The sequence below is a fragment of the Halomonas sp. genome, assembly GCF_033549285.1.
Taxonomy (GTDB): domain Bacteria; phylum Pseudomonadota; class Gammaproteobacteria; order Pseudomonadales; family Halomonadaceae; genus Halomonas.
In genome coordinates this window covers 1-41796 of sequence record NZ_JAWSUJ010000030.1, presented here as the reverse complement: position 1 = coordinate 41796, position 41796 = coordinate 1, and the positions used below count along the sequence as shown (strand labels likewise).

General features: G+C 68.0%; 35 protein-coding genes and 6 tRNA genes. 17 read left to right on the top strand and 24 right to left on the bottom strand.

Going from position 1 to position 41796, the window contains the following annotated elements; all coding sequences use genetic code 11:
- The 5 genes from SCI24_RS08915 to SCI24_RS08895 form a co-directional block, all read right to left on the bottom strand.
- The coding region (locus SCI24_RS08915) for a nitroreductase family protein (protein ID WP_318725058.1) at window positions 1–373 on the bottom strand (373 nt) is incomplete at its 3' end.
- A 43-nt stretch (window positions 374–416) separates the two neighbouring features.
- Window positions 417–1253 carry an NADPH-dependent 7-cyano-7-deazaguanine reductase QueF gene (queF, locus tag SCI24_RS08910; RefSeq protein WP_318725057.1) on the bottom strand — a complete coding sequence of 279 codons (837 nt, stop codon included), beginning with the start codon at window positions 1251–1253 and terminating at the stop codon, window positions 417–419.
- 1 nt (window position 1254) lies between these two features.
- Complete coding sequence (locus SCI24_RS08905; RefSeq protein WP_106230216.1) at window positions 1255–2028, bottom strand: ABC transporter permease; 774 nt, start codon at window positions 2026–2028, stop codon at window positions 1255–1257.
- Window positions 2025–2987, bottom strand: coding sequence for an ABC transporter ATP-binding protein (locus SCI24_RS08900; protein ID WP_318725056.1), 963 nt, complete (start codon window positions 2985–2987; stop codon window positions 2025–2027). Before SCI24_RS08900 ends, SCI24_RS08905 begins: the two co-directional genes overlap by 4 nt.
- Before the next feature lie 70 nt (window positions 2988–3057).
- Window positions 3058–3489 carry a MarR family winged helix-turn-helix transcriptional regulator gene (locus SCI24_RS08895; RefSeq protein WP_318725055.1) on the bottom strand — a complete coding sequence of 144 codons (432 nt, stop codon included), beginning with the start codon at window positions 3487–3489 and terminating at the stop codon, window positions 3058–3060.
- A gap of 86 nt (window positions 3490–3575) precedes the next feature.
- Here SCI24_RS08895 and SCI24_RS08890 point away from each other — a divergent pair, with 86 nt between their 5' ends.
- Window positions 3576–4142, top strand: coding sequence for a YIP1 family protein (locus SCI24_RS08890; protein ID WP_318725054.1), 567 nt, complete (start codon window positions 3576–3578; stop codon window positions 4140–4142).
- 61 nt (window positions 4143–4203) lie between these two features.
- Here SCI24_RS08890 and SCI24_RS08885 read toward each other — a convergent pair.
- From SCI24_RS08885 to SCI24_RS08860, 6 genes are all read right to left on the bottom strand, one after another.
- Window positions 4204–4294: transfer RNA gene (locus SCI24_RS08885), tRNA-Gly, on the bottom strand.
- A gap of 25 nt (window positions 4295–4319) precedes the next feature.
- Window positions 4320–4395 (bottom strand) — tRNA-Glu (locus SCI24_RS08880).
- Window positions 4396–4500: 105 nt separating this feature from the next.
- Window positions 4501–4575, bottom strand: a tRNA-Gly gene (locus SCI24_RS08875).
- 26 nt (window positions 4576–4601) lie between these two features.
- Window positions 4602–4677, bottom strand: a tRNA-Glu gene (locus SCI24_RS08870).
- Between the two features lie 104 nt (window positions 4678–4781).
- A tRNA-Gly gene (locus SCI24_RS08865) sits at window positions 4782–4856 on the bottom strand.
- A gap of 26 nt (window positions 4857–4882) precedes the next feature.
- Window positions 4883–4958 (bottom strand) — tRNA-Glu (locus SCI24_RS08860).
- A gap of 192 nt (window positions 4959–5150) precedes the next feature.
- Between SCI24_RS08860 and msrB the strand changes: the two genes are divergently transcribed.
- From msrB to htpX, 4 genes are all read left to right on the top strand, one after another.
- The gene (gene msrB, locus SCI24_RS08855; RefSeq protein ID WP_318725053.1) at window positions 5151–5552 is read left to right on the top strand and encodes a peptide-methionine (R)-S-oxide reductase MsrB; all 402 of its coding nucleotides are present in this window, start codon (window positions 5151–5153) and stop codon (window positions 5550–5552) included.
- Window positions 5553–5642: 90 nt separating this feature from the next.
- Window positions 5643–6608, top strand: a complete 966-nt coding sequence (ylqF, locus tag SCI24_RS08850) for a ribosome biogenesis GTPase YlqF (protein ID WP_318725052.1) — start codon at window positions 5643–5645, stop codon at window positions 6606–6608.
- A 76-nt stretch (window positions 6609–6684) separates the two neighbouring features.
- Complete coding sequence (locus SCI24_RS08845; RefSeq protein ID WP_318725051.1) at window positions 6685–7914, top strand: pyridoxal phosphate-dependent aminotransferase; 1230 nt, start codon at window positions 6685–6687, stop codon at window positions 7912–7914.
- Window positions 7915–8034: 120 nt separating this feature from the next.
- Entirely contained in the window at window positions 8035–8934 is a 900-nt protein-coding gene (gene htpX / locus SCI24_RS08840) for a protease HtpX (RefSeq protein ID WP_318725050.1), read from the top strand.
- 487 nt (window positions 8935–9421) lie between these two features.
- Here htpX and pdxB read toward each other — a convergent pair whose 3' ends face one another.
- On the bottom strand, window positions 9422–10579 hold the full coding sequence (gene pdxB, locus SCI24_RS08835; RefSeq protein WP_318725049.1) for a 4-phosphoerythronate dehydrogenase PdxB: 1158 nt from the start codon (window positions 10577–10579) through the stop codon (window positions 9422–9424).
- 116 nt (window positions 10580–10695) lie between these two features.
- Between pdxB and SCI24_RS08830 the strand changes: the two genes are divergently transcribed.
- Window positions 10696–10974 (top strand): hypothetical protein, encoded by a 279-nt coding sequence (locus SCI24_RS08830; protein WP_106230207.1) that lies wholly within the window; start codon window positions 10696–10698, stop codon window positions 10972–10974.
- 116 nt (window positions 10975–11090) lie between these two features.
- On the opposite strand, the gene SCI24_RS08825 is transcribed toward SCI24_RS08830, so the two are convergent.
- Both SCI24_RS08825 and rlmKL read right to left on the bottom strand, forming a co-directional pair.
- On the bottom strand, window positions 11091–11447 hold the full coding sequence (locus SCI24_RS08825) for a glutaredoxin family protein (RefSeq protein ID WP_318725048.1): 357 nt from the start codon (window positions 11445–11447) through the stop codon (window positions 11091–11093).
- The gene (gene rlmKL / locus SCI24_RS08820) at window positions 11444–13648 is read right to left on the bottom strand and encodes a bifunctional 23S rRNA (guanine(2069)-N(7))-methyltransferase RlmK/23S rRNA (guanine(2445)-N(2))-methyltransferase RlmL (protein ID WP_318725047.1); all 2205 of its coding nucleotides are present in this window, start codon (window positions 13646–13648) and stop codon (window positions 11444–11446) included. The genes SCI24_RS08825 and rlmKL overlap by 4 nt, the downstream gene beginning before the upstream one ends.
- 261 nt (window positions 13649–13909) lie before the next feature.
- Between rlmKL and rmf the strand changes: the two genes are divergently transcribed.
- A complete protein-coding gene (rmf, locus tag SCI24_RS08815) occupies window positions 13910–14116 on the top strand; it encodes a ribosome modulation factor (RefSeq protein ID WP_082042631.1) in 207 nt (68 codons plus the stop codon).
- Window positions 14117–14218: 102 nt separating this feature from the next.
- On the opposite strand, the gene SCI24_RS08810 is transcribed toward rmf, so the two are convergent.
- Entirely contained in the window at window positions 14219–15244 is a 1026-nt protein-coding gene (locus SCI24_RS08810) for a quinone-dependent dihydroorotate dehydrogenase (RefSeq protein ID WP_318725046.1), read from the bottom strand.
- 202 nt (window positions 15245–15446) lie between these two features.
- On the opposite strand from SCI24_RS08810, the gene mgtE reads away from it, so the two are divergent.
- Window positions 15447–16799 carry a magnesium transporter gene (gene mgtE / locus SCI24_RS08805; protein ID WP_318725045.1) on the top strand — a complete coding sequence of 451 codons (1353 nt, stop codon included), beginning with the start codon at window positions 15447–15449 and terminating at the stop codon, window positions 16797–16799.
- 84 nt (window positions 16800–16883) lie between these two features.
- Here the strand turns inward: mgtE and SCI24_RS08800 are convergent, their stop codons facing one another.
- The 4 genes from SCI24_RS08800 to SCI24_RS08785 form a co-directional block, all read right to left on the bottom strand.
- Complete coding sequence (locus SCI24_RS08800) at window positions 16884–21725, bottom strand: NAD-glutamate dehydrogenase (protein ID WP_318725044.1); 4842 nt, start codon at window positions 21723–21725, stop codon at window positions 16884–16886.
- 183 nt (window positions 21726–21908) lie between these two features.
- Window positions 21909–23015, bottom strand: coding sequence for a tRNA (uridine(54)-C5)-methyltransferase TrmA (trmA, locus tag SCI24_RS08795; RefSeq protein ID WP_318725043.1), 1107 nt, complete (start codon window positions 23013–23015; stop codon window positions 21909–21911).
- A gap of 66 nt (window positions 23016–23081) precedes the next feature.
- Window positions 23082–23858 (bottom strand): glutamate racemase, encoded by a 777-nt coding sequence (gene murI, locus SCI24_RS08790; RefSeq protein WP_318725061.1) that lies wholly within the window; start codon window positions 23856–23858, stop codon window positions 23082–23084.
- A gap of 168 nt (window positions 23859–24026) precedes the next feature.
- On the bottom strand, window positions 24027–24572 hold the full coding sequence (locus SCI24_RS08785; protein ID WP_318725060.1) for a hemerythrin domain-containing protein: 546 nt from the start codon (window positions 24570–24572) through the stop codon (window positions 24027–24029).
- Between the two features lie 212 nt (window positions 24573–24784).
- On the opposite strand from SCI24_RS08785, the gene SCI24_RS08780 reads away from it, so the two are divergent.
- Window positions 24785–26125 (top strand): replication-associated recombination protein A, encoded by a 1341-nt coding sequence (locus SCI24_RS08780; RefSeq protein WP_318725042.1) that lies wholly within the window; start codon window positions 24785–24787, stop codon window positions 26123–26125.
- Window positions 26126–26294: 169 nt separating this feature from the next.
- Here the strand turns inward: SCI24_RS08780 and lolA are convergent, their stop codons facing one another.
- Entirely contained in the window at window positions 26295–26924 is a 630-nt protein-coding gene (gene lolA / locus SCI24_RS08775) for an outer membrane lipoprotein chaperone LolA (protein WP_318725041.1), read from the bottom strand.
- A 118-nt stretch (window positions 26925–27042) separates the two neighbouring features.
- On the bottom strand, window positions 27043–30258 hold the full coding sequence (locus tag SCI24_RS08770; protein ID WP_318725040.1) for a DNA translocase FtsK: 3216 nt from the start codon (window positions 30256–30258) through the stop codon (window positions 27043–27045).
- 155 nt (window positions 30259–30413) lie between these two features.
- Between SCI24_RS08770 and aat the strand changes: the two genes are divergently transcribed.
- The 3 genes from aat (at window position 30414) to infA (ending at window position 32270) form a co-directional block, all read left to right on the top strand.
- Window positions 30414–31148 carry a leucyl/phenylalanyl-tRNA--protein transferase gene (gene aat, locus SCI24_RS08765; protein ID WP_318725039.1) on the top strand — a complete coding sequence of 245 codons (735 nt, stop codon included), beginning with the start codon at window positions 30414–30416 and terminating at the stop codon, window positions 31146–31148.
- A 31-nt stretch (window positions 31149–31179) separates the two neighbouring features.
- Entirely contained in the window at window positions 31180–31917 is a 738-nt protein-coding gene (locus SCI24_RS08760) for an arginyltransferase (protein ID WP_318725038.1), read from the top strand.
- Window positions 31918–32051: 134 nt separating this feature from the next.
- Window positions 32052–32270 (top strand): translation initiation factor IF-1, encoded by a 219-nt coding sequence (infA, locus tag SCI24_RS08755; RefSeq protein WP_040185975.1) that lies wholly within the window; start codon window positions 32052–32054, stop codon window positions 32268–32270.
- A gap of 145 nt (window positions 32271–32415) precedes the next feature.
- Here infA and clpA read toward each other — a convergent pair whose 3' ends face one another.
- The 3 genes from clpA to icd form a co-directional block, all read right to left on the bottom strand.
- Entirely contained in the window at window positions 32416–34692 is a 2277-nt protein-coding gene (gene clpA / locus SCI24_RS08750; RefSeq protein WP_318725059.1) for an ATP-dependent Clp protease ATP-binding subunit ClpA, read from the bottom strand.
- 137 nt (window positions 34693–34829) lie between these two features.
- Entirely contained in the window at window positions 34830–35177 is a 348-nt protein-coding gene (gene clpS, locus SCI24_RS08745) for an ATP-dependent Clp protease adapter ClpS (RefSeq protein ID WP_318725037.1), read from the bottom strand.
- Window positions 35178–35386: 209 nt separating this feature from the next.
- A complete protein-coding gene (icd, locus tag SCI24_RS08740) occupies window positions 35387–36643 on the bottom strand; it encodes an NADP-dependent isocitrate dehydrogenase (RefSeq protein WP_318725036.1) in 1257 nt (418 codons plus the stop codon).
- Window positions 36644–36821: 178 nt separating this feature from the next.
- On the opposite strand from icd, the gene SCI24_RS08735 reads away from it, so the two are divergent.
- The 5 genes from SCI24_RS08735 to SCI24_RS08715 form a co-directional block, all read left to right on the top strand.
- The gene (locus SCI24_RS08735) at window positions 36822–39059 is read left to right on the top strand and encodes an NADP-dependent isocitrate dehydrogenase (RefSeq protein WP_318725035.1); all 2238 of its coding nucleotides are present in this window, start codon (window positions 36822–36824) and stop codon (window positions 39057–39059) included.
- 138 nt (window positions 39060–39197) lie between these two features.
- Window positions 39198–39809 (top strand): pseudouridine synthase, encoded by a 612-nt coding sequence (locus SCI24_RS08730; RefSeq protein WP_318725034.1) that lies wholly within the window; start codon window positions 39198–39200, stop codon window positions 39807–39809.
- Window positions 39806–40255, top strand: a complete 450-nt coding sequence (locus tag SCI24_RS08725; RefSeq protein ID WP_250060721.1) for an NUDIX domain-containing protein — start codon at window positions 39806–39808, stop codon at window positions 40253–40255. Before SCI24_RS08730 ends, SCI24_RS08725 begins: the two co-directional genes overlap by 4 nt.
- Before the next feature lie 144 nt (window positions 40256–40399).
- Complete coding sequence (gene mnmA / locus SCI24_RS08720) at window positions 40400–41530, top strand: tRNA 2-thiouridine(34) synthase MnmA (RefSeq protein WP_318725033.1); 1131 nt, start codon at window positions 40400–40402, stop codon at window positions 41528–41530.
- Window positions 41527–41796 (top strand): DUF489 family protein (locus SCI24_RS08715; protein ID WP_318725032.1); only part of this gene is annotated, 270 nt, incomplete at its 3' end. The genes mnmA and SCI24_RS08715, both read left to right, overlap by 4 nt.

The window sequence follows — 41796 nt, the reverse complement described above, 5'->3', positions numbered from 1 at the left end:
CGGCGAGCAGGATGCCGTGGGCCGCGCAGCCGGCGGAGATCACCTGCTCGATCTTCGGCACCTTGGGAATATCGGGCGTGACCTTGGCGATCACCGCGATGATCATCGGGGCACGCCGCGGCTTCTTGCGCGCGGCGTCGAGGGCCGCGTCGCCCACGTGGGGGTCCTCGCGGAACTCCGCCTCGGCGAACAGCTCGCCGAGGCGCGAGAGGCCCTCGCCGGAGAACTCGATGAAACGCCAGGGACGCAGCTCCTTGTGGTCCGGCGCCCGCAGGGCCGCCCGGTAGATCGCCTCCAGTTGCTCGGGGCTCGGCGGCGGCCCCATCAGCTTGCCCATGGAGCTGCGTTCGTGCAGCAGCGTCATCGCATCCATGTCGCTCTCCTGTTCTGGTTCAGTCGGCACTCTACCCAAGCGGCTACTGCCGCGCCAGCCGCAGCGGCTCGGGCGGGCGCTCGCCGGGGGTGGCCCGCCAGGGGCTGATGTCCAGCCCGCCGCGGCGCACGTAGCGCGCCAGCACCAGCAGTCGCTCCGGCCGGGTGCGGGCCATCAGGTCCATGAAGATGTGCTCCACGCAGTGCTCGTGGAAGTCCTGGTGCTGGCGGTAGCCGATCAGGTAGCGCAAGAGCGCCTCGCGGTCGAGCTTCGGGCCCCGGTAGCGGATCAGCACGCTGCCCCAATCGGGCTGTCCGGTGACCGGGCAGTTGGACTTGAGCAGGTGGGAGTGCAGCGTCTCCTCGACGCTCTCCTCCCCTATCGCCAGGTGCTCGGCGCTGGGCGTGTAATCGGTCACCTCGATGTCAAGGTCGTCCAGGCACTCACCCGGCAGACGCGACGTCGCCAGCGCCGCGTCGTCCACGTGAAAGAGCTCGACGGCCACCGGCGCACCGGCGGCCGCCGCCAGGTCGCGCTCCAGGGTATCGATGACCGCCTGGCGACTCTCGACGCGCGTCTGGTTGAAGCTATTGAGGTAGAGCTTCCAGGACTTCGACTCGATCAGGTTCGGCGAATCCGCCGGCAGGCGGAAGCGCGCCACGGCGACTAGCGGCTTGCCGCGGGCATTGAGCCAGGAGACCTCGAAGGCGTGCCACTCGTCCTCGCCGGCGAAGGGCAAGGCGCCCTCCTCGATGCCCAGCGGCGCCCGGTTGGCGGCGCGGGGGATGGCAAAGAGCAGCCCGGCATCGTAGTGCTCCGGATAGGCGGCCTCGCGCCCCAGGGGGGCATGCGCGAGGGTGTCGGGTCGATGATGTGCCATATCAGCTCCTGATGCCCTTGCCGCGATTCAGCATCCACAGGGCCACCCCGAAGAGCACGCTGATGAAGGCCAGGATGGCGGCCAGGGCCCAGCCCACGGGGATGTCGGAGACGCCAAGGAAGCCGTAGCGGAAGACGTTGACCATGTAGAGGATGGGGTTGAGCATCGACACGCCCTGCCAGAAGGCCGGCAGCAGCGAGATGGAATAGAAGACCCCGCCGAGGTAGGTCAGCGGCGTGAGCACGAAGGTCGGCACGATGGAGATGTCGTCGAACTTCTTGCCCAGCAGGGCGTTGATGAAGCCGCCGATGGCGAACAGCGCCGCGGTGAGCACCACCACGAAGACCGTCAGCAGCGGGTGCGCTACCTCGATGCGGGTGAAGAAAAGCGACACCCCGGTAACGATCAGCCCCACGCCGAGGCCGCGGGCCATGCCGCCCAGCACGAAGCCGGTGAGGATCACCCAGTTGGGCATCGGCGAGACCATCATCTCCTCGATGGAGCGCTGGAACTTGTTGGAGAAGAAGCTGGAGGCCACGTTGGAGTAGCTGTTGGTGATCACCGCCATCATGATCAGCCCCGGGACGATGAAGTCCATGTAGCTGTAGCCATCCATCTCGCCGATCCGCGATCCGATCAGGTTGCCGAAGATGATGAAGTACATCGTCATGGTGATCGACGGCGGCAGCAGGGTCTGCGGCCAGATCCGCGTGAAGCGCTTGACCTCCTTGTGCACCAGGGTCCAGAGGGCGATGGCGATCTGGGTCGGGTTCATGCGCGCGCCTCCGCTGCTTCTGCCGCCGCCTTGTCGCTGTTGCCCTGCTCCACCATGGAGACGAACATCTCCTCGAGCCGGTTGGCGCGGTTGCGCATCGACATCACCTGCAGCCCCTGGGCGCTGAGCGCCTCGAAGACATCGTTGAGGCGCTGGCCGCGATGCACCACCACCGCCAGCTGGGCGGCATCGACCCGGCTCACCTCGAAGCCCGCCACCTCAGGCGCGGCCTCGATGGGGTGCGCCAGGTCCAGCAGGAAGGTCTCGGTATCCAGCTCGGCAAGCAGCTCACGCACGCTGGTGTTCCGGATGATCACGCCGTGGTTGATGATCCCCACGTTGCGGCACAGGCTCTCGGCCTCCTCCAGGTAGTGGGTGGTGAGGATGATGGTGGTGCCCTCGTCACGATTGATGCGGCGCATATATTCCCACATGCTGCGGCGCAGCTCGATATCCACGCCGGCGGTGGGCTCGTCGAGGATCAGCAGCCGGGGCCGGTGCATCAGCGCCCGGGCGATCATCAGCCGACGCTTCATCCCGCCGGAGAGCATCCGCGCGCTGCCGTTGCGCTTGTCCCACAGGCCCAGGTCACGCAGCAGCTCCTCGGCCCGGGGCAGCGCCTCGCGACGCGACATGCCGTAGTAACCGGCCTGGGCCAGCACGATGTCGATGACCTTCTCGAACTGGTTGAAGTTGAACTCCTGGGGCACCACGCCGAGATGGTACTTGGCACGGGCGAAGTCCCGGTCGATGTCGATGCCGAAGATCGAGACCTGGCCCGCCGTCTTCTGGACCAGCGAGCAGACCACGCCCAGGGTGGTCGACTTGCCTGCGCCGTTGGGCCCGAGCAGGGCATAGAAGTCGCCCTCGGCGACGTCGAGGTCGATGCCCTTCAGGGCCTGGAAGCCATTGCCGTAGACCTTGGTCAGGCCACGGATGGACAGTGCCGGTTCGGCCATGTGCGATCCCGTCAGAGAGAAATGGAAGTCGTCGCGAGAACCCGGTGAAATGGGGATGGCCCGGGAAACTTCAAGGTTCGCCCTCCCAGCCCGGCAGCGAGAACTCCTCCTGCAGGTGGCGAAGCTCGGGCTGGTGCAGGGCCGCGATGCGCTCGGCCAGTTCGGCACCCCTGGCGAGCAGGTGCACCTCCATGCGGCGACGATCGGCCCGCCCGGGCCGGCGTTCCACCAGGCCGGCTTCCTCGCAGCGCCCGACCAGCGCCACGGTGCCGTGGTGCTTGGCCTGCAGCCGCTCGGCCAGCTCCCCCACACTCGCCCACTCGCGCCCCGCGAAGCCCTTCAGGTGCAGCAGCAGCTGGTACTGCAGGGGGGTGAGGCCGTGGTCACGACAGATGTCCTCGCTCTGGCGCAGGAAGCAGCGCAGCCGATAGCGGAAGTGCGACAGGCGCTCGAAGTCCTGCTTGGTCAGGGACGCGGGGCTCGGGTCGAGGTCTTGGGGCATGGTGGCCTCCTTGACAGCGGGCAACACGGGAACTAATACATATCATAACATGATACAAAACAGCGAGCCTGACCACGAGGTGCCCCATGAACGCCATGACTGTCTTCCGCCTGCCCTTCTCACGCACCGCGGGCTGGAAGGAGCTCCAGCAGCGGCGGATCCCGATCCCGACCCTGGCCTGGCTGGTGGTCCTGCCGATGTCATTGCTCCCCCCGCTGATGCTCTACTACGCCGGCACCCACTATGGTGACGACTTCGTCACCGGCTTCGCCGAACGCCCCTGGCGCTTCATCACCACCATCCTCTTCCTGGCCGAACTGCTGACCTTCTTCGTCATGGGCTGGCTGATCCACGCCGTGGTCAACGCCCAGGAGGAGCTGTCGATCGACTACCACGATGCCTACCTGCTGGCCGCCATGGCCCCGCTGCCGCTATGGAGCGCCTCGCTGGTGCTGTTCGTCCCCAGCCTGCTGCTCAACGCCCTGGCCGTGCTGGTGGCGCTGGGGATCTCGTGCAGCCTGATCTACCACGGCCTGCAGGGACTCTGCCGGCGAGGGGATGACGACCTGGTGGCCCAGTCGGCGACCTATACCATCATGGCGTCAGGCGTGCTGGCGTGGGGCGTGCTGATGGCCGTGGTCTGGGCATACTGATCCGCCGACCTGGAGAGGCCGCAAGGAGTCCGGACGGAGCGAAGAATTTGAAGAAATCGAATGGAGCGGGAAACGAGATTCGATCGGACTGGCGCTCCAGCTCGCGACCCTCGCCTTGGCAAGGCGATGCTCTACCACTGAGCTATTCCCGCTGATCTGGAGGTCGTGCTGAAGAAGTGGCGTCCCATAGGGGGTTCGAACCCCTGTTACCGCCGTGAAAGGGCGGTGTCCTAGGCCACTAGACGAATGGGACGCATGGAGCGGGAAACGTGATTCGACGGGGCTGCCGTCAGCCGGGCTGGCGCCCCAGCTCGTTGAGCCGAGCCTTGGCCTGATCTAATACGCTACCCAAACAAAATGGAGCGGGAAACGAGATTCGAACTCGCGACCCTCGCCTTGGCAAGGCGATGCTCTACCACTGAGCTATTCCCGCAGGTCTCGCACTGCCAACACCGGAAGTGGCGTCCCATAGGGGGTTCGAACCCCTGTTACCGCCGTGAAAGGGCGGTGTCCTGGACCACTAGACGAATGGGACGCATAAGCCATTTCAGCTTGGTGCGGGAAACGAGATTCGACCGGGCTTTCTCTCCAGCTCGTGAGCCGAGCCTTGGCCTGATCAAGTACGCTACCCAAACCAAATGGAGCGGGAAACGAGATTCGAACTCGCGACCCTCGCCTTGGCAAGGCGATGCTCTACCACTGAGCTATTCCCGCAGGTCTCGCACTGCCAACACCGGAAGTGGCGTCCCATAGGGGGTTCGAACCCCTGTTACCGCCGTGAAAGGGCGGTGTCCTGGACCACTAGACGAATGGGACGCAATGTCTCGCCTCGTCGAGGTGCGGCGAATATTACCCAGCACCCGGGAAGCTGTCAAGCGGGTCTCGCCGGACGTTGATATCCCGTGACCGATGCGGTCCGGTGACTGGAAACACCCGCCCCTGATGATGTCAGAATGGAAGTGACACGCGCCGGGCCCGCCCCCGGCGCCAAGACAAGGAGTAGAGGCCATGCGCAGCAAGATCCAGAAGAGCGATGTCGAATGGCAGCAGCAGCTGACGCCCGAGCAGTACCGCGTCACCCGCGAGAAAGGCACCGAGCCGCCCTTCAGCGGCCACTACCACGTGAGTGACGAGCACGGCATCTACCACTGTGTCTGCTGCAACGCCCCGCTGTTCGAGAACGAGCACAAGTTCGACGCCGGCTGCGGCTGGCCCAGCTTCGACCGTCCCTTCACGCCGAGCTGCGTGGCGGAGCAGACCGACACCAGCCACGGCATGCAGCGCACCGAGGTGACCTGCGCCCGCTGCGATGCCCACCTCGGCCATGTCTTCCCCGATGGCCCCCAGGAGACCACCGGGCTGCGCTACTGCATCAATTCGGTGGCGATCCAGTTCCACGCCGGGGAGTAGTCCCGGCCCGTCACCGCCCTCCCCTGACACGGCCGCCCATCTGCTATGATGGGCGGCCGTTTTCATTCATGCGCATGCAGGAGAGGCTCGATGCTCGGCTGGTACCCGGGACACATGAACAAGGCGCGCCGGCAGATCCTCGAGGCGCTGCCGGAGATCGACGTGGTGATCGAGGTCCTCGATGCCCGCCTGCCCTACTCCAGCGCCAACCCCATGCTGGCCGAGCTCACCCGCCACAAGCCGGTGTTGAAGGTCCTGTCCCGAGCCGACCTCGCCGACCCCGAGCGGACCCGCGAGTGGGTGAGCTTCTTCGACGCCCAGGACGATATGCGGGCCCTGGCGGTGACCACCACCCAGGCGCGCGAGCTCAAGCGCATCCCGAAGCTATGCCATGAGCTGGCCGGCCAGGTGCGCGCCGACCGCGACGTGCGGGTGATGGTCATGGGCATTCCCAACGTCGGCAAGTCGACCCTGATCAACGGCCTGGCCGGGCGCACCATCGCCAAGACCGGCAACGAGCCGGCGGTGACCAAGCGCCAGCAGAAGGTGCGTATCGGCGGCCGTGTGGCACTGATCGATACCCCCGGGGTGCTGTGGCCCAAGATCGAGGACCAGGCCAGCGCCCACCGCCTGGCCGCCAGCGGTGCCATCCGCGATACCGCCATCGACTACGTGGAGGTCGCCGTGGTCGCCGCAGCCGAGCTGGCCAGGCGCTACCCCGAGGCCCTCAAGGCGCGCTACAAGCTCAAGACCCTGCCCGCGTACGCCCCCCACCCCGAGGCCGGGCGGGTCGAGGCCGATGGCCCGGTGCGGGTCGACCTCCTCGCCCTGGCCGGCTTCGACGGCCATGCGATCCTCGCCGAGATCGCCGCCAGGCGCGGCGGGCTGCGCCCCGGTGGCGAGGTCGACCTGCATCGCGGTGCCGAGGTGCTGCTCCACGAGCTGCGTGACGGCAAGCTGGGCCGGCTGACCCTGGAGACCCCGGCGGACATCCCGCCCGAACCCGAACCGGACGCCGCCGACGCGGTTGGTGGTGACGGTGCCGAGCCCGCATAATCACCGGCAACACTGCCCCGAGACGACGCCCGCCCCGGCAGAGGCGGCACACCGACATCACTGGATCTCAGCGCCCATGGACACTCCCCCGATCAGGAAATCGCACAAGCTCGAGAACGTCTGCTACGACATCCGTGGCCCGGTGCTCGAGCACGCCAAGCGGCTGGAAGAGGAAGGCCAGCGCGTCCTCAAGCTGAACATCGGCAACCCCGCCCCCTTCGGCTTCGAGGCGCCGGAAGAGATCCTCCAGGACGTGATGCGCAACCTGCCCACCGCCCAGGGCTACTGCGACTCCAAGGGGCTCTACTCGGCACGCAAGGCGATCATGCAGGAGTGCCAGCGCAAGGAGATTCCCGGCGTCGGCATCGAGGACATCTACATCGGCAACGGCGTCTCCGAGCTGATCGTGATGGCCATGCAGGCGCTGCTCAACGACGGCGACGAGGTATTGATCCCGGCCCCGGACTACCCGCTGTGGACCGCGGCGGCCAACCTCTCGGGCGGCCATGCCGTGCACTACCTCTGCGACGAGCAGGCCGACTGGGCGCCGGATATGGCCGATATCCGCGCCAAGGTCACCGCCCACACCCGGGCGATCGTGATCATCAACCCCAACAACCCCACCGGGGCCGTCTACCCACCGGCGGTGGTACGCGAGCTGCTGGAGATCGCCCGGGAACACGACCTGGTGGTCTTTTCCGATGAGATCTACGACAAGATCCTCTACGACGGGGTCGAGCACGTCTCCACCGGGGCGCTGGCCGGCGAGGACCAGCTGGTGGTGACCATGAACGGCCTCTCCAAGAGCTACCGCTGTGCCGGCTTCCGCTCCGGCTGGATGATCCTCTCGGGCCACCTCGCCAAGCAGCGCGCGGCCGACTTCATCCAGGGGCTGACCATGCTGGCCTCGATGCGCCTGTGCGCCAACGTGCCGGCCCAGCACGCCATCCAGACCGCCCTGGGCGGCTACCAGTCGATCAACGACCTGATCCTGCCCGGCGGCCGTCTGCTCGCCCAGCGCGACATCACCGTCGAGAAGCTCAATGCCATCCCCGGGGTCAGCTGCACCCGGCCCAAGGGGGCCCTCTACGCCTTCCCGCGACTCGACCCCAAGGTGTTCAACATCCGCGACGACCAGCAGCTGGTGCTCGACCTGCTGCTGCAGGAGAAGATCCTGCTGGTGCAGGGCACCGCCTTCAACTGGCCGGACCCCGACCACGTGCGCATCGTCACCCTGCCCTGGGCCGACCAGCTCGAGGACGCCCTGGACCGTTTCGCCCGCTTCCTGTCGCGCTACCGCCAGTAGGCCGGGGCATGCCCTTCTGCCCGCCGCTTGAAACCCGGCGGGCAAGTGCGTATCTAAGCAACAGCTTGTGCAAGCCGCTGAGCGCGGCGCCCCCTTCCCGACGACTGGAGATTTCCGGCAATGATGAGAATCCTGCTCTTCCTGGGCACCAACCTGGCCGTGATCGTGGTGGCCAGCATCACCCTGCGCCTGCTGGGGGTGGAGGGCTACCTGACCGAACAGGGCATGAACTTCAATGCCCTGCTGATCTTCTGCTTCATCTTCGGCATGGCCGGCTCGATGGTCTCGCTGTTCATCTCCAAGTGGATGGCCAAGCGCAGCACCGGCACCGTGATCATCGAGTCGCCCTCCAACGCCACCGAGAAGTGGCTGGTCGATACCGTGGCCGAACTGGCCCGCGAGGCCGGCATCAAGACGCCGGAGGTGGGCATCTTCCCGGCCCAGCAGTCCAACGCCTTCGCCACCGGCTGGAACAAGGACGATGCCCTGGTGGCGGTCTCCGCCGGCCTGCTCAACCGCATGCGCCCGGAGGAGGTGCGCGCGGTGCTGGCCCACGAGATCGGCCACGTGGCCAACGGCGACATGGTTACCCTGGCGCTGATCCAGGGCGTGCTCAACACCTTCGTGATGTTCTTCGCGCGGGTGGTGGCCCAGCTGGTCGACAGCTTTCTGCGTCGCGACGATGGCGGCGGCCTGGGCTTCATGGGCTACTTCGCGGTGGTGATCGTCGCCGAGATCGTCTTCGGGCTGATCGCCTCGGCCATCGTCGCCTGGTTCTCGCGCTTCCGGGAGTATCGCGCGGACAGCGCCGGCGCACACCTCGCCGGCAGCGGGGCCATGATCAACGCCCTGGCCCGCCTCAAGGCCGAGACCGAGATGCCGGACCAGATGCCGGACACCCTGCGGGCCATGGCCATCACCAAGGGCCAGACGCGCTCGCTGATGGAGCGGCTCTTCGCCAGCCACCCGCCGCTGGATGATCGCATCCGCGCCCTCAAGGAAGCGGCCTACCGGCAATAACGGCGATCCGCGGCGGGGCCACCCGCCGCTGCTCTCTGCACAGGGCCGCATCCGCGCCTTCAAGGAAGCGGCCTACCGGCAATAACGGCGATCCACGGCGGGGCCACCCGCCGCTGCTCTCTGCACAGGGCCGCATCCGCGCCCTCAAGGAAGCGGCCTACCGGCAATAACGGCGATCCGCGGCGGGGCCACCCGCCGCTGCTCTCTGCACAGGGCCGCATCCGCGCCTTCAAGGAAGCGGCCTACCGGCAATAACGGCGATCCACGGCGGGGCCACCCGCCGCTGCTCTCTGCACAGGGCCGCATCCGCGCCCTCAAGGAAGCGGCCTACCGGCAATAACGGCGACCCACGGCGGGACCAACCCGCCGCGGCTCACGGCACAGGCCATATCCGCACCGCCGCCTACTGCAGAGAAGCCGTTTCACCGTACGACAGCGGGCCCGCCATAATTTGGCGGGCCCGCTGTCGTTTGCCGCCCCAACGTCATCAGGCAGTGGCGACCCGGAAGCCCGCTCCGCTCAGCAGCGGCGCGAGCTCTCGGGCCCCCTCGCGAAGTTGGATGTCGAGGGTCCCGAATTCCCGGCGCAACGGATAGGCCGCTCGGCAGGCATCGAAGCCCTTGTCCATGCCCTGGCGACGGGCCTCGCGGTAGAGGCTGTCGTGGTCACGCCGCACGTCGTAGACAGCGCGCAGGCAAAGGCGCAGCGCCTCCTCGGGGCCGAGGCCGGCGTCCAGGACGAGACGCGTGACGGGGGGCGGGGGCGCGAGGTCCACCAGCGTCAGTCGCGCCGGCAGGCCGACATGCTGGGCCAGGGCGCCATAGATCCGGTGGGTGCCGCGCAGCTTGCCGTCCAGGCTGTAGCCGGCGACATGCGGGGTGGCGATGGCGGCGAGATCCGCCAGGCCGCTGTCGATGGCGGGCTCGTGCTCCCAGACATCGAGCACCGCGCTGACATCACTCTGCCCCGCCAGCCGCTGACGCAGCGCCCGGCCATCCACGCAGTCGCCGCGTCCGGCGTTGAGCAGCACGCTGCCCGGGGCCAGGGCCGCGATGCGCTGGGCATCGAGCAGGTGGTGCGTCGGGTAAGGTCCCTCGGTCACCAGCGGGGTATGCAGGCAGAGCACGTCGCATTCGTCGATCAGGGTGTCCAGCTCCTCGAAGCCGGCCAGCCCCTCGGCGCCCTCCGCCGCCACGCGGGGCGGGTCGCAGGCCAGGCAGTCGATGCCCATCGCCGTGAGACGCTCGAGCAGCCGCCCGCCCACGTTGCCCACGCCGACGATGCCGACGCGGCGCTCGGCCAGCCGCCACCCCTGGCGCTCGGCCAGGGTCGAGAGGCTGCCCAGCACGTAGTCCACCACCGCCTCGGCATTGCAGCCCGGGGCGCTGGCGAAGGCGACGCCGCGCTCGGCCAGGGTCCGCTCGTCCACGTGGTCGGTGCCGATGGTGCAGGTCCCGACAAAGCGCAGCCGGTCGGCACGGGCCAGCAGGGCCTCGTCGACGCGGGTGATGGAGCGCACCACCAGGGCGTCGGCCTCCTGCAGCGCGGCGGCATCGATCTCGCGCCCCGGCAGGCGGACCACCTCGCCCATCTCCCCGAAGCATTTCTCGGCGGCGGGGACGTTGGCGTCGACGACGATTCTCATGGCTGGCTCCCGTCCTGCTGGTGAAACGACTTGTTCAGTGTGCCCAAGCCCTTACAATACCGCCATTGCCACTCGCGCGCCGCAGGCCTGCGGCGCCCGCCACCTCGGGAGCTGCCGTGATCGTCCGCTGGGAAACCGACCATGACTATGTGCTGGTGCATGTCCATCAGGACATGTTCGGCGACTGGATCTTCAGCCGTGCCTGGGGGCAGATCGGCACCCAGTTCGGCGGCCTGAAGCATCGCCTGGCCGATGACCACGACCAGGCGATGATGTGGCTGGCCGACGAGACCACCATCCTGTCCTCGCGGGGCTTTCGCAAGGTGCTGGAGGTGGAGGACGAGAGCGCCGAGGGACGCGACGCCGTCAGCCAGCTCTCGCTGCTGGAGCCTTAAGCTGCAAGCTGCAAGCTGCAAGCTGCAAGCTGCAAGCCAGAAGGATTCCACCAGCGCTGTAAGCCTCAAGGGTCTTCCTTGCCCCTTGTAACGTGTCACCGCCCGGCGAAGCCGGGTCATCCCAGATAGCGCCGCCCGCCGCGCAGGGTTGCCCCCTGCGCCGCTCTCGTCGTCACCCCGGGCGACGTCTCGCCACCGAGTTGCTGCAGCGAGTGCCAGGCCGTCTCGTCCAGCCAGCCTCGAGCCGCCAACCAGGCGGCCAGGCGGTCGGGTTCCATGCCGCGGTCCAGTTCCTGTCCCGCCTCGTCCACCAGCACCGGGATGCGCACCCCGTAGCGCGCGACCAGCCCCTCGTCCTCGCTGATCTCGACCCGCTCCAGCCGGTACCGCTCGGCACACAGGGTCGTCAGCACCGCCTCCAGCTGTTCGCAGAGATGGCAGCCCAGGGTGGTATAGAGCCTCAGTCGGATCATGCGTCCTCCCGATGGCGTATCAGGAACACATGATGCAGGTCCGGGCGGCGTTGAAAGTCAGGATCGAACGTCTTCGCCGAGATATCCTCCACCCGGAACTGCTCGGCGAGATCCGCATCCAGCGTGAAGCGCCGCTGGTTGTTGGAGAACACCAGGGTGCCGTCCGGCGCCAGGCGCGCCATGGCCAGGCGCACCAGCCGGCCATGGTCGCGCTGGACGTCCAGGGTATCGGCCATCTTCTTGGAATTGGAGAAGGTCGGCGGGTCCAGGAAGATCAGGTCGAACTCGCCGCCGGCGGTCGCCAGCCAGCGCAGGCAGTCGTCACGCACCACCCGATGGCGCCCGGGGTCGAGCCGGTTGAGGGCGAAGTTGTCCCGGGCCCACTCCAGGTAGGTGTTGGAGAGGTCGACGCTGACGCTCTCGCGGGCCCCGCCGGCCGACTGCTTGCCCTCTTCCTGCGATCCGAGGGCGGCCTGGACCGTGGCGGCCCCGGTATAGCAGAAGAGGTTGAGGAAACGCTTGCCGGCGGCCAGCTCGCCGAGCAGGCGTCGCACCGGACGATGGTCGAGAAAGAGGCCGGTATCCAGGTAGTCGCGCAGGTTGACCCACAGCCGCGCCCGGCCCTCGCGCACCTCGAAGCGCTCACCGCTGGCCGCCTGCTTGCGGTACTGCGCCTTCCCACTCTGCCGCTCGCGCCGCTTGACCACCACCTTTCCCGGGTCAACACCGAGCACGTCGGGAATCACGCCCAGCGCCTCGTGCAGCCGCTTCTGGGCCTGGGCGGCATCGACGGATTTGGGCGGCGCATACTCCTGGACGTGTACCCGGTCGCCGTAGAGGTCGATGGCCAGGGCGTACTCGGGCATGTCTGCATCATAGAGCCGGTAGCAGCGCTCGCCGCTCTTCTTGAGCCACTTCTTCAACCGCTTGCGGTTCTTCTCCAGGCGATTGGCGAACATCTGCGCCCCCTCGGAGCGCGAGGGGGCCGCCTCCCCGGAGGACGACTCCTCCGCCTCGGGAATGGCCATCAGCAGCAGCTTGGCCTCCAGGGGGCCGTTGCGCAGCGCGTACTGCTTGCGGGCCCGCAGCCCGATGCGATGCCCGAGATCCGGGTTGGCGGTGAAGACCGCCAGCTGCCAGCCGGGGAAGGCCGCCTTGACCCGCTCGCCGAGCTGGCCATAGAGGCGCACCAGTTCGGGAAGTTCGCCGAGGCGCTCGCCGTAGGGCGGGTTGGTCATCACCAGCCCTCGGGGCGTGTCTGTCAGCCCCTCGGGGCGCGCGAGCCCGGCCAGGGAGGCCCCCTCGAGCTCGATCAGCGCCGGCACGCCGGCGCGCATGGCGTTGGCCTTCGCCGCAGCCAGCGCCGGGGGGCTCTCGTCGAAGCCGTAAAGCCGCGAGCGGCAGCGCTTGCGCCCGATGCTGGCCCGTGCCTCGGCCTCGCGCTTGAGCTCGCGCCAGCAGCGCTCGTCGTGGCCGGCCCAGCCGTGGAAGCCGAAGCGCTCCCTGGCAAGACCGGGGGCGATGTCGGCGGCCATCAGGGCGGCCTCGATCAGCAGGGTGCCGGCACCGCACAGCGGGTCGACCAGCGGCGCCCCCTCCCGGGCCATCGCGGGCCAGCCGGCGCGCACCAGCAGGGCGGCAGCCAGGTTCTCCTTGAGCGGCGCATGGCCCACGTCGCGGCGATAGCCGCGGCGGTGGAGGCTGTCGCCCGAGAGGTCCACGCCCAGGGTCAGCCGCCCACGGTGCAGGTGGGCATAGAGGCGCAGGTCCGGCTGCCGGGTATCGACATCGGGCCGTAGTCGGCCTTCGGCATGGAGGCGGTCGACCACCCCGTCCTTGACGGTCTGGGCACCGAAGCGGGTGTGGCGGATCGCCTCGGCGCGGCCGTGGAAGTCCACCGCCAGGGTCGCGCCCGGTGCGAGGTGCTCGCGCCAGTCGATGGCCGCGGCGGCGGCACGCAGCGCCTCGGGGGTCTCGATGCCCTCCTCCTGCGCCAGGCAGAGCACCAGCCGGTTGGCCAGCCGCGACCAGAGACAGATGCGGTAGGCGCTCTCGAGGCTCGCGCGCAGGTGGACCCCGGCCACCGTGGTCTTGCCGGGGACGGCACCCAGGGCGGCCAGCTCGTCGGCCAGCAGCAGTTCGATGCCCCGCGGGCAGGTGGCCAGAAGATCCAGTGAATCAGGGGAGTGCAGTTCAGTCATGACATTTCCATCGGCGTGGTGCCTGGCCGGGGTGAAGGCGTGACGGGCAGGTGAACGCCTTGTTACAAATCATCGGTCGACAATCGTCATCATCCTGGGCTATCAATGAGTGAGTAGCTACTGAATGACGCATGCGTTCTGTCAGCGGGCCTCGAGTCGTCGTGCAGCACGGAGTTGCCGCAGAGACCGATGTCGCCCGGGCAACATGAATCCGGTCTCGAGGCCGGGTTCTCGTCGGTACCTTCATCAAGAGGTAGTCCAATGAAACGACAGAAACGTGATCGCTTCCAGCGTGCCTATGTTCATGGGTACAAGGCGGGTCTCTCAGGTCGTTCCCGCGATGACTGTCCAAGTCAGGATATCAATCTACGCGAATACTGGATGAGCGGTTGGCGTGAAGGTCGTGGGGATCAATGGTCCGGCATGACGGGAGTCTCCGGCATTCACAAGAACCCCATGGTGATGTGACCCCCGCATTCACCGGGTCATCAGCCCATCGTCAGAGGTGTTGACGAACATATCAAGCCCATGGCCATGCCATGGGCTTTTTAGTGGCCGCCCGACGGGCCCTCACTGCCCGGCGAAGCGGGCCTGCAGCGCCCGGGCACACTCCCCCACCAGCGCCGGCCCGCGATAGATGAAGCCCGAATAGAGCTGCACCAGGTCGGCGCCGGCCGCCACCTTGGCCAGAGCCGCCTCGCCGCTGTCGATGCCGCCCACGCCGATGATCGGCATGCCGGGAAGCCGGCGGCGAAGTTCGCGGATGATCCTGTTCGAGGGTTCGAACACCGGCCGCCCGGATAGCCCCCCCTGTTCGTCTGCATGCGCAAGCTCCGCCACCGCCTCGCGGGAGACGGTGGTATTGGTGGCGATCACCGCGTCGATGGCATTCGCCTCGAGGGTGCGGGCCACCAGGCCGACCTCCTCGGCGCTCATGTCCGGGGCGATCTTCACCGCCAGGGGGACGCGGCGACCGGCCTCCCGGTCAAGCCGGCTTCCCTCCACGCGCAGGGCCCCGAGCAGCGCATCCAGGTGCTCGCCAAACTGGAGGTTGCGCAGCCCCGGGGTGTTGGGCGAAGAGATGTTCACCGTGATGTAGTGCGCATGGCCATGCACCTTGCGCAGGCAGGTCAGGTAGTCGTCCACCGCCTGCTCCACCGGGGTGGTGAGGTTCTTGCCGATGTTGATGCCGATCACCCCGTCGTAGCGGCTCGCCCTGACACGGGCGACCAGGTGATCCACCCCGGCATTGTTGAAGCCCATGCGATTGATGATGGCGCCGGCCTCCGGCAGGCGGAACAGCCGCGGCCGGGGGTTGCCGTCCTGGGGCCGGGGCGTCACGGTGCCTACCTCGACGAAGCCGAAACCCAGCGCGCCCAGGGCATCCAGGTGATCGGCGTTCTTGTCCAGCCCGGCGGCCAGGCCCACCCGGTTGGGAAAGCGCAGCCCCATCAGCTCCACCGGGTCCTCGACCCGCCCGCCGCCGAGTCGCTCCGCCAGGCCCAGGCGACCGGCCAGGTCGAGCCCCCTCAGGGCGACTCCGTGGGCGGTCTCGGCGTCCAGGCGAAACAGCAGCGAACGGGCAAGCGAATACATGGCGACTCCGGGCAAGGGGGCGGACGGGGCGGCAGAGTATAGCAGTGCCGCGGGCGGGACACGACGCCGACGCCTCGCCAGGCGCCTCACGACCTGTGGCCCCGCAGCGACAGCCGGGGGGCGTTCTGTGATCTACTGTAGGCATCGTCGCGGCAATCACGGCCGGGTGGGCCGTGCAGCCTCACAAGCCAGGGAGATCCATATGGCCGATACCACCGAAACCCTCGAGGACCGCCTGTCGCGCATTCACCGGGCGCTGGGCGACGAGCGGCTCGATGCCGTCGACGACGTCCTGGCCGACCTCGAGCCGGCGGAGGTCGCCCTGCTGCTGGAATCGCTGCCCCCGGCGGCGCGCATCAAGCTGTGGGAACGGGTACCGGGCGAGGTCGACGGCGAGGTCCTGCTTCACGTCCACGACGAGGTGCGCAGCACCCTGCTCGATGACATGGACCATGCCGAGATCGTGGCCGCCACCTCGGGTCTCGACACCACGGACCTCGCCGAAATCTTCGAGGACCTTCCCCAGCAGGTGGCCGAGGACATGCTGCGCTCGATGGACGAGCTGCAGCGCAGCCGGCTGCAGGAGACGCTCTCCTTCGAGGAGGACAGCGCCGGCCGCCTGATGCGCACCGACACCATCGCCGTGCGCGCCGACGTCAGCCTGGAGACGGTCAAACGCTTCCTGCGCTGGAAGGAGGTGGTGCCCGACAACACCCACGCGCTGATGGTGGTCGACCGTAACGGCTTCTTCGTGGGGGCGCTGCCGCTGGCCCGCCTGGTCGCCAACGACCCCGAGATGGCCGTCGCCGACCTGATGGACCGCGACGTGGACAGCATCCAGGTGACCATGCACTCCCGCGAGGTGGCCACCCTCTTCCAGACCCACGACCTGGCCTCCGCGCCGGTGGTCGACGAGGAGGGCCTGCTGCTCGGGCGCATCGTCATCGACGACATCGTCGACGTGATCCGCGAGAACTCCGAGCAGGCGCTGATGAACATGGCCGGCCTGGACGAGGAGGAAGACCTCTTCGCGCCGGTGATGCCCAGCGCCAAGCGACGCGCCGTGTGGCTCGGCATCAATCTGGTCACCGCCTTCCTGGCCGCCTGGGTGATCGGCCGCTTCGAGGATGCCCTGGACAAGATCGTGGCACTGGCAGTGCTGATGCCCATCGTCGCCAGCATGGGCGGCATCGCCGGCAGCCAGACCCTGACCCTGGCGATCCGCGGCCTGGCCCTGGGCCAGATCAGCCGCACCAACAGCAGCTGGCTGCTGCGCAAGGAGATCGGCATCGCCGCCCTCAACGGCGTACTCTGGTCGCTGGTGGTGGCCGTGCTCGCGGTGCTCTGGTTCGGCAGCATCGCCATCGGCGTCATCATCGCCGCGGCACTCGTGATCAACATGCTCGCCGCCGGCATCGCCGGCATCGTCATCCCGCTGATGCTCAAGCGCTCGGGCATCGACCCCGCCCTCTCGGGGTCGGTGATCCTGACCACGGTGACCGACGTGGTGGGCTTCATGGCCTTCCTGGGGCTGGCCACGCTGTTCCTGCTCTGACCGCTGCCTTGCCCGCCCCCCGAAAACACGAACCCCCGCCGATGGCGGGGGTTCGTGGCTTTGGCCATGGGCAAGGCGGACCGGTCAGGTCTCGCGATTGCTCTCGGCCAGGTCGACCAGCTCGCGCACGGCCACCGCGAAGAGCGGGAAGCCGCCATGGCTGCCGCTGCCCACCTCCTCGAGCAGGCGGCACCAGCGCCGGTGCATGCCCTGGTGGAGCGAGAGCCACTGCTCCACCCGTTCCGCGCAGTCCCGCGGTCCACCTTCCATGCCCAGCACGCTGATGGTCAGCGCCAGCTGCTGGCGGTCGATGTCATCGCGAAAGGTCTCGCGGGCCTGTGCCTGCCAGCTGTCACGCACCTTGAGTTCGGTGATCTGCTGGATCATCCACGGCAGCTCCAGGCGATCGCCAATCTCGTAGAACACCTCGGCGACGCGCTGCGGCTTCTCGTTGGTCTGGCGGGCCGCCTGGATGATGCCGAGCGCCGCATAGAGACTGCCGGCGGCCGCCACGGTCGAGGCCAGGGCCTCCGGCACGCCCGCCTCGGTGAGCTCGTTGCGGCGGGCCTCCCAGGCCTCGTGCTCCTCGCCGCGCAGGCGCTTGCCGATGTTCTCCTGCAGCTGGGCCAGGCGCGGGGCGAAGAAGTCGATGGCATCCCGGGTGCTCATGCCGGTGCGGTTGCGCAGGAACCAGCGGGTGGCGCGCCGCAGCATGCGCATCAGGTCGAGCATCATGGCGTACTGCACGGCGCTCGGCACCCGGTTGTCCAGCGCCTCGATCTGCTCCCAGAGGCGCGGCAGCTGGAAGCTGTCGCGCGCCACCACGTAGGAGCGGGCGATGGTGGCGCGGTCGGCGCCAGTGGAGTCGATCAGCCGGCGCACGAAGACGATGCCCATGTGGTCGACCAGGTCGTTGGCCACCTGGGTGGCGACGATCTCGCGCTTCAGGCGGTGGTCGTACATCTCCTCCTTGTAGCGCTCGACCAGCACCCCGGGGAAGATCCGCTCGACGAACTTGACGATGGTCGGGTCGTCCGGCACGTCCGAGGCGATCAGGTCGCCCTTGAGCACGCTCTTGGCGTAGGAGATCAGCACCGAGAGCTCCGGCAGCAGCATCCCCTGCTCGTTGGCGGCGCGCTCGTTGAGGATCTCGTCGTCGGGCAGGAACTCCAGCTCGCGGTCGATCTGGCCGGCGACCTCCAGCTCGCTGATGAAGCGCCGGAAGGGCCCGATGCCCTGCCGGGAGAGGAGCTCGGCGAGGTCCAGCGCCTGGGTCTGGCGATAGTTGTCCAGCAGCACCAGATCCGAGACCTCCCCGGTCATGTCGGCGAGCAGCTGGTTGCGCTGCTTATCGGTCATGTCGCCGCGCTTGACCACCTCGTCGATGAGGATCTTGATGTTGACCTCATGGTCGGAGCAGTTGACGCCGCCGGCGTTGTCGATGAAGTCGGTGTTGACCCGCACGCCCCGTGCGGCCGCCTCCATGCGCCCGCGCTGGGTGAGGCCGAGGTTGCCGCCCTCGCCGACCACGCGGCACTGCAGCTCGCGGCCATCGATGCGCAGGCCGTCATTGGCCTTGTCGCCCACCTGGGCATCGGTCTCCTCGCTGCTCTTGACGTAGGTGCCGATGCCGCCGTTCCACAGCAGGTCGACCCGGGACTTGAGCATGGCGCGGATCAGGTCGTTGGGGGCGAGCTTGTCCTCCTTGATGTCGAACAGCGCCTTCATCTGCTTGGAGATGGGAACGGTCTTGGCCGAGCGCTTGAACACCCCGCCACCCTCGGAGATCAGCTCGGCGTTGTAGTCCTCCCAGCTGGAGCGCGGCAGGGCGAACAGGCGCTGGCGCTCGGCGAAGCTCGCCGCCACGTCCGGGCTCGGGTCAACGAAGATGTGCAGGTGGTTGAAGGCCCCTACCAGGCGGATCCGGTCGGAGAGAAGCATGCCGTTGCCGAAGACGTCGCCCGCCATGTCACCGATGCCGAGCACCGAGAACTCGTCCTGCTGGGTATTCAGCCCCAGGCCACGGAAGTGGCGCTTGACCGACTCCCAGGCCCCCTTGGCGGTGATGCCCATCTTCTTGTGATCGTAGCCGTTGGCCCCGCCCGAGGCGAAGGCATCGCCCAGCCAGTGCCCGTACTCGGCCGAGATCTCGTTGGCGATGTCGGAGAAGGTCGCGGTGCCCTTGTCGGCCGCAACCACCAGGTAGGCGTCGTCGTCGTCGTGGCGCACCACGTCCCGAGGCGGCACGATCTCGCCCCCCACGCGGTTGTCGGTGACGTCGAGCAGGGCGCGAATGAAGGTCTTGTAGCAGGCGATGCCCTCCTGCTGGATAGCATCGCGGTCCCCGCCCTCGGGAAGCCGCTTGCAGACGAAACCGCCCTTGGCGCCCACCGGCACGATCACCGCGTTCTTGACCTGCTGCGCCTTGACCAGGCCGAGCACCTCGGTGCGGAAGTCCTCGAAGCGGTCGGACCAGCGCAGCCCGCCCCGCGCCACCTTGCCACCGCGCAGGTGCACCCCCTCCACGCGCGGCGAGCAGACGAAGATCTCGTAGGCCGGCCGCGGCTTGGGCATGCCGGTGACCCGGGAGGGCTCCATCTTGAAGGACATGTAGTCCTTTTGACGGCCATCGGGGCCCGGCTGGTAGTAGTTGGTGCGCTGGGTCGCCTGGATCAGCTCCATGTAGCGGCGCAGCAGCTGGTCGTCGTTGAGGCTGGCCACATCGTCGAGCAGCCGGATGATGCGCCCCGTGCAGACCTCGATCTCGCCCTCCGGTGGGCGCTCGGCCGGATCGAAGCGCAGCTCGAAGAGGGTCACCAGCTCACGGGTAATCTCCGGGTGGTTGACCAGGGTGGTGGCCATGTAGTCCTGGGAGACGCCAAAGCGGATCTGCTTGAGGTAGCGGGCATAGCCCCGCAGCATGGCCACCTCGCGCCAGTCCAGGTTGGCGCCGATGATCAGCCGGTTGAAGGCGTCGTTGTCGGCCTCCCCGTTCCAGATGCGCTGGAAGGCCTCGACGAAGGGCTCGCGCATCTCCTGCAGGTTGACCTCGGTGCTGGTGTGGTGCTCCAGGTCAAAGTCATGGATCCAGTAGCTGCCGTCGCTGGCCTCAAGCTCGTAGGGGCGCTCGCCGATCACCCGGAGCCCCAGGTTCTCCATCATCGGCAGCACGTCGGAGAGCGGGATCGGCTGGTCGCGGTGGAACAGCTTGAGGTTGACCCCGCTGCCCTCCTCCTCGACCAGCCGGTAGAGGGAGAGCGCCAGCGGGCGGCCCTCGTCCAGCTCGCTGATGTGCTGCAGGTCGTAGACCGCGGTACGCGCCGAGAAGTCGTCACGATAGCTGGCGGGGAAGGCATCGCGGAAGCGGTCCATCAGCAGGTTGGCCTGCTCCTCGCCGAACCCCTCGATGGCGGCGCCCTGGAGGTCGTCGCGCCAGTTGCGGGCCAGGGTCGCCAGCTTGGCCTCCAGGCGCCGCAGGTCGTAGTCGGCGGGCTGGTCGCCCTTGAAGCGCAGGATGAACTGGATGCGGGCCAGCACCGACTCCGAGAGGTAGGTGTTGAAGTCGCCGAAGGTGGCGTCGAGCTCCTCGCAGAGCAGGGCCTGGGTGCGCAGGCGCAGCTCGGTGGAGAAGACGTCGCGCGGCACGAAGGCCAGGCAGGAGTAGAACTTGCCGGAGCGGTCCTCGCGGATGAACAGCCGCACCCGGCGCCGCTCGCGCATGTCGAGGATGCCCAGGGCCGTCTGGGTCAGCTCGTCGGTGTCGATCTGGAAGAGGTCGTCGCGGGGATAGACCTCGAGGATGTGCAGCAGGTGCTTGCCGTTGTGCCCCTTGGGATTGAAGCCGGACTTCTCCATCACCGTCGCGAGCTTGCGACGCAGGATGGGCACGTTGCGCGGCGACTCGTTGTAGACGGTGGCGGTGAACAGGCCGAGGAAGCGGCGCTCGCCGATCACCCGTCCCTGGTCATCGTAGCGGTCGATGGAGATGTAGTCGGGATAGGTCGGGCGATGGATCCGCGCATGGTGGGCGCTCTTGGCGAACGACAGCAGCTGGGGGACCAGCACGTAGCGGTCGCCCTCCACCCCCTGGTCGGTGCGGATACGTTCCTGGTAGCGGGGCTGGTCGAGGCGGAACACCCCCAGCTTGCTCTCGTCGACCCGATCGAGGCGCTGGCGTCCCTCGGCCTCGTGGACGACATACTCGTCATAGCCGAGGAAGGTGAAGTTGTCATGCAGCAGCCAATCGAGGAAGGCGATGGCCTCCTCATGGTCGCCGGCATCGACCTGGTCCGGGCGCGAGGCCTTGAGCTCGGCGACGGCCGCCCGGGCCTGCTCGCGCATCGGCTCGAAGTCGGCCACCGCGGTGCGCACGTCGCGCAGCACCTCCTGGAGGCTTGTCTCGATCTCCTCGAGCAGCGCCGGGTCCGAGTGGCGATCCACCTCGATGGCGATCAGCGACTCCCGCCCCTGCGGGGCGTCGGCCTTCCGGGTCGGGGTGACCCGAGTGAGTCGGTGCTGGGCATCGCGCTCCGTCGCCAGCACGGCATTGTGGATGGCGTGGACGGTCATGCCCCGCCGGTTGAGCTCGATGCGTACCGAGTCGACCAGGAAGGGCATGTCCTCGTGGAGCACCGCGATGAAGGTGTGGGTGGACTGCCAGCCATGCTGCTCGAAGTCGGGGTTGAAGACCCGCACCTTGGGGTCGGCAGGGTCGAACTGCTGCAGGAAGTGCCACACGGCAAGGGTGGCGCCATAGATGTCGTCGAGACGGCGGTCGGCCAGGTCATCGAGCGGTACCGTGGCATAGAAGTGGCGGGCGAAGGCACCGACCCGGGCGGCCTTGTCTTCGTCCAGACGGCCTTGCAGCCGCTCCTCGAGTTGCTTGAGTAGATCCTGGCGGGTCTCCTCGTGTGCGACGTGTTGCATCCATCACCTCGGCTGCCTGCGGCCGCCGGAGGCGGCCGGGAGAACTTGACGTGGCGGCCTCCTGGCCGCATCGCCTTCCAGCTTACGTCACTTCCCGAGCCCACCCCAGCCAGATGCCCCTTCGCTCATGGAGCATGTCGGTTGCGCATCGCCGCTTGACAGCGTGCCGGATACGCCGGTCCCTCAGCCACGCCGCTCCAGCAGGACCCCGCATTCGCAGTGGTGCGTCCAGGGGAACTGGTCGAAGAGCGCGAAACGCCGGATCCCGTGGGTGCGGGTCAGCACCTCGAGGTTGTCGGCCAGGGTCTCGGGGTTGCATGAAATATAGACGATACGCGCATATTCGCTGAGCTGGCGGCAGCTCTCCTCATCGAGCCCGGCTCGTGGCGGGTCGACCAGCACCGTGGAGAAGGCATAGTCGTCGAGGGCCATCTCGGCCACCCGGCGCCCGCCCTTCTCGCCCTTCAGGGCCTGGGAGAACTCCTCGGCGGACATGCGACCGACCTCGGCATTGGCGATGCCGTTGGCCTCCAGGTTGACCCGGGCACTGGCCACCGAGGTCCGCGATATCTCGGTGGCCAGCACCCGCCGGAAGTTGCCGGCCAGCGCCACGGTGAAGTTGCCGTTGCCGCAGTAGAGCTCCACCAGGTCGCTGTCCTGGCTGTCCCGGGTGACGTCCCGGGCCCAGGCCAGCATCGCCCGGCAGATCTCGGCATTAGGCTGGGTGAAACTGTTCTCCACCTGTTGGTAGACCAACTCGTCGCCGTCCACCGCGAGGCGCTCCCAGACATGGTCACGCGCCAGCACCAGGCGCTGCTTGCGGGCGCGGCCGATGACCATGATGCCCAGCGCCTGCTGCAGGGCACGGGCTTCGGCCTCCCAGGCCTCGTCGAGCCGACGGTGGTAGATCAGGGTGACCAGCGCCTCGCCGGAGAGGGTGGTGAGGAACTCCACCTGGAACAGCCGGCGACGCAGCAGGTCGTTGTCGCGGAGGGCATCGAGCAGGCGCGGCATGAGGTCGTTGATCTGCCGGCCGGCCACCGGGTAGTCGTCCAGGCGGACCACCGTCTTGCGTTTCGGGTCCTCGGGGTCCACCTCGAACATGGCATAGAAGAGGTCGTCCCCCTCGTGCCAGAGGCGGAATTCGCAGCGCTGGCGAAAGTGGCTCGGCGGCGAGGGAAACACCTCGAGCGTCGGCGGCGAGAAGCGCGCGAAGTCACGGGTGATGCGCTCGCGCTTGGCCTCGAGCTGCTGGTCATAGCGGGCGGGGTCGACGACGGGAATGGCCACGGCGGCTCCTGGGTGAAGATGACAAGATTGAGGGGGATCATGATGGTGCCGACCCTCACGGTCGGCTCAGGCCGGGTGCAGCAGCCTCGGCGGGGCGAAGCCGAAGCTGGCCAGCCCCCTGTCCAGGCGTTCGTCGGGGGCAGTGACGAAGCTAGTCTCGTCACCCTGTCGAGGGGCTAGCGCCGGCACCACCTGGGCCACCCGGCGGGCGATGGCGTCCCCGGAGTCGATCCAGCTCACCTGCCGCGGCGCCGCCTCGGCGAGCCACGGGGCCAGCAGCGGGAAGTGGGTGCAGCCGAGCACCACGGCATCCAGGTCGGGATCCTCCCACAGTGGGGCGAGGGCGCGGCGCAGGGTTGCCCGGTCAGGGGACGTCCCGGCCACCAGGCGCTCCGCTTCGCCGACCAGGGCATCCGCGGCGACCCGCGTCACCCGGCAGTCGGCGGCGAAGTCCCGGATCAGCCGCAGGGTGTAGGGCCGCGATACCGTGGCACTGGTCGCCAGCAGGCCGATATGGCGCGTCCGGCTGATCCGGGCCGCCGGCTTGATGGCGGGCACGGTGCCGACCACGGGAATCGTCAGGGAAGCGCGCAGGACGTCCAGCGCCAGGGTACTGGCGGTATTGCAGGCCACCACCAGGGTGCTGCAGCCGCTGGCCGCCACGGCGGCCTCGCAGACGGCCCGGATGCGCTGGACCAGCCAGGCATCCTCCCGCTGGCCGTAGGGCAGCATGGCATTGTCGCAGGCATAGGCCAGGGCGGCCTCGGGCAGGCACCGACGCAACGCCCGGACCACCGACAGGCCGCCGACGCCGGAATCGAAGACCAGGATCGGACCCACCATCATCCTGCCCCTCGACGCCTCGGGGCCGAGTGACGCGAGCAGGACGATGGCAGGGTGAAACGAGGCAGGTTGGGCATGACGTGGAGGGTGGCCGCTGAGAATGCCGGCCATTCTACCCCAGACCCGGGGCAGAGCCGAAACGCCAGACCGGTACCGGGTGCGCTATTGTCAGGTCACCGGCTCGGGGGCATCTCGCAGCTCGGCATAGAGCTCGGGGTAGGCCTCCTGCAGCCGCTCGAGCTGCGCCTGGGCGCCCTCCGGCAGGGCCGCCGCCAAGGCCTCGAGGTCCTGGTCGTTGAAGTTCTTCTGGATCAGCGGGAACAGCAGCTCGCGCTCGTCACGCAGGTAGGCGCGGTGGCTCTCCAGGTAGGACTTGAGGTCCTCGGCGAAACGGTCCATGGGCACCACGGCATCCATCAGGATCATGTCGAGGTCGTTGGAGAGCCGCTTTAGCCGGGACTTCAGCGCCCGATAGTCCCGGGACAGGCGCTCGGTGACCTCGACACTTGCGGGGTCGAGTTCCTTGAGGCGCTCGGTGCAGACCTTCTCGAGGGGCTGGGTGAAGCCTTCCTGATAGTCGAGGATGTAGTCGACGACCTCCCGGACCAACTGGAAGTTGGGACGCTCGCCGCACGCCAGGGACTTCTGCTTGAGCTGCAGGACGTGCAACATGCGCGCCATGTTGGCATGATCCTGACGCAACTGCTTCAGCATGGGCATGACGGGAGTCTCCTCTGTGGCGATGTGGAACAGAAGGCTGTCTAGGTTGGATTCGCCGCGGCTGGTCAGGTTCACCGCGCTGTGACACCCCGGCAAGGCCGACCTGTCTCAAGCTAGCCGCTCGGGGGGAATTGTGCCTGTCGCCCAAGGTCGTATTGCCTGCGACGACACATCCACTCTAGCAGTCGCGAGCCAAGGAGTCAGAAATGGATCTCTTCCAGGGCAACACCCCCGACGATGCGGCGCCGCTCGCCTTCCGCATGCGTCCACGCCGCCTCGAGGACTACGTGGGGCAGCAGGCGCTGGTCGGCCCTGGCAAGCCGCTGGCGCGCATGGCCGATAGCGGCGTGGTGCGCTCGATGATCCTCTGGGGCCCCCCCGGGACCGGCAAGACCACCCTGGCCGAGATCCTCGCCGAGGTCTCCGGCGCCCACCTGGAACACCTCTCGGCGGTGATGGCCGGGGTGAAGGAGATCCGGGCCGCCGTCGATCGCGCCCGGGACACGCAGGCGCGCCAGCGCCCCACCCTGCTGTTCCTCGACGAGATCCACCGCCTCAACAAGAGCCAGCAGGATGCCCTGCTGCCCCACGTGGAGTCGGGGCTGCTGACGCTGATCGGCGCCACCACCGAGAATCCCTCCTTCGAAGTCAACTCGGCGCTGCTCTCCCGGGCAAGGGTGCACGTGCTGAAGTCGCTCACCGAGGAGGAGCTCGTCGAGGTGATGCAGCGGGCGCTGGCCGACGAGGAACATGGCCTCGGCGCGCGGCGGATCCAGGTGGACGACGGGGTGCTGGCGCTGCTGGCCCGGGCCGCCGCCGGCGACGCCCGCCGCGCCCTGGGCCTGCTGGAGACCGCCTGTGACTTCACCGTGGCCGAGGGCGACGGCGAGCGCCTGCCTCGCGAGGCGCTGGAGGACGTCATCGGCCACCAGGCCAGCGCCTTCGACAAGCAGGGCGACCACTTCTACGACCTGCTCTCGGCGATCCACAAGTCGGTGCGCTCCTCGCGACCGGACGCCGCCCTCCTCTATATCGCCCGTTTCATGCAGGGCGGTGGCGACCCGCTGGACGTGATCCGCCGCCTCGCGGCCATCGCCTCGGAGGACGTCGGCAACGCCGACCCGCGGGCCCTGCCGCTGGTGATGGCCGCCTGGGACGCCTACCTGCGCCTGGGCGATTACGAGGGCCAGCGCGCCATCGCCCATGCCGCCATCCACCTGGCGGTGGCCCCCAAGAGCAACGCCATCGACCGGGCCTGGAAGGCCGCCAAGGCCTTCGTGGCACAGCAGCCCCAGTTGGAGGTGCCGACCTACCTGCGCAACGCTCCGACGAAGCTGATGGAGTCCCTGGGCCACGGCCAGGGCTACCGCTACGCGCACCACGAGCCCCACGGCTACCCCGCCGGCAGCAGCCATGACTGCTGGCCGGCTGCCGTCCCTCACCGGCGCTTCTATGCGCCCACGGAATATGGCCAGGAGAAGCGCTACGGCCAGCTCATGGCCTGGCGGGAGCAGCTCGATGCCGAGGCGGACGACGCTGGCGCGTAGCAGCCAAGCGGCCAAGCGGCCAAGCGGCCAAGCGGCCAAGCGGCCAAGCGGCCAAGCGGCCAAGCGGCCAAGCGGCCAAGCGGCAAGGCAGCCTACCCCCAGACGAAAGGAGCAAGCCAAGGGGGTTCCTTGAAGCTTGCTCCTTGTGGATTGCTGCTGGCCGAAGGCCTCAGTGCGTATCGCGGATCACGTCGGTGCCCGCCGGGATCTCGAAGGTAAAGCGGCTGTCGTCCAGCGGCTCGTTCATGCGCACGTTGTCGAACTCGATGGCGGTGCGCTGCCCGGTGCTGTCGGTCATCTGCAGCAGGTCCAGCGCCTCGCCGCGGAAGGTCATCTGCAGCTCCTCGAAGAGGGTATCGGGGTCCTTGGGTACCAGGGTGAAGGTCTCGCTGCTGCCCTGCTGGCGACGGGTGACGTCGTAGCTGCCGGTCAGCTCGTCGGCGCTGCCGGAGAGCAGCAGGGCCGGGGTATGGGTCACCCGCTGGTCCAGCGCCTGCACGGTCGCCTGTTCCAGGTCCGGGTCATAGAGGGTGACCTCCTCGCCCGCGGAGATCACCAGCTGCTCGTAGGGGGCATCCACCTCCCAGCGGAACTTGCCGGGACGCGACAGCCACATGCGGCCTCGGGCCTCCTGGAGGCGCTGGCCGCTGCCATCGAGGATCTGCTGCTCGAAGTCCGCCACGTAGGTCTGCAGCGGCTCGAGAATGTCCGCCAGGCGCTCGGCGCCCTCGCTGGCCAGGGCCGACATCGGCACGGCGAGGGTCATGGTCAGCGCGGCGAGGGTCTTCTTCACTGTCATCGTCTCTGTCTCCCTGGACGGGTCCATCATGGCATCCTGTCACTCGGACCCGGGACGCCCCGGCGGGTTGCACGCTCGCCGGGGCTTCCTTCATTGCTGCAAGGTTGGTTGCCGCGCGTCAGTCGCCCACCGGTGGCGGGGCCAGCACCTCACGCGCGCCGTTGGTGCCCATCGTGGAAACCACCCCGGCCATCTCCATGGACTCGACCAGGCGCGCGGCCCGGTTGTAGCCGATCTTGAAGCGGCGCTGCACCGCCGAGATGGAGGCCCGGCGACTCTCGGTGACGAAGGCCACCGCCTCGTCGTAGAGGGCATCCTGCTCGGCGTCGCCGTCGCCACCGCCCCCCTCGGCCTCGAGGCCAGTGAGGGCCTCGGCGGAGACGCCCCCGGAGAGGATCTCGTCGATGTACTCCGGCTCGCCGCGGCGCTTCCAGTCCTCGACCACCCGATGCACCTCGTCGTCGTCGACGAAGGCGCCGTGGACACGGGTCGGCATGCCGGAGCCGGCCGGCAGGTAGAGCATGTCGCCGTGACCCAGCAGGTTCTCGGCGCCCCCCTGGTCGAGGATGGTGCGCGAGTCGACCCGGGACGAGACCTGGAAGGCCATGCGGGTGGGGATGTTGGCCTTGATCAGGCCGGTGACCACGTCCACGGAGGGGCGCTGGGTGGCGAGTATCAGGTGGATGCCGGCGGCGCGGGCCTTCTGTGCCAGCCGCGCGATCAGCTCCTCGACCTTCTTGCCAACGATCATGAACATGTCGGCGAACTCGTCGATCACCACCACGATATAGGGCAGCTTCTCGAGCACCGGCGGCGACTGGTGCATCTCCCAGGGCTGGGGCTCCCAGAGCGGGTCGGCCACCTGGGCGCCGGCCCGCTCGGCCTCGTCGAGCTTGCCGTTGAAGCCGGCGATGTTGCGCACGCCCATGGACGCCATCAGCTTGTAGCGTCGCTCCATCTCGGCCACGCACCAGCGCAGCGCGTTTGCGGCCTCCTTCATGTCGGTGACCACCGGCGCCAGCAGGTGCGGGATGCCGTCGTAGACCGACAATTCCAGCATCTTGGGGTCGACCATGATCATGCGAAGCTCGTCGGGTGTCGCCTTGAGCAGCATGGAGATCAGCATGGCATTGACCCCCACCGACTTGCCCGAGCCGGTGGTGCCGGCCACCAGCAGGTGGGGCATCTTGCCGAGGTTGGCCACCACCGGGCCGCCGCCGATATCCTGGCCCAGCGCCAGGGTCAGCGCCGAGGCCTCCTGCTGGTAGCGGTCTGAGTCGATCACCTCGCGCAGCCGGATCATGGCGCGATGCGGGTTGGGGATCTCGATGCCCACGGTCGGGCGGCCGGGAATCACCTCCACCACGCGCACGCTCTTGACCATCAGCGAGCGCGCCAGGTCCTTGGCCAGGTTGCTGATCTTGGAGACCTTCACGCCGGCCGCCGGCTTGATCTCGAAGCGGGTGATCACCGGGCCCGGCCAGGTATCGACCACCTCGGCCTTGACCCCGTACTCGCGCAGCCGCGTCTCGAGCAGTTCGGCCATCTCGGCCAGCTGCTGTTCGGAGTAGTTGCGCTGCTGGGGCTGCGGCGGCGTCAGCAGCCGCAGGCTGGGCAGCTCGCCATCGGGCTCCGGCAGCTCGTCGAGCACCGGCCGCTGGTTCTGCAGGTGCTCCACGGTCCACAGGGCCGGCCCCTCGGGCTCGTCGGCGGCCGCGCGCCCCTGCTCGGCGGTCGCCACCTGCGGCGTGGTCTCCGGGGCTGGCTCGGGTGTCGGCTCCGGCGGGGCAACCCCCGGGTCACGCCGGCCGGTGGGCGCTTCCCCGTCCCCCATGGCGCCCTCGCTCGCCGGCGCCCAGGCCAGCTGCGGTTCGCCCGCATCGTCCGACTCTTCCCAGTCGGCGTCCTGCCAGTCGGCCAGCCCCGGTTCACGGCGACGCCCCTCACGGGCCGGCGAGTGCGGCGAGGCACCCGAGGAGGCCCGGGCGGGGGGCGGCGCATCGCCCTCCTCCCCGGCCTCGACGCTGACGGAGGCGGCATCGACAGCCCCGCCGAGACGCCCCTCGTCACGCTGGGCTCGCAGGGCGGGGCCCTGCCAGGCCGGCATCACCTCATCATCATCGTCATCGGGCAGCACGGGCTCGGGCACCGTCTCCGGGACCCGGCGTTTGCTCTGTTCGTCGGGGCTCACCGGCCGGGTGCGCGGCGGCTCGCCGGATGCGGTAACGGCGGCGTGGCCGGCGTCCGGCGTCGACTCGCGTGAGGCCGGGGGAAGGGGGGATTCGGGGGGCTTGGCCTCGGCGCGGGGCGAGGAAGCCGCCGTTCGCGGTTCTCCCGGCGGGGTGATCGCCACCCGCGGCTCCACGGCCTCACGGGAGGCCCGGGCGGTATAGGCCGCCTCGGGCTGCTTGGCCGAGGGCGTGCGCTCGGGCACCTCCCAGGGAATGTCGGTCTCGCCGTCGTTGCCGAAACCGGGCTCGCGGCGCGAGCCCCCGTCGACGGCCAGCACCGGTTCGGCCTCGCGACGACGGCTCCCCCCCAGACGCTGCCACCAGCGAGGCCGAGGCTCGGCCTCGGGAGAGGCCTCGTCGGCTCCTCGCTCATCGTCCTCGGCGACCGGGGACTCGCGCTCCTCCCGGGCCTCTTCGAGCCGCTCGGCGCGACGCTCCCGGACCAGGCCGAAACGGTCCGCCACCCAGCGCCACAGCACCAGGCTGCGATGGCCCATTTCGTCCATCACCGTCAGCCAGGAGAGCCCGGTGAACAGGGGAAAGCCACAGAGCATGGCGGCCGCGGCCAGCAGGCCGGTACCGCCCGTCCCTACCAGGGGGATCAGGGCACCGACCAGCCCCTCGCCGAGGATGCCCCCCGTGGAGTAGGGCAAGGGGCCATCGGGACGGTAGAAGTGCAGTGCCCCCAGGGTGGTGGAACCCAGCAGCAGCAGCACCAGCCCCCCGCAGCGCACCGCCAGGGCGGTGGCATCCCACTCGAAGCGCACCTGCCGCGAGCGGATCAGCCACCAGGCGGCGAACCCCAGCATGCCGGGCCACCACAGGGCACTGACCCCGAACAGCGAATAGAGCACATCGGCGAGCCAGGCCCCGATGGGCCCCATCCAGTTGGCGACCTCGGTCTCGGGGCCGCTGCGCGACCAGCCGGGATCCTGGGCGCGGAAGCTGTAGAGCGCCAGCAGCAGGAACACACAGGCGGCCAGCAGCAGGATCACCACCCCCTCTCGCGCCGACCCCTGCAGCCTCAGGCCGAAGCGCTTTGCCGTTTCCCTGGCATTCGCCGCCGTCACCCGACGTGACGAGGTCCTCTTCTTGACACTCAAGCGGCCATCCCCCTTGCGCCAACATGGCGTCTTCCGGATTTCACTGCACTCAATCATACCGAGCAAGTGCTCACCATCACAGGGGCCTGCATGTCTTGAGCCCCATCCCGCCGCGCGGCAGACTGGGTGGACCGTCAATGAGGAAGACGCTGCCCATGCTCCCCTGGCTCCCTGACCGTCCCGTGGGCTTCCCGCCCGTCGCGTCGGCCCTGCGCGACCCCGACGGCCTGCTGGCCGCCGGCGGGGCCCTGACCCCGGAATGGCTGCTGGCCGCCTATCGCCGTGGCATCTTCCCTTGGTTCAGCGATGACCAGCCGGTGCTGTGGTGGAGCCCGGACCCGCGCATGGTGCTGTTCCCGGGCGAGATCCGGGTGCGGCGCAGCCTCGCCAAGCGGCTGCGCAACGGCGGCTTCTCGGTCACCGCCGACACCGCCTTCGAGCGGGTGGTGGCGGCATGCGCCGCCCCCCGCGACGGCCAGCCCGGTACCTGGATCACCACCGAGATGCAGGCGGCCTACGGGCGCCTTCACGCCCTGGGCGCCGCCCGTTCGGTGGAAGTCTGGCGCGCCGACGCGCTGGTGGGTGGCCTCTACGGCGTGGCCATGGGACCGGTGTTCTTCGGCGAATCGATGTTCTCACGCGCACCTGATGCCTCGAAGGTAGCCCTGGTGCACCTGGTGCACACCATGAGCGCCGGCGATGGCCGGCTGATCGACTGCCAGATGCATACCGGCCACCTGGCCAGCCTGGGGGCCAGGGACATCGCCCGCAGCGAGTTCATCGGCTATCTTGAACAGTGGCTGGGCGATGCCGGCAGTGGCCGCCGGGAGACGCTCGACGGCGTCCTGGCACCGACCTGGTCCTTCGATGCGATCGACACCAGTGCGTGACCGGGCCACCGATTCAGAGGAGATGGCAGCCTTGAGCAGCAACGCCCCCCGGCAGCCAGTCAGGGACCTGCGCTTCTTCCTGACCGTGCCCCATGCCTGCAGCTACCTGGAAGGCCGCGAGGCGACCACCCTCTTCCTCGACCCCCAGGAGTCGCCCGGCCAGGGGGTCTACGACGCCCTGGCCCTGCTCGGCTTCCGCCGCAGCGGCCGTCACCTCTATCGCCCCCACTGCGATGCCTGCAACGCCTGCATCTCGGTGCGCATCCCGGTGGCCGAGTTCGCACCGAGCCGCACCCAACGCAAGCTGGCCAATCGCAATGCCGACCTGACGCTCCACGTGCGCCCGGCCCTCTTCGATGCCGAGCACTACGCGCTCTATGCCCACTATGTCCGGACTCGCCACGCCGACGGCGACATGTACCCGCCGAGCCACGAGCAGTACCGCACCTTCCTGACCCTCGATCAGGCCTACGCCAGGCTGCTGGAGTTCCGGCTCGATGGCCGGCTGGTGGCCGTCTCGGCCTTCGACCAGCTCGAGCACGGCCTCTCGGCCATCTACACCTTCTTCGATCCCGCGCCGGAGCTGGAGCGTCGCTCGCTGGGCACCTTCGCCGTGCTCTCGCTGATCCAGCGCGCCCGGGACCAGGGGCTGCCCCACGTCTATCTGGGCTACTGGATACGCGAGTGCCGCAAGATGAACTACAAGCAGTCCTTCCGGCCGCTGGAGATGCTCGACGGCCGCCACTGGCGCCGCATGATCACCCTGTAAGGCCTCCAGAGGGCGGGTTCCTTTGCCTTGACGAGCGGCATGCGGCACAATATCGCGCTATCCTGTCGGCACGGGCGGCGAGGCCGTGAAACCGTGCCGCCTTCTTTCGTCATCATCAGCGAGGAACCGCCTATATGGCACGTGAAGACCATATCGAAATGGAAGGCGTCGTCGTCGATACCCTTCCCAACACCATGTTCCGCGTCGAGCTGGAGAACGGCCACGTGGTCACCGCCCACATCTCGGGCAAGATGCGCAAGCACTACATCCGCATCCTCACCGGCGACAAGGTCAAGGTCGAGCTGACCCCCTACGACCTGTCCAAGGGCCGCATCGTCTACCGCGCCCGCTGAGCCCCGGCCGGGCACGCCGCAACGCCCGCCATCGCGCTCGAGCGCCGGCCGCACCCCGCGTCCGCCGCCTCCCCCGCTGCAAGGCCCGAACGAACAACGCCCCGTCCGCAGACAGGGCGCTGTGCGTTGGTGGCCGCCTGATCCGTCAGGGCGCGTCGGCCAGCTCCGACTCCGTGGAGAGGTGGAGCTCGCCATCCTCCACGCTGACGTGTACCACCCCGCCGTGCTCGGCCAGTTCGCCGAACAGGATCAGCTCGGCCAGCGGCTTCTTGAGCTTCTCCTGGATCAGGCGGGCCATCGGGCGGGCGCCCATGTCGGGGTCGTAGCCCTTCTCGGCCAGCCAGTCCCGGGCGGCCTCGTCCACGTCGAGCTGGACCCGCTTCTCGTCGAGCTGCGCCTGCAGCTCCACCAGGAACTTGTCCACCACGTTGCGCACCACCGAGGTGGGCAGGGCATGGAACTGGATGATGCCGTCCAGGCGGTTGCGGAACTCCGGCGAGAAGGTCTTGCGGATCACCTCCATGGCGTCCGTGGAGTGGTCCTGGGTCTGGAAGCCGATGGAGCGCCGCGTGGCCTGCTCGACCCCGGCGTTGGAGGTCATGATCAGGATCACGTGACGGAAGTCCGCCTCTCGACCGTTGTTGTCGGTCAGGCGGCCGTGGTCCATGACCTGCAGCAGCAGGTTGAAGACCTCGGGATGCGCCTTCTCGATCTCGTCGAGCAGCAGCACGCAGTGGGGCTGCTTGGTGATCGCCTCGGTCAGCAGGCCGCCCTGGTCATAGCCGACATAGCCGGGAGGCGCGCCGATCAGCCGCGACACGGTGTGGCGCTCCATGTACTCGGACATGTCGAAGCGCACCAGCTCGATGCCCATGATATGGGAGAGCTGCCTGGCCACCTCGGTCTTGCCCACCCCGGTGGGACCGGCGAACAGGAAGCTGCCCACCGGCTTGTCCGGTGCCTTGAGACCGGCCCGCGACAGCTTGATCGCCGCGGCGAGGCTGTCGATCGCCTCGTCCTGGCCGAACACCAGCATCTTCAGGTCGCGGTCGATGTTGGCCAGCAGCTTGCGGTCGGAGCTGGAGACGCTCTTCGGCGGGATGCGCGCGATGGAGGCCACCACCGCCTCGACCTGGTCGACGTCGATGGTATCCACTCGCACCTCCGGCGGCAGCAGCCGCTGATGGGCGCCGGCCTCGTCGATCACGTCGATGGCCTTGTCGGGCAGGTGGCGGTCGTTGATGTAGCGGTCCGACAGCCTGGCGGCACTCTCCAGGGCCGCATCGGTGTACTTCAGCTGGTGGTGCTCCTCGAAGCGCGAACGCAGTCCCTTGAGGATGCGGGTGGTGTCCTCCACCGAGGGCGCCATGACGTCGACCTTCTGGAAACGCCGCGCCAGGGCGCGATCCTTCTCGAAGATGCCGCGGTACTCCTGGAAGGTGGTGGAGCCGATGCAGCGTAGCTCACCCGAGGAGAGCAGCGGCTTGAGAAGGTTGGAGGCGTCCATCACGCCCCCGGAGGCGGCGCCGGCGCCGATCACGGTATGGATCTCGTCGATGAACAGGATGGCATTGGGCTGCTTGCGCAGCTCGGCCAGCAGGTTCTTGAGGCGCTTCTCGAAGTCGCCGCGATACTTGGTGCCGGCGAGCAGGGCGCCCATGTCCAGGGAGTAGACCACCGCATCGCTGATGACGTCGGGCACGTCCTCCTCGACGACGCGCTTGGCCAGCCCCTCGGCGATGGCGGTCTTGCCCACGCCGGCCTCGCCGACCAGCAGCGGGTTGTTCTTGCGCCGGCGGGCCAGGATCTGCACCACCCGCTCGAGCTCGTGGTCGCGGCCGATCAGCGGATCGATCTTGCCCAGCCGCGCCTGCTCGTTGAGGTTGGTGGCATAGCTGGTAAGCGGGTTGGAGCCGGACTCGGCACCCCCCTCCTCGGCCTCCTCGGCCTCCGGCGAGGGAGACGACTGGCTCTGGCCATGCCCGGCCACCTTGGAGATGCCATGGGCGATGTAGTTGACGGCATCGACCCGGGCCACATTCTGCTGCTTGAGGAAGTAGACCGCCTGGCTCTCCTGCTCCGAGAAGATCGCTACCAGCACGTTGGCGCCGGTGACCTCGCTCTTGCCGGAGGACTGGACATGGAAGACGGCACGCTGGAGCACGCGCTGGAAGCCCAGGGTCGGCTGGGTCTCCCGGTCCGACTGGTCCTCGGGGATCAGCGGCGTGGTGGAATTGATGAAATCCTGCAGGTCGGACCGCAGCTTGTCGAGGTTGGCCCCGCAGGCACGCAGCACATCCGCCGCCGAGGCGTTGTCCAGCAGCGCCAGCAGCAGGTGCTCCACGGTCATGAACTCGTGGCGCTTGGAGCGGGCCACGGTGAAGGCCGTGTTCAGGGTCAGTTCAAGTTCTTTACTCAGCATGGCAGTCCCCTTCTCGCCGCCCAGGGCTTCGCGTCGGATCATTCATGGTCCGGCATCATCAACATCGGGTACAAACGGCGCCGTTGCAAGTCTCCCTTCAACGCAGGACCGTCGCTGTCCCTCTTCGACCATGCCGCTCAGTCCGCCGCCTCGATGTCGCACAGCAGCGGATGCTGACACTCTCTTGCATATTGATTGACCTGATGGCTTTTGGTTTCCGCGATATCGCGGGTGAAGACACCGCAGGTAGCCTTTCCGCGGGTGTGCACGGTCAGCATCACCTGCACCGCGGTCTCGCTGTCCATGTGGAAGAAGGTCTGCAGCACCTCGACCACGAACTCCATGGGCGTGAAGTCGTCGTTGAGCAGCACCACCTTGTACAGGGGAGGACGCGCCACCTCCGGGTCGGCATTCTGCACCGCCAGGTCGCCGTCGTCCTCCTCGGGGCCCGGCGGCCGGGTCATGCCCCCCCGCGGGGACAACATGGCCGCTCGCAATGCCACCTCATCGTCTCTACTGAACATAAGAGCCACTATCCATCTCGACAAGCCGGAGGCCGTCCATCATCTCAACCGTGATTGGACGCCACCGCGCCGGCAGGGTTCACCGTCTGGGTTCGATACCCGGACGCCTCAACGCAAAGGGCCCCCATCCGCCGGGTGGCGGACGGGGGCCCCGGGTCCGGCGTCGCGACTTACATGTTGTCGGCGACGGCCTGGCCGAACTCGGAGCACTTGAGAAGCTTGGCATCGTCCATCAGGCGATGGAAGTCATAGGTGACCTCGCCCTTGGAGATGGCCTTCTCCATGCCCTTGAGCACCAGGTCGGCCGCCTCGACCCAGCCCATGTGGCGCAGCATCATCTCTGCGGAGAGGATCAGCGAGCCGGGGTTGACCTTGTCCTGCCCGGCGTACTTGGGCGCGGTGCCGTGGGTCGCCTCGAACATGGCGGTGGTGTCGGAGATGTTGGCGCCCGGCGCGATGCCGATGCCGCCCACCTCGGCCGCCAGGGCGTCGGAGAGGTAGTCGCCGTTGAGGTTCAGGGTCGCGATGACGTCATACTCGGCCGGACGCAGCAGGATCTGCTGCAGCATGGCGTCGGCGATGACGTCCTTGATGACGATCTCCTTGCCGGTCCTGGGGTTCTTCATGGTCATCCAGGGGCCGCCGTCGAGCAGCTCGGCACCGAACTCCTCCTTGGCGAGCTCGTAGCCCCAGTCCTTGAAGGCCCCCTCGGTGAATTTCATGATGTTGCCCTTGTGCACCAGCGTCAGCGACTCGCGGTCGTTGTCGATGGTGTATTGCAGGGCCTGGCGCACCAGACGCTTGGTGCCCTCGACGGAGACCGGCTTGACGCCGATGCCGCAGTTCTCGGGGAAGCGGATGTTCTGAACACCCATCTCCTCGCGCAGGAACTTGATGACCTTGTCGGCCTCCGGAGTGCCGGCCTTCCACTCGATGCCGGCGTAGATGTCCTCGGAGTTCTCGCGGAAGATCACCATGTCGACGTCGCCGGGCTTCTTGACCGGGCTCGGCACGCCCTCGAACCAGCGCACCGGGCGCTGGCACACGTAGAGGTCGAGCTTCTGGCGCAGGGCGACGTTCAGGGAGCGGATGCCACCGCCCACCGGCGTGGTCAGCGGGCCCTTGATGGACACCACATAGTCCTTGACCGCCTCGAGTGTCTCTTCCGGCATCCAGGTGTCGGCATCATAGACGTGAGTGGCCTTCTCGCCGGCGTAGACCTCCATCCAGTGGATCTTGCGCTCGCCGTTGTAGGCCTTCTGCACGGCGGCATCGATGGCGATCATCATCGCCGGCGTCACGTCGACACCGATGCCGTCACCCTCGATGTACGGGATGATCGGATTGTTCGGCACGTTCAGGGTGTTGTCGGCGTTGGCGGTGATCTTCTGGCCACTCTCAGGAACGACGATCTTGTTGAACCCCATGGCGAACTCCCCTTTTGGTCTATTGAGTGGAGCCCGGAGTGTACCACTCCCCCCCAGCGGGGGTAAGCTTGGCGGGACACTTGTCGACAATCTTGATAGGCTTACTTGCATTCGCTGGGGCGCCCGCGCATGGCACCCCCTTCCATGCCACCGCAGAGACCAGAGAGATCCACGCCCCATGCCCCAAACGCCGAAGATTATCTACACCTTTACCGACGAAGCCCCTGCGCTGGCGACCCACTCGCTGCTGCCGATCATCGACGCCTTCACCGACGCTGCCGGCATCGACGTGGAAACTCGCGACATCTCCCTGGCGGCACGGATTCTCTCGCAGTTTCCCGACTACCTGGCAAAGGACCAGCGTGTCGAGGATCACCTGGCCGAACTGGGCGCCCTGGCCAAGACGCCGGAAGCCAACATCATCAAGCTGCCCAACATCAGCGCGTCCATGCCGCAGCTTCATGAGGCCATCAAGGAGCTGCAGGGACAGGGCTATCCCCTGCCGGACTACCCGTACGAGCCGAAGAGCGACGAAGAGAAGGACATCCAGGCCCGCTACGACAAGGTCAGGGGGAGTGCCGTCAACCCGGTGCTGCGTGAAGGGAACTCCGACCGCCGTGCGCCCAAGGCCGTCAAGGCCTATGCCCGCAAGTACCCGCACCACATGGGTGAGTGGAGCCAGGCCTCGCGCAGCCACGTCTCTCACATGCACGGCGGCGACTTCTACCACGGCGAGAAGTCGATGACCCTGGATCGCGCCCGCAAGGTAAAGATGGAGCTGATCCCCGAGAACGGCCAGGCACACGTGCTCAAGCCCGAGATCTCGCTGCAGGAAGGCGAGGTCATCGACAGCATGTTCATGAGCAAGAAGGCGCTGCTCGAGTTCTACGAGCGGGAGATCGAGGATGCGCGCAAGACCGGCGTGATGTTCTCCCTGCACGTCAAGGCGACGATGATGAAGGTCTCGCACCCCATCGTGTTCGGCCACTGCGTGAAGATCTTCTACAAGGACGCCTTCGAGAAGCACGGCGCGCTGTTCGATGAGCTCGGCGTCGACGTCAACAACGGCATGGCGAACCTCTACGAGAAGATCGACACGCTGCCCGAGACCCAGCGCGAGGAGGTCATCCGCGACCTGCACGCCTGCCACGACCAGCGCCCGGAACTGGCCATGGTGGACTCGGCGCGCGGGATCACCAACTTCCACTCGCCCAGCGATGTGATCGTGGACGCCTCGATGCCCGCCATGATTCGTGCCGGCGGCAAGATGTACGGCGCCGATGGCCGCCTCAAGGACGTCAAGGCAGTGATGCCGGAGTCGACCTTCGCACGCATCTACCAGGAGATGATCAACTTCTGCAAATGGAATGGCGCCTTCGACCCGGCCACCATGGGCACCGTGCCCAACGTCGGCCTGATGGCCCAGAAGGCCGAGGAGTACGGCTCACACGACAAGACCTTCGAGGTCCCGGAGGGCGGTGTCGCCAACATCACCGACCTGGAGACCGGCGAGGTGCTGCTCTCCCAGACCGTCGAGGAGGGCGATATCTGGCGGATGTGCCAGGTCAAGGACGCGCCGATCCGTGACTGGGTGAAGCTGGCGGTGGAGCGCTGCCGCGACTCCGGCATGCCGGCCGTGTTCTGGCTCGACCCCTACCGCCCGCACGAGAACGAGCTGATCAAGAAGGTCAGGGCCTACCTCGAGGAGCACGACACCGACGGGCTCGACATCCAGATCATGTCCCAGGTCCGGGCCATGCGCTACACCCTCGAGCGCGTGGTCCGCGGCCTCGACACCATCTCGGTGACCGGCAACATCCTGCGCGACTACCTCACCGACCTGTTTCCGATCCTGGAGCTGGGCACCAGCGCCAAGATGCTCTCCATCGTGCCCCTGATGGCCGGTGGCGGCATGTTCGAGACCGGGGCCGGCGGCTCGGCGCCCAAGCACGTCCAGCAGCTCCTCGAGGAGAACCACCTGCGCTGGGACAGCCTCGGCGAGTTCCTCGCCATGGGGGCCTCCCTGGAACATCTCGCCAAGCAGTTCGGCAACGCCCGCGCGACCCTGCTGGCCGATGCGCTGGACAAGGCCACCGGCGAGTTCCTCGAGCACAACAAGTCGCCCTCCCGCAAGGCGGGAGAGCTGGACAACCGCGGCAGCCATTTCTACCTCGCCCTCTATTGGGCCCAGGCCCTGGCTGCCCAGGACGAGGATGCCGAACTCAAGAGACTCTTCACCCGCCTGGCCGAGACGTTGACGGCCAACGAGGCGATCATTCTCGACGAACTGAACGGCGTGCAGGGGCACCCGGTGGACATCGGGGGGTACTACCATGCCGACCCCGAGCTGGCACGCGCCGTCATGCGTCCCAGCAAGACCCTGAACGACGCCCTGGCAATGGTCGCCCAGGACTGAAGCATCGCCCCGAGGCGACCTGCCGCCCCCCGCGGGCGGCCCTTCCGGCTCCCGTCCGCCCCTTGGTGGAGGGGAGCCGTTGCTTTATGGCATCGGGCGTTGATTGGCGTCAGGCACTCGGTATAGTGGAAGGACACGATGAACCTTTACCTGCTGCACAAGCCCTACCGCATGCTCTCTCAGTTCACCGACCGTCGCGTCGACGAAGCGGAGCGCCGCGCCACCCTGGCCGACGTCTTCTCGGTACCGGGAGTCTATGCCGCCGGGCGCCTGGACTACGACTCCGAGGGACTGCTGCTGCTCAGCGACGACGGCGAGCTGATCCACCGCATCAGCGACCCCCGCCACAAGCAGCCCAAGACCTACCGCGTGCAGGTGGAGGGCGAGCCCGGCGAGGCCGCCCTGCAGGCGCTGCGCGACGGCGTCGCGCTCAAGGACGGCAGGACCCGACCGGCCAAGGTGTGGCGCCTGGCCGAGAGCGGGTTGCCCGAGCGCGACCCGCCCCTGGACACGCGACGCCACCCGCACACCACCTGGCTCGAACTGACCCTCACCGAGGGCCGCAATCGCCAGGTCCGCCGCATGACCGCCCATGTCGGCCACCCCACCCTGCGGCTGGTCCGGGTGGCCATCGGTCCCTGGCGCCTGGACGGCCTCGCCCCCGGGCAGTGGCGACGCGAGACCCTTCATGCCCCGCGCAGGCCGCCGACAGGCGCCCCCCGGGGCCGAGCGAGAGGAGGCCGCCGATGAGTCGCTGGCAACCCTATATCAGCGTGGCCACCGTGGTGGAGCGGGCCGGGCGCTTCCTGATGGTAGAGGAGGACCGTGGCGGAGCCGAGACCCTCTTCAACCAGCCCGCCGGCCACCTGGAACCCGGCGAACGCATCCAGGAAGCCGCCCTGCGCGAACTGCGCGAGGAGACCGCCTGGCAAGTGGGCATCACCGACTACCTGGGCATGTACGTCTACCGCACACCGGATGGTCTGACCTTCCACAGCCACGGCTTCTTCGGCATGGCACTGGCCCACCTGGGCAACGAGCTGGACCCGGCCATCCTCGCCGTGCACTGGCTGACCCTCGAGGAACTCGAGGCGCTGGACCGGGAAGGCCGCCTGCGCAGTCCCCTGGTACTGCGGCGCGTGCGCGATGCACTGGCGAGCCGCTTCTATCCCATGGACGTGATCCACGAGCGCTGAGGGCCAAGCGGCCAAGCGGCCAAGCGGCCAAGCCGAGGTTCAAGTAGAAAGTAAAAAGTCACGAGCCCCTTGCTCCTTGGCGGCTCGGCGCCCGTATCATGTATAATCGCGCCCCATTTATGACACACCGATTCGAGGGCGCCCATGACCGCCACCACAGGCAAGGTGATCGTCGGCATGTCCGGCGGCGTCGACTCCTCCGTGTCCGCCCTGCTGCTGCTGGAACAGGGGTACGACGTCGAAGGCCTGTTCATGAAGAACTGGGACGAGGACGACGGCACCGAGTACTGCACCGCCAAGGCCGACCTGGCCGACGCCGAAGCGGTGTGCGAGAAGCTCGGCATCCGGCTGCACACCGCCAACTTCGCCGCCGAGTACTGGGACAACGTCTTCGAACACTTCCTGGCCGAGTACCAGGCCGGGCGCACGCCGAACCCGGACATCCTCTGCAACCGCGAGATCAAGTTCAAGGTGTTCCTCGAGTACGCCGAGATGCTGGGCGCCGAGAAGATCGCCACCGGCCACTATGTTCGTGAAGGGCGGGTGCGCCAGGGCATCCACGGAGAGGTCCGCCCAAGATTGCTCAAGGGGCTCGATCCCAACAAGGACCAGAGCTACTTCCTGCATGCCGTCCCCGAGGCCGCCATCGCCCGCACCCTCTTCCCGGTGGGCGAGCTGGAGAAGCCCGAGGTGCGCGCCATCGCCGAGCGCCATGACCTGGTCACCGCACGCAAGAAGGATTCCACGGGCATCTGCTTCATCGGCGAGCGGCGCTTCCGCGACTTCCTCAAGCAGTACCTGCCGGCGCAACCCGGCGTGATCGAGACCCCCGAGGGCGAGGTGATCGGCGAGCACATGGGGCTGATGTACTACACCCTGGGCCAGCGCCAGGGGCTGGGCATCGGCGGGCTCGCCAACCATCCGGACGCGCCCTGGTACGTCGCCGACAAGGACCTCGAGCGCAACGTGCTGGTCGCCGTGCAGGGCAAGCACCACCCGCTGCTCTACACCGACAGCCTGGCCACGGAGGCCATGGACTGGGTGGCCGGCAAGCCACCGGCCGCGGAGGGCCGTTTCACCGCCAAGACCCGCTACCGGCAGGCCGACGTGCCCTGCCGGATGCAGACCCGCGCCGATGGCGGCGTCGAGGTCCATTTCGATGAGCCCCAGCGCGCCGTCACCCCCGGCCAGTCGCTGGTCCTCTACGATGGCGAGATCTGCCTCGGCGGCGGGGTGATCCGCGAGACCTGGAACGCCACGGAGCCTGACGCATGACCGCCTCGACCCCGATCCACCGCGCCCCGGACACCCCGACGGCCCGCCAGGCCCTGGCGCTGGCCGGGGTCTTCCAGGCCGCCAGCCTGGTCGACGAGCTCGCCCGCACCGGCCAGGTCGACCAGCGCGCCTGGGAGACCCTGATTCGCGCCACCCTGGACACCAACCCCGAGAGCTTCGAGGCGATCTACGGCGGCCACCCGAACAACCTGCGCCGCGGTCTCGAGGTGCTCGAGGGCGTGGCCGGCCGCCAGCAGGCCAACCCG

What these genes read in the sequence shown, in the direction of transcription:
- infA (WP_040185975.1), top strand. Translation starts at nt 32,052, where the DNA reads ATGGCACGTGAAGACCATATCGAAATGGAAGGCGTCGTCGTCGATACC.
- icd (WP_318725036.1), bottom strand. Translation starts at nt 36,643, where the DNA reads ATGGGGTTCAACAAGATCGTCGTTCCTGAGAGTGGCCAGAAGATCACC.
- mgtE (WP_318725045.1), top strand. Translation starts at nt 15,447, where the DNA reads ATGGCCGATACCACCGAAACCCTCGAGGACCGCCTGTCGCGCATTCAC.
- msrB (WP_318725053.1), top strand. Translation starts at nt 5,151, where the DNA reads ATGCGCAGCAAGATCCAGAAGAGCGATGTCGAATGGCAGCAGCAGCTG.
- SCI24_RS08780 (WP_318725042.1), top strand. Translation starts at nt 24,785, where the DNA reads ATGGATCTCTTCCAGGGCAACACCCCCGACGATGCGGCGCCGCTCGCC.
- SCI24_RS08905 (WP_106230216.1), bottom strand. Translation starts at nt 2,028, where the DNA reads ATGAACCCGACCCAGATCGCCATCGCCCTCTGGACCCTGGTGCACAAG.
- pdxB (WP_318725049.1), bottom strand. Translation starts at nt 10,579, where the DNA reads ATGAGAATCGTCGTCGACGCCAACGTCCCCGCCGCCGAGAAATGCTTC.
- SCI24_RS08900 (WP_318725056.1), bottom strand. Translation starts at nt 2,987, where the DNA reads ATGGCCGAACCGGCACTGTCCATCCGTGGCCTGACCAAGGTCTACGGC.
- htpX (WP_318725050.1), top strand. Translation starts at nt 8,035, where the DNA reads ATGATGAGAATCCTGCTCTTCCTGGGCACCAACCTGGCCGTGATCGTG.
- murI (WP_318725061.1), bottom strand. Translation starts at nt 23,858, where the DNA reads ATGGTGGGTCCGATCCTGGTCTTCGATTCCGGCGTCGGCGGCCTGTCG.
- rmf (WP_082042631.1), top strand. Translation starts at nt 13,910, where the DNA reads ATGAAACGACAGAAACGTGATCGCTTCCAGCGTGCCTATGTTCATGGG.
- SCI24_RS08725 (WP_250060721.1), top strand. Translation starts at nt 39,806, where the DNA reads ATGAGTCGCTGGCAACCCTATATCAGCGTGGCCACCGTGGTGGAGCGG.
- SCI24_RS08810 (WP_318725046.1), bottom strand. Translation starts at nt 15,244, where the DNA reads ATGTATTCGCTTGCCCGTTCGCTGCTGTTTCGCCTGGACGCCGAGACC.
- mnmA (WP_318725033.1), top strand. Translation starts at nt 40,400, where the DNA reads ATGACCGCCACCACAGGCAAGGTGATCGTCGGCATGTCCGGCGGCGTC.
- clpS (WP_318725037.1), bottom strand. Translation starts at nt 35,177, where the DNA reads ATGTTGTCCCCGCGGGGGGGCATGACCCGGCCGCCGGGCCCCGAGGAG.
- lolA (WP_318725041.1), bottom strand. Translation starts at nt 26,924, where the DNA reads ATGACAGTGAAGAAGACCCTCGCCGCGCTGACCATGACCCTCGCCGTG.
- SCI24_RS08895 (WP_318725055.1), bottom strand. Translation starts at nt 3,489, where the DNA reads ATGCCCCAAGACCTCGACCCGAGCCCCGCGTCCCTGACCAAGCAGGAC.
- SCI24_RS08845 (WP_318725051.1), top strand. Translation starts at nt 6,685, where the DNA reads ATGGACACTCCCCCGATCAGGAAATCGCACAAGCTCGAGAACGTCTGC.
- SCI24_RS08730 (WP_318725034.1), top strand. Translation starts at nt 39,198, where the DNA reads ATGAACCTTTACCTGCTGCACAAGCCCTACCGCATGCTCTCTCAGTTC.
- SCI24_RS08825 (WP_318725048.1), bottom strand. Translation starts at nt 11,447, where the DNA reads ATGATCCGACTGAGGCTCTATACCACCCTGGGCTGCCATCTCTGCGAA.
- ylqF (WP_318725052.1), top strand. Translation starts at nt 5,643, where the DNA reads ATGCTCGGCTGGTACCCGGGACACATGAACAAGGCGCGCCGGCAGATC.
- SCI24_RS08735 (WP_318725035.1), top strand. Translation starts at nt 36,822, where the DNA reads ATGCCCCAAACGCCGAAGATTATCTACACCTTTACCGACGAAGCCCCT.
- aat (WP_318725039.1), top strand. Translation starts at nt 30,414, where the DNA reads ATGCTCCCCTGGCTCCCTGACCGTCCCGTGGGCTTCCCGCCCGTCGCG.
- SCI24_RS08785 (WP_318725060.1), bottom strand. Translation starts at nt 24,572, where the DNA reads ATGCTGAAGCAGTTGCGTCAGGATCATGCCAACATGGCGCGCATGTTG.
- rlmKL (WP_318725047.1), bottom strand. Translation starts at nt 13,648, where the DNA reads ATGACTGAACTGCACTCCCCTGATTCACTGGATCTTCTGGCCACCTGC.
- queF (WP_318725057.1), bottom strand. Translation starts at nt 1,253, where the DNA reads ATGGCACATCATCGACCCGACACCCTCGCGCATGCCCCCCTGGGGCGC.
- clpA (WP_318725059.1), bottom strand. Translation starts at nt 34,692, where the DNA reads ATGCTGAGTAAAGAACTTGAACTGACCCTGAACACGGCCTTCACCGTG.
- SCI24_RS08800 (WP_318725044.1), bottom strand. Translation starts at nt 21,725, where the DNA reads ATGCAACACGTCGCACACGAGGAGACCCGCCAGGATCTACTCAAGCAA.
- SCI24_RS08890 (WP_318725054.1), top strand. Translation starts at nt 3,576, where the DNA reads ATGAACGCCATGACTGTCTTCCGCCTGCCCTTCTCACGCACCGCGGGC.